The organism is Corynebacterium casei LMG S-19264 (assembly GCF_000550785.1).
GTDB lineage: Bacteria > Actinomycetota > Actinomycetes > Mycobacteriales > Mycobacteriaceae > Corynebacterium > Corynebacterium casei.
The window spans coordinates 918,828-976,498 of sequence record NZ_CP004350.1 but is presented as its reverse complement, the minus strand read 5'-3'; the positions used below and the strand labels follow the sequence as shown (position 1 = coordinate 976,498).

The 57,671-nt window shown below is 54.7% G+C and carries 55 protein-coding genes and 1 CRISPR repeat array (2 of these 56 cut by a window edge); of the genes, 12 read left to right on the top strand and 43 right to left on the bottom strand.

The window, feature by feature from the left end:
- A protein-coding gene (locus tag CCASEI_RS04625; protein ID WP_025387276.1) for a TPM domain-containing protein crosses the window boundary here: on the top strand, positions 1–858 show its end. It extends 1,146 nt beyond the left edge of the window; the window shows 858 of its 2,004 coding nt (coding positions 1,147–2,004); its start codon lies off the left edge, out of view; it ends in the stop codon at positions 856–858.
- Between the two features lie 29 nt (positions 859–887).
- Here CCASEI_RS04625 and CCASEI_RS04620 read toward each other — a convergent pair whose 3' ends face one another.
- The 5 genes from CCASEI_RS04620 to CCASEI_RS04600 all read right to left on the bottom strand — a co-directional run bounded on the left by CCASEI_RS04620 (position 888) and on the right by CCASEI_RS04600 (position 5,618).
- Positions 888–1,379, bottom strand: a complete 492-nt coding sequence (locus CCASEI_RS04620; protein ID WP_025387275.1) for a hypothetical protein — start codon at positions 1,377–1,379, stop codon at positions 888–890.
- An 11-nt stretch (positions 1,380–1,390) separates the two neighbouring features.
- A complete protein-coding gene (locus CCASEI_RS04615; protein WP_025387274.1) occupies positions 1,391–1,903 on the bottom strand; it encodes a hypothetical protein in 513 nt (170 codons plus the stop codon).
- Between the two features lie 98 nt (positions 1,904–2,001).
- Positions 2,002–2,685, bottom strand: coding sequence for a potassium channel family protein (locus tag CCASEI_RS04610; protein ID WP_006822373.1), 684 nt, complete (start codon positions 2,683–2,685; stop codon positions 2,002–2,004).
- Positions 2,678–4,075, bottom strand: a complete 1,398-nt coding sequence (locus CCASEI_RS04605; RefSeq protein ID WP_006822372.1) for a TrkH family potassium uptake protein — start codon at positions 4,073–4,075, stop codon at positions 2,678–2,680. The genes CCASEI_RS04610 and CCASEI_RS04605 overlap by 8 nt, the downstream gene beginning before the upstream one ends.
- Positions 4,076–4,238: 163 nt before the next feature.
- Complete coding sequence (locus CCASEI_RS04600) at positions 4,239–5,618, bottom strand: glycine--tRNA ligase (protein WP_025387273.1); 1,380 nt, start codon at positions 5,616–5,618, stop codon at positions 4,239–4,241.
- 135 nt (positions 5,619–5,753) lie between these two features.
- On the opposite strand from CCASEI_RS04600, the gene CCASEI_RS04595 reads away from it, so the two are divergent.
- Complete coding sequence (locus CCASEI_RS04595; RefSeq protein ID WP_006822370.1) at positions 5,754–6,182, top strand: Fur family transcriptional regulator; 429 nt, start codon at positions 5,754–5,756, stop codon at positions 6,180–6,182.
- Positions 6,183–6,255: 73 nt separating this feature from the next.
- Here the strand turns inward: CCASEI_RS04595 and CCASEI_RS04590 are convergent, their stop codons facing one another.
- The 6 genes from CCASEI_RS04590 to CCASEI_RS04565 form a co-directional block, all read right to left on the bottom strand.
- Positions 6,256–7,368, bottom strand: coding sequence for a VIT1/CCC1 transporter family protein (locus CCASEI_RS04590; protein ID WP_006822369.1), 1,113 nt, complete (start codon positions 7,366–7,368; stop codon positions 6,256–6,258).
- 83 nt (positions 7,369–7,451) lie between these two features.
- Positions 7,452–8,204 (bottom strand): isoprenyl transferase, encoded by a 753-nt coding sequence (locus CCASEI_RS04585; RefSeq protein ID WP_006822368.1) that lies wholly within the window; start codon positions 8,202–8,204, stop codon positions 7,452–7,454.
- 11 nt (positions 8,205–8,215) lie between these two features.
- Positions 8,216–8,941, bottom strand: a complete 726-nt coding sequence (recO, locus tag CCASEI_RS04580) for a DNA repair protein RecO (protein ID WP_025387271.1) — start codon at positions 8,939–8,941, stop codon at positions 8,216–8,218.
- Positions 8,931–9,929, bottom strand: coding sequence for a GTPase Era (era, locus tag CCASEI_RS04575; RefSeq protein WP_006822366.1), 999 nt, complete (start codon positions 9,927–9,929; stop codon positions 8,931–8,933). The genes recO and era overlap by 11 nt, the downstream gene beginning before the upstream one ends.
- A gap of 90 nt (positions 9,930–10,019) precedes the next feature.
- Complete coding sequence (locus CCASEI_RS04570; protein ID WP_006822365.1) at positions 10,020–10,442, bottom strand: hypothetical protein; 423 nt, start codon at positions 10,440–10,442, stop codon at positions 10,020–10,022.
- Between the two features lie 206 nt (positions 10,443–10,648).
- A complete protein-coding gene (locus CCASEI_RS04565; protein WP_006822364.1) occupies positions 10,649–11,221 on the bottom strand; it encodes an NADPH-dependent F420 reductase in 573 nt (190 codons plus the stop codon).
- Positions 11,222–11,336: 115 nt separating this feature from the next.
- On the opposite strand from CCASEI_RS04565, the gene CCASEI_RS04560 reads away from it, so the two are divergent.
- The gene (locus tag CCASEI_RS04560; RefSeq protein ID WP_025387270.1) at positions 11,337–11,855 is read left to right on the top strand and encodes a MarR family winged helix-turn-helix transcriptional regulator; all 519 of its coding nucleotides are present in this window, start codon (positions 11,337–11,339) and stop codon (positions 11,853–11,855) included.
- Positions 11,856–12,264: 409 nt separating this feature from the next.
- On the opposite strand, the gene CCASEI_RS04555 is transcribed toward CCASEI_RS04560, so the two are convergent.
- The 5 genes from CCASEI_RS04555 to CCASEI_RS04540 all read right to left on the bottom strand — a co-directional run bounded on the left by CCASEI_RS04555 (position 12,265) and on the right by CCASEI_RS04540 (position 15,318).
- On the bottom strand, positions 12,265–12,597 hold the full coding sequence (locus CCASEI_RS04555) for a DUF2283 domain-containing protein (protein WP_025387269.1): 333 nt from the start codon (positions 12,595–12,597) through the stop codon (positions 12,265–12,267).
- A gap of 5 nt (positions 12,598–12,602) precedes the next feature.
- On the bottom strand, positions 12,603–12,797 hold the full coding sequence (locus CCASEI_RS14695; RefSeq protein ID WP_225868456.1) for a DUF4258 domain-containing protein: 195 nt from the start codon (positions 12,795–12,797) through the stop codon (positions 12,603–12,605).
- Between the two features lie 25 nt (positions 12,798–12,822).
- Positions 12,823–13,230 (bottom strand): DUF6941 family protein, encoded by a 408-nt coding sequence (locus CCASEI_RS04550; protein ID WP_006822361.1) that lies wholly within the window; start codon positions 13,228–13,230, stop codon positions 12,823–12,825.
- A gap of 149 nt (positions 13,231–13,379) precedes the next feature.
- Positions 13,380–13,673 carry a DUF2283 domain-containing protein gene (locus CCASEI_RS04545; protein WP_006822360.1) on the bottom strand — a complete coding sequence of 98 codons (294 nt, stop codon included), beginning with the start codon at positions 13,671–13,673 and terminating at the stop codon, positions 13,380–13,382.
- Between the two features lie 205 nt (positions 13,674–13,878).
- Positions 13,879–15,318 (bottom strand): MFS transporter, encoded by a 1,440-nt coding sequence (locus tag CCASEI_RS04540; protein ID WP_025387268.1) that lies wholly within the window; start codon positions 15,316–15,318, stop codon positions 13,879–13,881.
- Between the two features lie 388 nt (positions 15,319–15,706).
- On the opposite strand from CCASEI_RS04540, the gene CCASEI_RS04535 reads away from it, so the two are divergent.
- Positions 15,707–15,991, top strand: a complete 285-nt coding sequence (locus tag CCASEI_RS04535) for a transposase (RefSeq protein WP_081466614.1) — start codon at positions 15,707–15,709, stop codon at positions 15,989–15,991.
- A gap of 23 nt (positions 15,992–16,014) precedes the next feature.
- A complete protein-coding gene (locus CCASEI_RS04530) occupies positions 16,015–16,848 on the top strand; it encodes an IS3 family transposase (protein WP_155894813.1) in 834 nt (277 codons plus the stop codon).
- A 440-nt stretch (positions 16,849–17,288) separates the two neighbouring features.
- Positions 17,289–22,929: direct repeats of the CRISPR family, unit length 28 nt; unit sequence GGCTCATCCCCGCTGGTGCGGGGAACAT.
- Positions 22,930–23,025: 96 nt separating this feature from the next.
- Here the strand turns inward: CCASEI_RS04530 and cas2e are convergent.
- From cas2e to hemW, 15 genes are all read right to left on the bottom strand, one after another.
- Complete coding sequence (gene cas2e / locus CCASEI_RS14375) at positions 23,026–23,382, bottom strand: type I-E CRISPR-associated endoribonuclease Cas2e (protein ID WP_006822358.1); 357 nt, start codon at positions 23,380–23,382, stop codon at positions 23,026–23,028.
- On the bottom strand, positions 23,379–24,317 hold the full coding sequence (gene cas1e / locus CCASEI_RS04525) for a type I-E CRISPR-associated endonuclease Cas1e (protein WP_006822357.1): 939 nt from the start codon (positions 24,315–24,317) through the stop codon (positions 23,379–23,381). Before cas1e ends, cas2e begins: the two co-directional genes overlap by 4 nt.
- A gap of 4 nt (positions 24,318–24,321) precedes the next feature.
- A complete protein-coding gene (gene cas6e / locus CCASEI_RS04520) occupies positions 24,322–25,023 on the bottom strand; it encodes a type I-E CRISPR-associated protein Cas6/Cse3/CasE (RefSeq protein ID WP_006822356.1) in 702 nt (233 codons plus the stop codon).
- On the bottom strand, positions 25,020–25,736 hold the full coding sequence (cas5e, locus tag CCASEI_RS04515) for a type I-E CRISPR-associated protein Cas5/CasD (RefSeq protein ID WP_025387267.1): 717 nt from the start codon (positions 25,734–25,736) through the stop codon (positions 25,020–25,022). Before cas5e ends, cas6e begins: the two co-directional genes overlap by 4 nt.
- A 15-nt stretch (positions 25,737–25,751) precedes the next feature.
- A complete protein-coding gene (gene cas7e, locus CCASEI_RS04510; protein WP_025387266.1) occupies positions 25,752–26,909 on the bottom strand; it encodes a type I-E CRISPR-associated protein Cas7/Cse4/CasC in 1,158 nt (385 codons plus the stop codon).
- Between the two features lie 50 nt (positions 26,910–26,959).
- Positions 26,960–27,541 (bottom strand): type I-E CRISPR-associated protein Cse2/CasB, encoded by a 582-nt coding sequence (casB, locus tag CCASEI_RS04505; RefSeq protein ID WP_006822353.1) that lies wholly within the window; start codon positions 27,539–27,541, stop codon positions 26,960–26,962.
- A gap of 74 nt (positions 27,542–27,615) precedes the next feature.
- The gene (gene casA, locus CCASEI_RS04500) at positions 27,616–29,340 is read right to left on the bottom strand and encodes a type I-E CRISPR-associated protein Cse1/CasA (RefSeq protein ID WP_006822352.1); all 1,725 of its coding nucleotides are present in this window, start codon (positions 29,338–29,340) and stop codon (positions 27,616–27,618) included.
- A gap of 103 nt (positions 29,341–29,443) precedes the next feature.
- Positions 29,444–32,272, bottom strand: a complete 2,829-nt coding sequence (locus CCASEI_RS04495; RefSeq protein WP_006822351.1) for a CRISPR-associated helicase/endonuclease Cas3 — start codon at positions 32,270–32,272, stop codon at positions 29,444–29,446.
- A 327-nt stretch (positions 32,273–32,599) separates the two neighbouring features.
- Positions 32,600–33,448 (bottom strand): pyridoxal kinase PdxY, encoded by an 849-nt coding sequence (pdxY, locus tag CCASEI_RS04490; protein ID WP_006822350.1) that lies wholly within the window; start codon positions 33,446–33,448, stop codon positions 32,600–32,602.
- A gap of 76 nt (positions 33,449–33,524) precedes the next feature.
- Positions 33,525–34,100, bottom strand: coding sequence for an rRNA maturation RNase YbeY (ybeY, locus tag CCASEI_RS04485; protein WP_006822349.1), 576 nt, complete (start codon positions 34,098–34,100; stop codon positions 33,525–33,527).
- A complete protein-coding gene (locus CCASEI_RS04480) occupies positions 34,100–35,098 on the bottom strand; it encodes a PhoH family protein (RefSeq protein WP_174401645.1) in 999 nt (332 codons plus the stop codon). The genes ybeY and CCASEI_RS04480 overlap by 1 nt, the downstream gene beginning before the upstream one ends.
- Complete coding sequence (locus CCASEI_RS04475) at positions 35,092–35,901, bottom strand: 16S rRNA (uracil(1498)-N(3))-methyltransferase (protein WP_025387263.1); 810 nt, start codon at positions 35,899–35,901, stop codon at positions 35,092–35,094. Before CCASEI_RS04475 ends, CCASEI_RS04480 begins: the two co-directional genes overlap by 7 nt.
- A gap of 26 nt (positions 35,902–35,927) precedes the next feature.
- A complete protein-coding gene (dnaJ, locus tag CCASEI_RS04470) occupies positions 35,928–37,082 on the bottom strand; it encodes a molecular chaperone DnaJ (RefSeq protein ID WP_006822346.1) in 1,155 nt (384 codons plus the stop codon).
- 53 nt (positions 37,083–37,135) lie between these two features.
- Positions 37,136–38,167 carry a heat-inducible transcriptional repressor HrcA gene (gene hrcA, locus CCASEI_RS04465; RefSeq protein ID WP_006822345.1) on the bottom strand — a complete coding sequence of 344 codons (1,032 nt, stop codon included), beginning with the start codon at positions 38,165–38,167 and terminating at the stop codon, positions 37,136–37,138.
- Positions 38,168–38,270: 103 nt separating this feature from the next.
- Entirely contained in the window at positions 38,271–39,407 is a 1,137-nt protein-coding gene (hemW, locus tag CCASEI_RS04460; protein ID WP_025387262.1) for a radical SAM family heme chaperone HemW, read from the bottom strand.
- Positions 39,408–39,563: 156 nt separating this feature from the next.
- On the opposite strand from hemW, the gene CCASEI_RS04455 reads away from it, so the two are divergent.
- Both CCASEI_RS04455 and CCASEI_RS04450 read left to right on the top strand, forming a co-directional pair.
- A complete protein-coding gene (locus CCASEI_RS04455) occupies positions 39,564–40,988 on the top strand; it encodes a hemolysin family protein (protein ID WP_025387261.1) in 1,425 nt (474 codons plus the stop codon).
- On the top strand, positions 40,988–42,097 hold the full coding sequence (locus CCASEI_RS04450) for a CNNM domain-containing protein (protein WP_025387260.1): 1,110 nt from the start codon (positions 40,988–40,990) through the stop codon (positions 42,095–42,097). The genes CCASEI_RS04455 and CCASEI_RS04450 overlap by 1 nt, the downstream gene beginning before the upstream one ends.
- Before the next feature lie 28 nt (positions 42,098–42,125).
- Here the strand turns inward: CCASEI_RS04450 and CCASEI_RS15595 are convergent, their stop codons facing one another.
- The 3 genes from CCASEI_RS15595 to CCASEI_RS15410 all read right to left on the bottom strand — a co-directional run bounded on the left by CCASEI_RS15595 (position 42,126) and on the right by CCASEI_RS15410 (position 43,351).
- A complete protein-coding gene (locus tag CCASEI_RS15595; RefSeq protein WP_269843387.1) occupies positions 42,126–42,656 on the bottom strand; it encodes a PepSY domain-containing protein in 531 nt (176 codons plus the stop codon).
- Positions 42,599–42,946 carry a PepSY domain-containing protein gene (locus CCASEI_RS15590; protein ID WP_025387258.1) on the bottom strand — a complete coding sequence of 116 codons (348 nt, stop codon included), beginning with the start codon at positions 42,944–42,946 and terminating at the stop codon, positions 42,599–42,601. Before CCASEI_RS15590 ends, CCASEI_RS15595 begins: the two co-directional genes overlap by 58 nt.
- A 156-nt stretch (positions 42,947–43,102) precedes the next feature.
- Complete coding sequence (locus CCASEI_RS15410) at positions 43,103–43,351, bottom strand: PepSY domain-containing protein (protein ID WP_025387257.1); 249 nt, start codon at positions 43,349–43,351, stop codon at positions 43,103–43,105.
- 342 nt (positions 43,352–43,693) lie between these two features.
- Here CCASEI_RS15410 and CCASEI_RS04440 point away from each other — a divergent pair, with 342 nt between their 5' ends.
- Positions 43,694–44,773: a DUF3039 domain-containing protein gene (locus tag CCASEI_RS04440; protein ID WP_169731174.1), complete on the top strand. Its 1,080-nt coding sequence runs from the start codon at positions 43,694–43,696 to the stop codon at positions 44,771–44,773.
- Positions 44,774–44,796: 23 nt separating this feature from the next.
- Here the strand turns inward: CCASEI_RS04440 and CCASEI_RS14355 are convergent, their stop codons facing one another.
- The 5 genes from CCASEI_RS14355 to CCASEI_RS04415 form a co-directional block, all read right to left on the bottom strand.
- On the bottom strand, positions 44,797–45,240 hold the full coding sequence (locus CCASEI_RS14355; protein ID WP_006822340.1) for a helix-turn-helix domain-containing protein: 444 nt from the start codon (positions 45,238–45,240) through the stop codon (positions 44,797–44,799).
- A gap of 269 nt (positions 45,241–45,509) precedes the next feature.
- Positions 45,510–45,992 (bottom strand): hypothetical protein, encoded by a 483-nt coding sequence (locus CCASEI_RS04430; RefSeq protein WP_006822339.1) that lies wholly within the window; start codon positions 45,990–45,992, stop codon positions 45,510–45,512.
- 169 nt (positions 45,993–46,161) lie between these two features.
- Positions 46,162–46,503 (bottom strand): hypothetical protein, encoded by a 342-nt coding sequence (locus tag CCASEI_RS04425; RefSeq protein ID WP_025387254.1) that lies wholly within the window; start codon positions 46,501–46,503, stop codon positions 46,162–46,164.
- 123 nt (positions 46,504–46,626) lie between these two features.
- On the bottom strand, positions 46,627–47,313 hold the full coding sequence (locus CCASEI_RS04420) for a hypothetical protein (RefSeq protein WP_006822337.1): 687 nt from the start codon (positions 47,311–47,313) through the stop codon (positions 46,627–46,629).
- Positions 47,314–47,485: 172 nt separating this feature from the next.
- Positions 47,486–49,321 (bottom strand): AMP-dependent synthetase/ligase, encoded by a 1,836-nt coding sequence (locus CCASEI_RS04415; protein ID WP_025387253.1) that lies wholly within the window; start codon positions 49,319–49,321, stop codon positions 47,486–47,488.
- An 85-nt stretch (positions 49,322–49,406) separates the two neighbouring features.
- On the opposite strand from CCASEI_RS04415, the gene malQ reads away from it, so the two are divergent.
- Positions 49,407–51,548, top strand: coding sequence for a 4-alpha-glucanotransferase (gene malQ, locus CCASEI_RS04410; protein ID WP_025387252.1), 2,142 nt, complete (start codon positions 49,407–49,409; stop codon positions 51,546–51,548).
- Here malQ and CCASEI_RS04405 read toward each other — a convergent pair.
- Together CCASEI_RS04405 and CCASEI_RS04400 are read right to left on the bottom strand one after the other, a co-directional pair.
- Positions 51,511–51,810, bottom strand: coding sequence for a hypothetical protein (locus CCASEI_RS04405; RefSeq protein ID WP_025387251.1), 300 nt, complete (start codon positions 51,808–51,810; stop codon positions 51,511–51,513). The two genes, malQ and CCASEI_RS04405, sit on opposite strands and share 38 nt — an antisense overlap.
- A gap of 11 nt (positions 51,811–51,821) precedes the next feature.
- Positions 51,822–52,031, bottom strand: a complete 210-nt coding sequence (locus CCASEI_RS04400; protein WP_006822333.1) for a hypothetical protein — start codon at positions 52,029–52,031, stop codon at positions 51,822–51,824.
- A 51-nt stretch (positions 52,032–52,082) separates the two neighbouring features.
- Here CCASEI_RS04400 and CCASEI_RS04395 point away from each other — a divergent pair, with 51 nt between their 5' ends.
- The gene (locus CCASEI_RS04395) at positions 52,083–53,432 is read left to right on the top strand and encodes a carboxylesterase family protein (protein WP_025387250.1); all 1,350 of its coding nucleotides are present in this window, start codon (positions 52,083–52,085) and stop codon (positions 53,430–53,432) included.
- Between the two features lie 318 nt (positions 53,433–53,750).
- Positions 53,751–55,220, top strand: coding sequence for an HNH endonuclease signature motif containing protein (locus tag CCASEI_RS04390; RefSeq protein ID WP_225868441.1), 1,470 nt, complete (start codon positions 53,751–53,753; stop codon positions 55,218–55,220).
- Positions 55,221–55,286: 66 nt separating this feature from the next.
- Here the strand turns inward: CCASEI_RS04390 and idi are convergent, their stop codons facing one another.
- Positions 55,287–55,838: an isopentenyl-diphosphate Delta-isomerase gene (gene idi / locus CCASEI_RS04385; protein ID WP_025387248.1), complete on the bottom strand. Its 552-nt coding sequence runs from the start codon at positions 55,836–55,838 to the stop codon at positions 55,287–55,289.
- Positions 55,838–56,419, bottom strand: a complete 582-nt coding sequence (locus CCASEI_RS04380) for a hypothetical protein (protein ID WP_006821387.1) — start codon at positions 56,417–56,419, stop codon at positions 55,838–55,840. Before CCASEI_RS04380 ends, idi begins: the two co-directional genes overlap by 1 nt.
- Before the next feature lie 128 nt (positions 56,420–56,547).
- Here CCASEI_RS04380 and CCASEI_RS04375 point away from each other — a divergent pair, with 128 nt between their 5' ends.
- On the top strand, positions 56,548–57,671 hold the 5' portion of the coding sequence (locus CCASEI_RS04375; protein ID WP_025387247.1) for an ABC transporter ATP-binding protein. The gene runs 769 nt beyond the window's last position; the window shows 1,124 of its 1,893 coding nt (coding positions 1–1,124); it begins with the start codon at positions 56,548–56,550; the stop codon falls past the right edge of the window.

The following is a 57,671-nucleotide window of genomic DNA, read 5'->3' as shown; positions in this document are numbered from 1 at the left end:
GCGGAGAAGTCTTTGTCCGCAGCGCGTGAGATTGAAGCCCGTCCAGCTGGACAGCAGGGCGGACTGGTGGCGCACATTCGCGATGCTGAGCACGCTTTGGAAGTCTCCGACCGCAATCTGGCCGGTGTAGAAAATGCCCGCACGAATATCTCCGAAGCCAAGGCTGGGCTGCCCGCTCTCATCGAAGAAGTTGAAGGCGAAATCCAAGAGGCTGGCCAGATTAAGCAGCAGGGACGTTCCCAAGGCACTGATGCTGACTGGGCAGCTTTAGATGAGGTTGTTGCCCGCGCGCAGCAAGCCGTTGATGCTGCCAAAGCTGAAGGTTCTATGGACCCACTGGGCCAGCACACGGCGCTTATCACCATCGATACGGAACTAGATGAGCAACTAGACACCGTGCGTGAGCAGACCTCCACGCACGCGCGCCAGCTGGAGATGTTTGCCAAGCAGATTCAATCCGCCGGCACACAAATCCAGGCAGCCGAGGATGTTATTTCTTCCCGCGGCCGCATTGTGGGCTCCGGCGCGCGTACCGCTTTAGCTGATGCCAAGCACTTGCACGCCCAGGCGCTGAACTCCCGAGACCGCGATATCCGCGCCGCACTCGATTACGCGCGGCAGTCCACCAACGCCGCCAAAATTGCTGCTGACCGTGCACGCGATGACTACAACAACTACCGCCGCCAGCAGCAGCGCCGCCAAGCATCCAACGTGGCGGGCAATGTCATCACCGGCATGGTCATCGGCCAAGTCCTCGGTGGCGGTGGCCGCAGTGGCGGCGGCGGATTTGGTGGCGGCTTCGGCGGCGGTGGCTTCGGAGGAGGCGGTGGCGGCGGCTTCCGTGGTGGTTCCTTCTAGCTTATAGGCGGTCACGTGTCACGTGACCGCTAAATTTCAATGTTCTTCTGAATGCCCGGCCCATCAATGAGCACGCAGCCATAAGAAAGGAAGATGGCGTCGAAGAATGGAATCTCTTCGGCCGTGGCAGATGCTGCTGTCACCGTCACCGAGCCATCACCACGCGGGCGGGTGCGTAGGACCGGGCCCTGGTCGTGGGAGATCAGGCGCTCTCGGCGAAAAGGATTGACCCTCTGCAGCTTGTAGCGCTTGTGGTCACAGTCCGCGGTGAGAATGTTGACGGTAAAAGACATCTGCCCCATCGTGTACAGATTGCCCTTGGATGAGGTTGCGCGCAGCCGAAAGCGAGGCGCACCGATGTTGTGCTCAATGAGTAGATTTTGCCGCGCCACAGAAATAACGTCCGCGCGCACATGAGCTAGAACATGATCACTCGAGTCTCGAAGAACGTTGTCTTTCCAACGCCACACTTCTCCACTGAGATCAATATGGGTATTAAAAATTCCTGCTTTATCGGCCACAGCTCATAAGCTTAAAGTAGGAAAGCAACCACCGCGACCGCAGAAGCCAACGCCAAGGTTGCAATCATCGCAACCGAAGAAGTCTTTAACTTATTTTCCAGAATTAAACGCGCGAACCAGGACAAAGCCACAATTTCCTCAGTGGAAAGCTCCACCTTGCCCTCGTGCATAAATTCCAAATTACTCGCGCGCACGCCATTGTTTTTGCCGCTAAACTGCGCCACAAAGTTGTCATTGACATCATCAATGATCCAGTCATTGGACTGCTCATTGGTCACGGTAAACGTGCGGCCATCAAGCGAGACATCCAGCTTTTTATCACGCGCCAGATTACCGGTAATGCGAAAGACGCGATCATCAGCGGTAGTAGCAGAAGCACCCAGCTTCTGATCCACGCTCAAGCGCCAGAAATCGCCGTCAATATCAGCTGAGCCCGAAGAGAAAGTGCCTAGGGTCTCCGGTCCATCTTCTTTGAGAAGTTTCGGATTGCCACGGTCACTGCGGTCCCAGCTGGTGTATTTCATGATTACACAGTCTAATGCGCTTGCTGCTTCCAACGGTAGTCATTTCACATGGAAGTGGGCAATCTCTTTAAAACAACGCAGACGAAGCTGGCGCTGGGCTAACAGTTGGCGAATCTTTCGAGGTCTTCCGGTGCACCCGCGATAATGACTTGGTCACTTGCGGCCAAGACATGGCCTGCTTTCCACGGCATCCACGTACTACCCTCGCTTTTCACAGAAATTGCTCGGACATTGAACTTCGCCCACAGCCGTTCCAGTTCAACCGCCTTGCCAACAAGCTTATTCGGTGGGGAGAGTTTGATCATTCCGTAGTCTTCATCGAACTGCGCAAAATCACTGAAACGGCCATTGAGCAAGTGAGCTACGCGCCTACCCGTGTCACGTTCTGGTCGCACAACTTGGTGCACACCAATCTGAGTCAGAATCTTGGCGTGTGCATCAGAATCGGCTTTCGCCCAAATATTCTTCACGCCCAAGTCCACCAAATTCGAAGCCGTGAGGATTGAAGATTCCAGGTCCGACCCAATTCCCAGAACAACTCTTTCAACCTCATGAACACCAAACTGAATGAGAGTTTCACGGTCTGTCGTATCACCAATAGCAGAATCAGTGAGAAAGCCGGAGCATTCCTGAACCGGGCGGGCATCAGAATCCATGCCCAGCACCTCCGCACCATGCCATGTGAGTTCCTCAGCGAGGGATGCACCAAAGCGGCCCAATCCCAGCACTACAACTGGAGAGATTTCAATTCGACCGCGAATGCGGCCAAGCGCGTTAGCCAATGAAGGGCCTTTCCTCTGGGTATTCAAAACGCCGGGCTGAGTGCTGCGCCGCCAGCGCAACGACTAGTGTTACCGGACCAATTCGGCCAATGTACATCAAAAAGCACAGCACTATTTGGCTAGGTGCGCTGAGATCTGCAGTGATACCTGTGGAAAGTCCCACGGTAGCAAAAGCTGAAATCACTTCAAAGGTGATTGCCTCACCGCTAAAGCCTGGCTCTAGAAGCCGAATGATCACGACGCACGACACCACTAGAACCACGCTGATAGAAGCAACCGTGAGTGCCTGACGGACAACAGACGAGTTAATGGTTCGGTGCGCAATTGTTACATGGTTATGTCCGCGAATCTCAGCGATAATCGCTGCGAGAAGTACTGCTGCGGTGGTTATCTTGATGCCACCGGCAGTACCTGCCGAACCACCACCGATAAACATGAGCAAGCCGGTGGCCATGAGCGTCACCGGCTGCACCTCGCCAAAATCCACTGAGTTGAATCCGGCGGTACGCGGTGTAACACCTTGGAAGAATGCACCAAGCAGCTTCGTTCCTAGCGGCTGTCCGGCCAGAGTGTTATTCCATTCCAACGCTCCCACCACAAGGACGCCCGCAGCGATGAGCATTGCAGTACCAACGAGGGTTATTTTGGTGGATACTGAGAATTTTCGCGGATGGCCAAGATTGCCGTGAGTCAACCGAAAGCGGAGCTTATCCCACATCTCTGCAACTACTGGGTAACCAAGACCGCCGATAATCAAGGCACAAGCCAAGGGAAGAATAATCCAACCGTCGCCGACATAGGGCACCAAACTGTCGCTGCGCAGCCCGAACCCTGCATTATTAAATGCCGAAATCGCGTGGAAAAGACCTTCCCACGCTGCACGCAATGCTGGCATGTCGTAAAAGGTGGCGAATCTAATTGCTGTCACCAGCGCCACAACGAACTCGCAAATGACGGTGATTGCCAGTGCCGCGATCACTGTACGCGCTACATCGCCAGTTCCAAGCGTCCTATTTTCGGCCTGGTTGTACCGCCGTGAGCGCAGACCGATACGACCGGTCAACAGCATGCCCGCGAGAGAACTCACGCTCATGATTCCAAAGCCACCGATTTGGATGAGAGTAAGCACTGTTGCTTGTCCCAGTCCGCTCCAGTGTGTGCCCGTATCCACGACCGCCAGTCCGGTCACCGTCACTGCCGATGTCACGGTGAACATGGCGGGTAAGAGGTCTGTGGGTTCACCGCTGGTGGTGGATATCGGCAAGCAAAGCACCACAGTGCCAATCGCTATGACACCAAGAAACCCCAGGGCAACGGCCTGAGCCGGAGTAAGTCTTGTGAAAAGACTGCGTCTTCGCGGCCTTTCATCGAGATCGAATCTAGTTTCCATCGGGATGATGCTAGCACCATCACCGCCAAGCAGTTATTCCAGTAGATGAGATAAACATCATAGCCCACGCATGACAAAGCCCCTTGAGGGGCATTGGCGCTGGATGTTAATCCAACCAACGCTTACCCCACAAGAGGCTTATGCGCTTGTGCGAGCTTAGAAACTAGCAGCCGGCGAGGCGGGCAGCCAGGTAGGTTTCGAGCTCGTCGAGCTTGACGCGCTCCTGCTCCATGGAGTCACGCTCACGCACGGTAACCGCGTTGTCCTCGAGGGAATCGAAGTCATAGGTCACGCAGAATGGGGTACCGATTTCATCCTGTCGGCGGTAGCGGCGGCCAATGGCACCAGAGACGTCGTAGTCGATGTTCCACAGTCCACGCAGCTTATCTGCCAGTGCCTTCGCTGGGGTGGACAGTTCTTCCTTCTTAGACAGTGGAAGAACCGCAACCTTGACTGGGGACAGACGGCGGTCCAGCTTCAGAACCACGCGGGTGTCAGTGCCACCCTTGGAGTTAGGAGCTTCTTCCTCGGTGTAAGCGTCCACCAGGAATGCCATCATGGAACGGCCAAGGCCGGCAGCCGGCTCAATGGTGTAAGGAACCCAGCGCTCTTCAGCGGTCTGGTCGTAGTAGGACAGGTCCTCACCAGAGCCCTCAGAGTGCACGCGCAGGTCATAATCCGTACGGTTTGCAACACCTTCGAGCTCGCCCCACTTGGAGCCAGCGAAACCGAATGCGTACTCCACGTCAACGGTGCGCTTGGAGTAATGCGACAGCTTTTCCTTCGGGTGCTCATACAGACGCAGGTTGTCTGGGTTCACGCCCAGATCGATGTACCACTGAAGGCGGTTATCAATCCAGTACTGGTGCCATTCTTCATCCTCACCAGGCTTGACGAAGAACTCCATCTCCATCTGCTCAAACTCACGGGTACGGAAGATGAAGTTACCCGGGGTGATCTCATTACGGAAAGACTTACCAATGTTGGCAATACCAAATGGTGGCTTCTGACGCGCAGAGGTCATCACGTTCTTGAAGTTAACGAAGATGCCCTGAGCGGTCTCTGGGCGCAGGTAGTGCAAGCCCTCTTCATCATCCACTGGACCCAGGAAGGTCTTGAGCAGACCGGAGAATGCCTTTGGCTCAGTCCAGTTACCTGGCTGGCCGGTCTCAGGATCGTTGATGTCTGCCAAGCCGTTGACTGGTGGATGACCATGCTTTTCCTCATAAGCTTCAAGCAGGTGGTCTGCACGGTAGCGCTTGTGGGTGTGCAAAGACTCCACCAGTGGGTCGGTGAAGACCTCAACGTGGCCGGAAGAAACCCAGGTCTGGGTTGGCTGAATAATTGATGTATCAATACCAACGACGTCGTCGCGGGACTGCACCATGTGGCGCCACCACTGGCGCTTGATGTTTTCCTTCAGTTCCACGCCCAGCGGACCGTAGTCCCATGCTGAGCGGGAGCCGCCGTAGATTTCGCCTGCCTGGTACACCAGGCCACGACGCTTACAAAGGTTTACGACGGATTCGATCACTGACGCCATGATTAAAGAAGACTCCTCTGGTAGGGGACAGCCGATGATTATAGTGCGGCCATTCTATCCTGGAGAAGAAATTCATGCGGAACTGGGTTCAGATTACTTCTATGTCACGGCAACAAAATTGATAGACTCACAACCATGACCCTTCATTCCGCAAGCTCAAACACCCCCAAGCTTGGCATGCGTACCACTAAACAGCGCACTGCGGTTGTTGAAGTAATGCAAGATATTGACCGTTTCCTATCGGCCAAAGAAATTCACACTGCGCTTCAAGAACGTGAGGCCAAAGTTGGACTCACCACCGTCTACCGCACTCTGCAATCCTTAGTTGATATTCACGCCGTAGATGCCCTGCACTCCCCTACAGGCGAAACCCTCTACCGCCACTGCGAAACCGATTCCCACCACCATCACCTGGTGTGCACCAAGTGCGGCCGCACCGAAGAAATCGACGGCGGCCCCATCGAAGAATGGGCTCGCACCGTCGCGGATACCTATGGTTTCCAGCTCACTGGCCATGATGCCGAAGTCTTCGGAATCTGCACCAAATGCCAGGAAAAGGCCTAGCTAAGCAAAGACTGCATTTTGTTGAGTGCTCACCTAGGTACGGCAACGTAAAAAGTGCGCTCAGCCGCACTTTTTACGCGAAGAGAAGCCCCAGCAGGAAGGTGATTCCTGCGGCGCCGAGGCCGATGACCATTTGGCGCAGGGCACGGAATAGTGGTGGCTTGCCAGAAATAAGTCCGGTGATGCCGCCGGTCATCATCAGTGCGAGTGATACCAGCACGATGGTAACAATTGCGCCTGGCGTGACGTCCATGCCGAAGATGAACGGGATGATAGGAATCAGTGCGCCGGTGGCGAAGAAGCAGAAGCTTGATAGCGCTGCTGACCAGGCCTCACCGATAACGCCGTGGGAGTTGTCTGCTTCTGCAGCCGAGTCTTGATGCGCGGCGCCAGCTGCTTCGGCAGGATTATGCCCGCTTGAAGGGTGGCTGGCATTCGCGCGTTCCTGCAAGGTTTGGAAGACGGTCTCCGCTTTCCTTTCAGCTTCGTCATTGCTGAGCCCACGCGCACGGTAAATCAGAGCCAGTTCATTGGCGTTGACGTCCAGTTCGCCAGCGAGCTGGGTGGCTGCTGCTGCGGGACGTGAGGCATCAAGAAGCTCATTTTGCGACTTCACGGAAACGTACTCACCTGCGGCCATGGACAATGCACCAGCCAGCAGACCGGAGACGCCGGTCAGCAAAAGCACTGAAGACTGCGCGCCGGAGCCCATCACACCAATGACCAGCGCCAAGTTCGACACCAGACCATCATTCGCGCCAAAGACTGCGGCGCGGAAGTTTCCGGAAATCTTCTCCCGACCCTGGACTGCGAGGCCGCGGACGACCTCGGCGTGCACGCGTTCATCGGCAGCCAATTGCTCCGACGCGTCATCATCATCCATATACGGCGTGCGGCTTTCCGCCGACTGCATCAGGGCGAGAGTAAAGACCGAACCGAAGTTCTTAGCCATCCACCCCATGAGCTGCGTATTCAAATCCGGCTTTTGCGGCATGCCCACAAACTCACCGAGCTTTTCCTGCCAATACTGCTCATGGCGGGACTCCGCATCCGCGAGTTTGAGCAAAATATCGCGCTCTTCGCCCTTCTTCTTGCGGGCAAGCTCGCGGTACACCGCGGCCTCAGCACGTTCATTAGCCAAATATCGGCGCCACTTAGAAATCTGCTGACGCGTTGGCTGATCCATGGCTACCATCCTTGTGGCACACTCCTTCTTCTGCGAAACTTCTAGCTGCTCACACGCACCTAAAACCCCCGCGTGAAGCGAACCTACTTGGTTCCTCCGAAGCGACGGTCCCGGCGCGCATATTCTTCAACTGCCGCGAAGAGATCCTCCGGAGTGAAATCAGGAAACAGTTTATCCTGATAAACCAATTCTGCATAGGCCGACTGCCACAGCAGGAAGTTCGAGGTGCGCTTTTCACCCGAAGGACGCAGGAATAAGTCCACGTCAGGCATAACCGGATCATAAAGGTACTGCGCGATTGTCTTCTCGGACACCGCAGATGGGCTGAGCTTTCCGGCCTTGACGTCCTCGGCCATCTTCTTGAAAGCATCGGCAAGCTCTGCGCGACCACCGTAATTAACGCACATCACCAGCGTCATCTTGGTGTTGTCCTTGGTCAGCTGCTCTGCTGCCTCCAACTCCTTGATAACGGAGCGCCACAGACGCGGGCGACGACCCGCCCACACCACGCGCACCCCGCGCTCATTGAGCCACTCGCGCTGGCGACGCAACACGTCGCGGTTAAAGCCCATCAAGAAACGAACCTCATCCGGCGAACGGCGCCAATTCTCAGTGGAAAAGGCATAGGCCGACAGGTAAGGAATCCCCAACGCCAAACACGCATCCACCACATCTAACAGCACGGCCTCGCCGCGCTTGTGGCCCTCCGTGCGCTTCATCCCGCGGTCTTGCGCCCAACGGCCATTGCCGTCCATGACTAACGCGATATGACCTGGCAGAAACTCCGCGGGGATCTGGGGCGGATTGAGTACTCGGTTCGGATCAGGGGTAATCACGTTTATTTACCTTACTTCAGTTCCTGGTCCATCACGGACAGGGCGTTAACTTTTCGCTCCAGATGCCACTGCAAGTGCGCGCGGATAAGCTGATGCGCCTCGCCTGCCTGCGCGACCGTGGCGTTGGCGGTGTGCCCGTTGGCAATAATCCACATGATGTGTAGCGTCTCTGGGTCTACTTCTGCCGCGCCTGGCGGGCGGCAATTATTACACGTTGCTCCGCCCACTGCGGGGTGGAAAGCACGGTGTGGGCCGGGATTGCCGCACTGTGCGCAGTTGAACAGGCTTGGCGCCCAGCCGGCGTGCTCCATGACTTTGAGCAAGAATGTGTCTAGCTCAAGCATAGGTTTTTCGGTGCTCTGCAGCTTGGCCAGGGTGTAGACTACCGACTCATAGAGATAGGGATCATTGTCCAGGCTGAGCCGCTCTGCTGCTTCCAACATCACACAGGCGGCGGTGTACTTGTCATAATCATCAATGATTTGCGCACCGAAGTAGTCCACAGTGTCCGCCTGGGTGATGGTTGCTAGGTTCCGGCCGGAATACAGCTGCACGTCCAAGTTGACGAAGAGTTGCAGGCGCGAGCCGAAGCGCGACTTCGCGCGACGCACACCTTTTGCCACCGCACGGACTAATCCATTGTGTTTGGTCAGCAGCACGATAACCCGGTCTGCTTCGCCGAAGTCATAGCTGCGGATTACCACCGCGCGGTCGCGAAAAGAGGGTCTAGAAGCCAAGGCGCCCCAAAGACTTCGGGTCAGACTGCCAATTCTTAAGCACCTTGATACGCAGGTCCAAGAACACGTTCTGGCCCAGCAACTGAATGACTTCCTTGCGGGCATTACCCACGATGCGGCGCAGACGGCGGCCGTCTTTGCCTTCCAGGATCTTCTTCTGTCCTGGGCGCTCCACGTAAATAATCGCGTGGACATCCAGGACATCTTCGCGGTCTTCCGATGGCAAAATCTCATCCACTTCAACCGCGACCGAGTGCGGAAGCTCATCTTTCAGACCCGACAGCGCGGCTTCACGAATCAGCTCGGAGATGCGCTTGTTGGTGTCATCATCAGTGATGTGGTCATCCGGGTAGAACTTCGGGCCTTCTGGCAATACATCAATAAGCACGCCGATGAGCTCTTCAATCTGCACGTTCTCTGTTGCCGAGACCGGGATGACTACCGCGTCAGGGTCTTCTGCTGAGAGCAGCTCATGCAGGGCAAGCAACTGCGCGCCGACCTGGTCTTTAGACGCGCGGTCCAGCTTGGTCACGATACCGATAATCGGCGTCTTCGGCGCAATCTCACGCACGTTGTCCAGAATCCAGCGGTCACCGGGGCCAATCTTTTCATCCGCCGGGATGGTCAGACCAATGACGTCAACGTCCTGGTAGGTATCTTTCACAATCTCATTGAGACGCTCACCCAGAAGCGTGCGGGGGCGGTGCAGACCTGGTGTATCCACCACAATGATCTGCGCGTCATCACGGTGCACCAGGCCACGGATTGGGTGACGCGTGGTCTCTGGCTGGTCAGCAGTAATAGCAATCTTTTGCCCCACCAGCGCATTAGTCAGCGTGGACTTGCCGGTATTTGGACGTCCTACGAAGCTGACAAAGCCGGAGCGGAAACCTGCAGGCGTGTTGGTGTACTGGCTGACATCAGCCATGGCCTCGGGATTATTGCCGCCGATAGCCGCCTCAAATGGATCTTCTGGTGAGTTATTCATTGACCTGCATCTTAGTCCGCAAACGCCCAATCCCCTACTTTGACGCCGCGTGGAACTCACTCCGTGAGTTTCCACGCGGCGTTTAAAGGATTAGACCATCTCCAACAAGCGGTTTATTTCTAGCTCATTTTGCACTCTGACATCCATTTCTTGCGCGAATGCCCAATCCGAAGTCTGCCCCAGTGCCTCACTGACTTCATCCATGGTCATATCTGGCTCGAAGACATCAAACATATCTGTCACCAAAATGCAGGCGAGCTTCACCGGGTCTTTCAACAGCACCGGCACCACCAAGAACTCAGTGTCTTCCGTGCAATGCCATTCGATATGCTCGCACACCTCATCCACCGTGGTATTCCACAGCGCCGGAATGACAGGCGTATCTGGCGCCCACTGATACTGCCCCAGGAACTGCGCGCGGAAGGCTTCGTCATGAATGCAGGCGTGGAACTCACTGGCAGTAATCAGCCGCAGCTTTGCCTCAATCCGGTGCAGCATCGTGTTCTTTGCCATGAGCTAACCTTCCCGCGCTCTTAAGAAGTAAGCGGACCCTAAATTGCTTTAGTTTCTGATAATACGAGCTTCTTTCCACTTCCGACACCGCTTTGGCACATCTATTCATGCGCGGGCGTTGTGTGCCGGCATGCAAAAAGACTCCGCGTGCAGCCAGTTTACTGGTCTGCGCACGGAGTCTCCGTATTAAATCCCCGGAGTATCCCCTAGCGGACGATGCCGAAGCCGCCGGTCCAGCCGACCTTCTCAGATGCTGCCAGGGTCAGCTGCAGGAAACCAATTGCCTCGAGCTCGTGTGCACGCTTCAGGGAGCCGGCATCAATAGCTTCTACGCCACCCGCGGTGATAGCGGATGCGAGGGTGTTCTTAGCAGCCTCATCATCACCAGCGACAAGAACGGTAGTAGCGAGCTCGCCAACCTTCTTGGTAGCCAGGGTTGCTGCGAAGTTGGTGTTGAATGCCTTAACAACGGAAGCCTTAGGCAGCTTTTCTGCGAGCTCAGCAGCAGCGGAGCTACCAGCAGGAACAGTCAAGGAATCAAAGGTGTTGAAGTCCAGTGGGTTGGTGATGTCCACTACGACCTTGCCGTCAAGCTGGTCACCGTGGCTAGCAACAATCTGCGCCAGTGCTGGGTAAGGAACTGCTAATACAACAACATCGCCTTCAACGGTGCCCTGGCCATCAGAGCCGATGAACTGAACGTCAGCGCCGCCAGCTTGGAAGATGTCCGCAATAGCGGTGCCCATGTTGCCGGAGCCGAAGATGGTTACGTTGGTCATAATTTTTTCCTTTGATGTGCTCTAGAGCTTCTCCCAAAAGCATTGGTTTCATGTACAACTAAATTTATATCACCGATTACTTAAAGGTGCAACCTTTTGCGCTAAACTGTTGTTTATGGATGACACACAATGGCTTTCACAACGCGAACAAGAAGCATGGGTACGCTTTGCCGCCGTGCTCGAATTACTACCCTCAGCACTGGATACTCAGCTCAGCAAAGACTCTGACCTGACACACTTTGACTACTTTTGTCTATCCACTCTGTCCGAGACTCCCACGCGCATTCTGCTCACAAGTGAGCTCGCCTCACGCACCAACGCCACTCTCCCCCGACTCTCGCGCGTGCTGACAAAACTGGAAAAACGCGAGTACATCACCCGCACCCCCTGCAAGCGCGACCGCCGCGCCACCGAAGTCGCACTCACGGAAGCCGGCTGGAACAAAGTCGTCGCCTCCGCTCCCGGGCATGTCACCGAAGTCCGCCGCCTTGTTGTCGACGCCCTCGAACCTAATGAGATAGACCAACTAGCCAATATCTCCGCCAAACTGCTCTCCAGGCTCGACCCCGAGCAGCGAGTGATCGCATCTTCTCCCCTGTATCGACGCCAGCAGCCTGATACCGGCAAAGACTAATCGGCTGCAGAGCTCCGGCGCCCTTGCTTCATTGGCGCAATCTCAGACTCAGTCCCGTCAACGATCGATTCTTCATTCGGGCGGGAATTACTGGAAGTATCTGCCCCAAATAGCTCGTGTCGATACCTTGCCAGTTCCTAGCCGACATCAACCCGCTCGTTCCCAAAGTGATTATATAGTTTCTTGCGTGCCTATACATTTCGCTCATCCATAGCTCTGCAATCTGTCTATTCTGGACAGTTTCCAGCCCTCGATAAACCGGCTGGACCACTTCAAAAGTAAGTTCCCGGTGGAGGGCTGGTACAGCCCTCCACCGGGAGCTTGAGCCGAAACCGACCCCAATCCATTCTCAAGATTGCAATGAATGCCAGGAACTCGATTCGAAACCGTATACTGCGAATTTTTCCTGCTAATGGGCTTCTAGTTCACGGCCTTCAACTGGTGCCGCCTGAACTTGCGAACGACTAGTCAACGAACCGCTCGTGGCGGACATCCGCATCAAGTGGCTGAGAGCAACACCCAGCGTCTTTTGGTCCTCAGTATGCACATGGACCTTGTTCTCTATGTCCTGAGGCCGAGGTATGCGGCTGAGCGAAAGCAACTCGATCCCAACGACGCAGTCAAACTGGTCACAATCCACAATTACGTCAGGAGTAAGCTCAACCGACTGCTTAATAGCTCGGCTATTGAGCTCAATATATGCAGCGGTCATATCATCTGCTTGCGTTACTTGAATCTTCATTTAGCTCAGTCCTTCCCTCGCACAAATACCGAGACAACCTTTGTGGGGTTCGAATTGTTAACAGTAACTACACAAATCACCTTACCCAAATCCGCTTCATACACGGTGCGATCTGGTTGATTTCCAGGTCTGCTCAAATGGTAATTATTAAGAACATACCGGATGTCTGCTTCCGTAATATTTCTTTGTCTCATGCGCATACGTGCATGCCGCCATATATTTAACTCATTGTCCATCGCGCTGATGAACCTCGAACGCTAGCCTTCTAACGAATTCACCATTCAGCTCGATTTCGAATTTGTATAGCCCTGGTTTCTCAATCAAAATTGGTGCCCTAAATACAAATACGGACGCAACTTTTTCGTCATAGTGAACTGCATTAACTTCATCTTCGACTTTAAAGTCGAATTCAATCTGCGGAATTTCACCTTCTTCAGGACCAATCACTGTTATGCGTACTTCCGGTGCATCCAACGATTCGTGTCTACGGATTCTTCCTGCGACTGAGACATCTAAGACACTGGGAAATGACGAAGATTTTGCTTCCGTAAAGCTTGCCCCGACCGCAGTAATCGTCCCCCGTTCCGTCTTCGCGTATTCAGCCAAAAATGCGTAATCTAATTCTGCCTTCATGTACATCAGTATTCCACACAATTCCACCCATTCGAATCTCTATTTGAGAATCTACCTTCACTCGGTCACAAAAGGTCGCGCGACCAGCTGGCTTCCTGGTCTGCTCACTAGGTCTGCCTATAAGACCCCGGCAAAAATCTGTACTGCGGTCAATTTCCGAAGTACTTTCGGATCCTGCTGTAGGCACCCAGCTCCTCGAGTGCGTACTTCAGAAACTCCTCTTGATCGTCGTCATACATGTCGACTACATACTCGATGTCCTCAAATGACGGAATCCGGTTAAGCTCACGCAGCTCAAGGCCAACTAGATATGAATCCTCATCGAAATCTGCAAACACATCATCTTCAATCTCGATTGAATATTCTACCTCGTTGCCATTGAGCGTAATGTACGCCGATCCGCGCTCTTCGGTCTGAGTCTCCTGCATTTCCTGTGCTTTCATGTCTCTCCAAATCGTTTTGCCTGGGCTTTCCGCCCAAGGCGCCATTTCCTGCCGCGTTTAATAGTTGACAGCTACGAAATACTTAGACTGTCGTCCGCAGCGATAGGTTCCAGAGAGATGAGACAAAAGAATCCTCCGGACACTCGCCTATTTAGTGGCAAGCATCCGGAGGATTTATTTCTGAGGAGAACTTCTCAGCAGGGTTTTAAGTTGTTACACGCTCTAGGTCATCTGGGTTGGCGGGGGCGGCTTGGTCCGCGTGGGCATCGGCAAGCTTGTGCGTACCGGTGTATGGCTCCACCTTACCCAGGCGCAGGCGGGCGTAGTGTTCTTGTTCTTCCTGGTAGTCAATGCCCAGCGGGCGACGAGGGACGTCCTGGAGCAGCATTGCTGCGACGATGGAAAGCAGCGACATCACGATGATGTAGACCGCAATCGCGTTGGTAGAACCGGTAGCTTCCAGCAGACCCTGGCCGATGGTTGGTGCGAAGGCACCACCGATGACCGTGCCCACGCCGTAGGAAATGGATACGCCGGAGAAGCGAATGTTGGCTGGGAAAAGCTCGGTGTACCACGCTGCCTGTGGGCCAAACGAGAAGCCCAGGCCGACGGCGAAGATGCTCAGACCGGCTGCAACCTTGAGTGGCTCGGCGGTGTTGACCAGTGCGAACATTGGGAATGCGAAGATGATCAACCAGGCGTAGCCGAACAAGTACGTGTTACGGCGACCGAAGTAATCCGAGGCAATGCCGCTGAGCAGCGTAGTAAGGAACCAGACGCCGGCCGCGGCGCTGATGCACAGCATCGCGGTGGTGCGGTCGAAAGCAATCGGGCCGTCTGGGTTGGTGGTGTACGCGGTGACAAAGCCACCGGTGGCGATGTAGCCGGATGCATTCGAACCAGCGAACAAGAACGCCGCACAAACAATCAGTGCCCAGTGCTTCTTAAACAGCACGGCGACAGGCGCCTTGGTTTGCTGCTTACGCTTTGCAATGTCCTGGTAAATCGGCGTCTCATCCACCGAGCGGCGAATGAAGTGGCCCAGCAGAACCAGAACGAAGCTCAGGATGAAAGGTACGCGCCAGCCCCACTCCAAGAAGGCATCACCGGGTGAGATAACGCCGGTCATCAGCGCGAATACGCCGGTGGCCAGCAGCATGCCCAAAGACACGCCCATCTGCGGGTACGTGCCGGCCAAGCCACGCTTGTGCGGTGCGGAGTGCTCCACGGCCATCAGTGCGGCACCGCCCCACTCACCGCCGGCGCACAGGCCCTGGATAAGACGAAGCACCAGCAGGATAATCGGTGCTGCGACACCAATCTGCGCGTAGGTGGGCAGCAAACCAATCATGGTTGTGCACACGCCCATACCAATCAGCGTTGCTACAAGCACCGAACGACGCCCGAAGCGATCGCCCAAGTGACCCGCCAAGAAAGCGCCGAGCGGGCGGAACAGGAAGCTAATGCCAATAGTTGCCAACGACAACATGAGTCCGAACTCCGAACCGAGCGGCTCAAACATCAAGGTGGAAAACACCATACCCGCTGCCTGCGCGTAGATAAAGAAGTCGTAGTACTCGATTGTGGTTCCGGCAATCGTCGCAAAAGCTACGCGACGGTCCTTCGCCTTGGTATTAGCGGCCATGAGATTCTCCAATTACTAGCCTTCGTCTGAATAAAGAAAGGCACTGAGCAACAGATACTTCTGCTGCTCAGATGCTCATCGATATTCAAACACAGAATCTCAAAAATCCACCGCCCGATTTCGCTTCGCCTAACGACGAAAACTTTCCGACGACTTTCGGTCCCGCCCCATTTTTCGCCGGCATGCCCATTAGCTAGCAACAACGCCGAAAAATCACGTGACCTTGAGTTCTTCAAAATTTTAATGGTATTACCATCGGCGCTGAATATTAATCTTCAGTTATAGACCGCTTAGTACGGAATTGGGGTTGGAGTGGGCTGGGTTTGTCGGGCCGTTTGATTTGAGAGTCTTTCAGAGCAAACCCCGTTGCGGGGTGGAAAGATGGTCAATGATGAAGAAGTTTAAAAAGCACACCCCAGAACAGATCGTGGGCAAGCTTGACCAGGCCGCGAAGCTCAAGGCGGAAGGTAAAACGAACGCTGATGTAGCCCGCGATCTGAAAGTCAGTGAGGCAACACTGCATCGCTGGCAGAAAACCTATGGTCAGATGGATCGTGCTGGTGCACGAGAACTGAAAGCCCTGCGGGATGAAAACGACCGGTTAAAGAAGCTTTTAGGCGAAGCAGAGCTAGATAAAGCAGCCTACAAGGAGTTGGCTGAGGGAAAATTCTAACCCCCACAAGACGCTACGACGCCGTGCGTCATCTCATGGATGTGCTGGGGTTATCCCAGCGTCGTGCCTGCTTGATCGTGGGGGTTGCTAGAAGTTCTTTCCAACGAGCCCACAAACACGCCAAAGACGTTGTCACGTTCGATAAGTATGCTGAGCTTCGGCAATGGTTGCATACGTGGGCTGCACAGAATCCTCGGTGGGGATATCGCCGTGCCTGGATTAAAACTAAAGAGGAAGGTTTTGATGTGGGACGGGACGTGGTGCGGCGTGTGTGGCGTCAGGAAAATCTTCGGGTTCCGTCGAGGAAACGGTCGAAGCCGAAAACCTTGGCGGATCCCACTCCCAGGGTGGAGCCAGCAGCATGTCCGAATGATGTGTGGGCGTTGGATTTCCAGTTCGATTCGGACTATCACGGCAGGTCAATCAAGGTCTGCAACGTGATGGATGAGTTCACCCGTGAGCATGTCGGGTTTACAGCAGATTCCACTATTGATGCTGCAGCTGTTGTGGAATTGCTGGATGTTATTGCCTGTGAGCGTGGTCAGCGTCCTCGTGTGGTGCGGATGGATAATGGGCCTGAATTTATCAGTAAGACTCTGCAGTCGTGGGCTGCTGAGGAAGAGACGGTGCAGGCGTTTATTCCTCCTGGTCAGCCGTGGCATAACGGGTTTGTGGAGTCATTGCATAACAGGATGCGTGATGAGTTGTTTGAGCAGGAATGCTTCCTGGATCTGGAACATGCCCGGTACTGCATCGGACAATGGTGTCACAGGTACAATACGTATCATCCTCACTCGGCACTGGGATTTATCCCGCCGGAGGAATTCAAGAAGCAGTTTTTAAGCAAAGTCGCTTAAATCAACTGGACCTAAAATCCAGACCACCCCAGGGTGCCAAGACACAGAAATAATTTCCGCTTAGCTGACTGGCATGTCCTCTAAAGCTCATCTACGCATCTCAATACACTTCTACGTTTCTCAAGACACGAGAAGAAATTAGCTACCATACCAGCTGGTACAGAAAATACTCTCAGAGCTGGACGCGCTCTAGCCCTAGTCCCTACTCATCCCATCAGATGCAGTGAACATGATGCGATTCATCGTAACCCGAAACGTCAACACGACTCATCTCGGCTGGTGCGGGCAACATTAGTCCTGTTATACGCATGGTTCATGTTTACATTCTTTCGTTATAGGGTTTGAGGTAGGGGCTTCCGGTTCAGAACATTAACGGTGTTTTGAACCGGAAGGTTATACTTATTTCCTCTTCCGGGCTTGCCCTTTTTGGCTTTTGCCGGGGCTCATCCCCGCTGGTGCGGAGAACATTTGCTGCTGCGATTGCTGCGATTCAGGCGGCTCGGCTCATCTCCGCTGGTGCGGGGAACATTGACGATGGAAGATCTTGAAAATATCGGTGGCGGGCTCATCCCCGCTGGTGCGGGGAACATCGCAGTCATTACGCCGGCGTTGAATCGGGTTTCGGCTCATCCCCGCTGGTGCGGGGAACATGCGGGGAGCGCGTTTAAGGCGGTTACATGGCTGGGCTCATCCCCGCTGGTGCGGGGAACATCTTTAGAACGGTGTGCGGCTCACTTGCAAACAGGGCTCATCCCCGCTGGTGCGGGGAACATCTTTGCGTTATTGGCCGGTGCCGAAAGGTACGGGGCTCATCCCCGCTGGTGCGGGGAACATGGTGAGGTCTTTGGCGCGGGGTGGGATGATTGGGGCTCATCCCCGCTGGTGCGGGGAACATTTGACATATTCGCGCAATTCGGATCGGCGCATGGTCTCATCCCCGCTGGTGCGGGGAACATATGTCATCTTGATCATTCGTGGTGTCTGTTAGGGGCTCATCCCCGCTGGTGCGGGGAACATCCGCGCTTTCCCCGATGTTATGGAGGGAATTCCGGCTCATCCCCGCTGGTGCGGGGAACATGCAGACGATCCCGCCAGCGTAACTCAGGTGTGGGGCTCATCCCCGCTGGTGCGGGGAACATGGGTAGCCATGGCGCAAGGCGTAAACGCCGCCCGGCTCATCCCCGCTGGTGCGGGGAACATAGTTCTTACCAGACAGACCAAGATCCTCATAGCGGCTCATCCCCGCTGGTGCGGGGAACATGCAGTGTGGGCGCTCATACTGGGGCTGGTTTGGGGCTCATCCCCGCTGGTGCGGGGAACATTCAGCCACAGCCACAGTCCTGGACTCGTGCGTCGGCTCATCCCCGCTGGTGCGGGGAACATCTTAGCCTTTTCCTCAAGTGCAATGCACGCCTGGGCTCATCCCCGCTGTTGCGGGGAACATTGGTACTTTTGTTGGCTCTTGGCTGTCTGGCGGGGCTCATCCCCGCTGGTGCGGGGAACATATCGAACCGCGACTATTGAACTTCGGTAGCTTCGGCTCATCCCCGCTGGTGCGGGGAACATATTGCACGCGCTGGTGCCACCGTTTCCACTGGGGGCTCATCCCCGCTGGTGCGGGGAACATCGGTTTTTGCTGCTCACAGGCTCGCGCTCGCAGGGCTCATCCCCGCTGGTGCGGGGAACATTAGCGTTCCGGATTGTCGGTTACCCAGCGGGAGGGCTCATCCCCGCTGGTGCGGGGAACATACAGACCCCCGGTTTGTTTCCAATGTTGAAGCGGGCTCATCCCCGCTGGTGCGGGGAACATGTCATCCCAGCCCGCGCCAAATACTTCGTTGAGGGCTCATCCCCGCTGGTGCGGGGAACATCTTACGGAATAGATCGGCGCGTGCGTTCTGTAGGGCTCATCCCCGCTGGTGCGGGGAACATTTCAGGATCGATGTCTGCGATAGCTTCAGCCAGGGCTCATCCCCGCTGGTGCGGGGAACATAAGCCTACTTGCTCCGGGATCCTACCCGTGGTGGGCTCATCCCCGCTGGTGCGGGGAACATGAGACTGGCGCAGCACTGGTGCCAGTGAACGAGGGCTCATCCCCGCTGGTGCGGGGAACATGAGGGCCTCGGTAACTTGAAGCTCGGCGTGGACGGCTCATCCCCGCTGGTGCGGGGAACATGAGGGCCTCGGTAACTTGAAGCTCGGCGTGGACGGCTCATCCCCGCTGGTGCGGGGAACATCTTAGTGGAATGATCGCGATGTGTACGCACTCAGGCTCATCCCCGCTGGTGCGGGGAACATGCAAGCAAACTCTCGGCACCGCTCAACGCGTCCGGCTCATCCCCGCTGGTGCGGGGAACATAAGACATAACAAACTCCTTATTCATCGAAAGCGGGCTCATCCCCGCTGGTGCGGGGAACATAGCCCCTTGCAAAGGGTTGACCTCAGCCGAATGGGCTCATCCCCGCTGGTGCGGGGAACATCGGCGCTCAAACCGCTTGTGGATCCTAGTGGCGGGCTCATCCCCGCTGGTGCGGGGAACATACATCACCCAGCGACTTGCCTTGACCACCAGCAGGCTCATCCCCGCTGGTGCGGGGAACATATGCTCTTCATCGGTCAGCTGCCGTGTGGCGGCGGCTCATCCCCGCTGGTGCGGGGAACATCCGCGTTGTAATTCACCACAACGCAGCAGTAAAGGCTCATCCCCGCTGGTGCGGGGAACATTCTATAGGGGACATAAGTTCAATTACTGGAATGGGCTCATCCCCGCTGGTGCGGGGAACATCAGAATTTCGCCGTAACCACCATAATCAATCTCGGCTCATCCCCGCTGGTGCGGGGAACATTGGAAATTGACCGATCGCGCTACGGTTGCCACGGGCTCATCCCCGCTGGTGCGGGGAACATTGGCTCTACGTCCACAACGTTAACCGGTGCTGGGGCTCATCCCCGCTGGTGCGGGGAACATTAGCGCAGGCGGACGAGAATGGTGATGCTCTTGGGCTCATCCCCGCTGGTGCGGGGAACATGACAAAATTACGGTTTCTGCCTTACCCCTATCAGGCTCATCCCCGCTGGTGCGGGGAACATTTCCTCTAGCTGCCGGATTTGCCCGATGGTGTAGGCTCATCCCCGCTGGTGCGGGGAACATTTCGCGCACAAATCCGAGCAGAATTTGACTCCCGGCTCATCCCCGCTGGTGCGGGGAACATTGTCCGATGCCGATGATATGAATGATGGAACAGGGCTCATCCCCGCTGGTGCGGGGAACATGAATTTTGATTACCTCATGATCCAGCAGGCAGGGGCTCATCCCCGCTGGTGCGGGGAACATGTGATCGATCTAGTCCCGCATGAACCAAGACTGGGCTCATCCCCGCTGGTGCGGGGAACATGGATGTGAAGGACGTGCGCCAGCAGGTTACGGGGGCTCATCCCCGCTGGTGCGGGGAACATGCCAACCCATCCGATCCGGTTAGCCGTGGACAGGGCTCATCCCCGCTGGTGCGGGGAACATTAGATGTTTGCCGGGGGCTATGGATTTCAGCAGGGCTCATCCCCGCTGGTGCGGGGAACATGGTAGCGGGCAGTTTGATTCTTCAGCGATTCCCGGCTCATCCCCGCTGGTGCGGGGAACATAAGTACTTCTTGGCAACGTCGCAGTAACGGCAGGGCTCATCCCCGCTGGTGCGGGGAACATGACACTACCAACGATCAAGAGGACATCTCACGGGGCTCATCCCCGCTGGTGCGGGGAACATTAACTTTGTAGAGATTGATCAAGCCCTTGGAACGGCTCATCCCCGCTGGTGCGGGGAACATCAGGCCAGGAAAGACTCATCCAGTGGCACCATGGGCTCATCCCCGCTGGTGCGGGGAACATTAGAAGCACTCGCTTGCGAAGATCCCGCCGCGCGGCTCATCCCCGCTGGTGCGGGGAACATTCGCAAAGCTGCGCGATGCACACGAAGAAGCACGGCTCATCCCCGCTGGTGCGGGGAACATGTGAACAGGTGACATACTTGGCTCTCGGTAGGCGGCTCATCCCCGCTGGTGCGGGGAACATTTGCTTGAAGATATTAAAAACGCGCCGCCTGAGGGCTCATCCCCGCTGGTGCGGGGAACATCAATCGTGTCACCGCTGACTGTAGCCGCTGCACGGCTCATCCCCGCTGGTGCGGGGAACATCATTGCGCTTCGGCCTGTTGCCGTTGCTGTTACGGCTCATCCCCGCTGGTGCGGGGAACATTAGGGCACTGTTCGATCTCGACAACTCGAATTGGGCTCATCCCCGCTGGTGCGGGGAACATATCAAATTGCGCGCGGTAATGGCATTGGAACTGGGCTCATCCCCGCTGGTGCGGGGAACATCGTGTAGTGGTTCCATTCCAGGGTTAGGTAGTCGGCTCATCCCCGCTGGTGCGGGGAACATTCCGCAATTGACTTATAGCCGATGCCCTTTCTGGGCTCATCCCCGCTGGTGCGGGGAACATTTGGATCTTATGTTCTCGATCCGTTAACTTTTCGGCTCATCCCCGCTGGTGCGGGGAACATTATTTTAGTTCCCACTTTCCTACAGAGTTACCGGGCTCATCCCCGCTGGTGCGGGGAACATTCTGATTCTAGCCTGGTTTATAGGGGTCATGAGGGCTCATCCCCGCTGGTGCGGGGAACATATCCTAATATCTCACACTGTGAGGATTGCCCCGGGCTCATCCCCGCTGGTGCGGGGAACATTTATAAATGTCAGTCTTTAACGCGTTGATCAAGGGCTCATCCCCGCTGGTGCGGGGAACATACCCCATCACGAACGAGGTACTTCACGTCCCCGGGCTCATCCCCGCTGGTGCGGGGAACATTCGGTAGTCGTACAACTCTTGAACCGAATGATGGGCTCATCCCCGCTGGTGCGGAGAACATAATTGTTCTGTATGGGGATGGATCCTTTCACTGGGCTCATCCCCGCTGGTGCGGGGAACATTCACTCATTGATTACCTCCACGGGTGAGCGGCGGGCTCATCCCCGCTGGTGCGGGGGACATGTCCGCCACGACTACGGCAGCGACCTGAGCGGGGGCTCATCCCCGCTGGTGCGGGGAACATTTGTGGTGTCCTTTCGGTTGGGGTGGGTTAGATGGCTCATCCCCGCTGGTGCGGGGAACATGTCAGGTGCGGTACGACGTAGAGAGCGAGTGGGGGCTCATCCCCGCTGGTGCGGGGAACATATCGTCTCTCACTACGTGCATGAAGCGTGCTGTGGCTCATCCCCGCTGGTGCGGGGAACATAGCAGCACGTCCAACGTCACTTAGGACGCGGAAGGCTCATCCCCGCTGGTGCGGGGAACATTCTTTAGTGCTCCATGCGTGGGTGGGTACGCGGGGCTCATCCCCGCTGGTGCGGGGAACATCAGTATATGGGCGTGTAGTGGTATCGCCTGACGGGCTCATCCCCGCTGGTGCGGGGAACATGGAAACAATAAACATAGTAACTGGCATGTACGGGGCTCATCCCCGCTGGTGCGGGGAACATTGGTGGTTTTGATCGTTTATAGGTTCTTTAGGGGGCTCATCCCCGCTGGTGCGGGGAACATAAACCCGGGCACCACAACGCAATCGGTAGCTTCGGCTCATCCCCGCTGGTGCGGGGAACATCAGGCGCAAAGAGCGCGAACGGCAAAAGAATGGGGCTCATCCCCGCTGGTGCGGGGAACATATCTTCGGAACCGTGCAAACATTCTTGATCCAGGGCTCATCCCCGCTGGTGCGGGGAACATTGTGCTGGTAACGGCTAATTTTGACAATATGGCGGCTCATCCCCGCTGGTGCGGGGAACATTTAGCCATAGGAAGATGCTCATTGGGTGTCCCCGGCTCATCCCCGCTGGTGCGGGGAACATGCCGGACGGATACCGGATGCATTATGCTGCGAACGGCTCATCCCCGCTGGTGCGGGGAACATGTACACGATTGAGCATTCTAACAACACAGGCCGGGCTCATCCCCGCTGGTGCGGGGAACATTCGATCAGGTCTTCCCCGCTTTGCATTGCATCGGGCTCATCCCCGCTGGTGCGGGGAACATACTCGATGACCACGGGGTTTCGGAGCCCAAGTGGCATTTTACATACGACTTCATTTGAAATTCAACACGGACAACCAACCACACGCATCAGAACAACTAGGCGTTCGGATTCTTGCGATATCCCGCCCTTTGTCTGCGTGCGTTTGACCAACCCGTTCGGCGATTATAGGTTTCCCTGTTCTTGGTAGGACGCAACATCAAGGTCAGACCCCCATAATCAGTCGGCTCCCAATCATGCCTGTGAGTAAGAAACTCTAGCCCCTGCTCATTGTTTGTTGAATGAACTAGTAGAGCACGCCCATCCTTACATAATTCAACCGTGCGTTCCCAGAGCAAGTCGCGGATCCTGGCGCTGGGTCGTCCGACGAATACTCCTGAGCTCAATTCAATGAGCCATTTGTTCAAGTCGCCACGTAGCCCAGCTGGGCAGGCTGTAATAACCAGTACCATCATGGCGTAATCTCATCCTCTGACCAATTGACCCCGGACGAAATAACTTCAAGTTCACTCCACAACATCAGCTCAACATCACTTATTAGATATTCGTCGTCAACATCGAAAAGGTATTTCAGGTCACGGACCATTCTTTGCATGATCCGTTCCTTCACCACTCTGTCGCGAATATTCCGACGAACGTTGGTTGACGGACTTCCCATTTCCGCAGATAAAGCGTCGAATGCTGCAGGAATGGAAACTTCCGCCTTATACAAATCTGCAATGTCATAAACAAATGACCGGTCGGTACCTGTGTGAACAATACCCAATGAAGGTACGAAGCCAAGAGCTGAGATCACAGCGTGAGCTACTCCGTAGAGCGCAGCACTACCAGAAGTTAACGCCTGGTTGATCGGGTCGGAAGATTCAAAATCTTGAGGATCATATGAACGCCGATTCCAATACACGTTGGTTCGAGCAGCTTCCTCAGCATAAATCTTCTTCATACGCGCGCCTTCTCTTCCTCGCAGTTGAGACATCGTTAACGTCGATACGTCTTCGTTTGGAAAACGAAGCTCGTACATCTTCCGCGCACAATCGAGTCGCCTGCGCTGATTCGAGAAGACACTTGCATGAATCTCTGCCATTCGAGATGATTTAGCAGGCGGACGTCCGGCAGCATAAAATCGGATGCCCTTTTCACCAACCCACACCACCGAGCAGCCTGAATCGCCCAACAGGGCCATGGCTGCATAGGTGACTTTGGTACCAGGCCCAAGTAGAAGGGCCGCAAGCTGCGTAGCTGGTACATGAGCCACTCCCCGACGGTCAGAAACCGTAAGAGAGTTCCCATCTCGATTAACAACAGCTCTTTCTACGTACAGAAAACTAATACGATCTTCCATGCGAGACAGTGCTTTTCTCACAATAGGGACTTCACTTGGGACTGTCATTGGCTTACCTCTCTACCCGTGCAAGCGTCATCAACCCACAGCCGTAACCACGCGCGCGACCAATGCCTTGTTGCAGTGTTGTTCGCAGAGCATCAGCATTAGACACCTCTAGCAAGCCTGAAAATCTTGCTTGCAAGATTTGGGTCCGTGAACGTCGGTTGCCAGATTGAGAAGACTTCTGAAAGTTGAGAGTTTTCCGCTCAAGAAGTTGCGGAACATCGGTCAAATTCCATGATCCTAACTCTGCATCGGGACTTTCTGGGATCGGAGCTAGCTCAAAACCTGCGCTCGGAGCTTTTTTATAGAGCCATTCCAGCTGATGCTTTTCCGAAACGTGAGCTTTGACCTTGCCACGTTTACCATCCCGCCATTCTGAATAAGTCGGGTTAGCAACGAGCTCAAAGCGCCATCGCTGGCCCTTCTTAAGTGAATCCAACAGCCTTGCATAGTCCGCACTCAATCCAGGCCGTGTCGCCCACCCAGCTTGTTCAACGATGTGCTCCAACGATGGTTTTTCAGGACCAACGATATAAAGAACCGTGCTGTTTTTGGAGCTGTCGACTCTCCACAAAATCCGAGATTCGTCAGTTGAAACATCTGGAGGAAAGGCACCGGCAACAGCCGCATGCAATGCTTGCGGCTGAGTAAGAAGTTTCGCGCCTTGCCTGCGCAATGGATTCAGCATTAGCTTGCTAAAAGTAGTCATGCATTGATCACCGCATCCATAAATCCATCATCTAGTTCTGCTTTCTTTCCATCAGGATTATCTAAGGTGACAAACTCGTTTTGCACAACTTTCCGCCACCCATACCGACGGTGAGTAGAACTAAAAGAAATTGGTACATCTTGGCGAAGAATACCATCTTCATTTTCATCCGCGTCACGGAAGATTGGCAATGAAACAGTAGTGCCGCACTCCTTTTCATGCACTGGAGTGGCATGCCAAATCTTGTGCTCCTGAAGTGCGTCAACGGCCGGACTTTCTGTGATACCTAGAACAAGATTGGGCGGGGCCGGGCAAGAGCGTCGTCCCAAAAAGATGGGATACTTCGGAGCACGAAGTGCTTGTTCGAGTCCTTCAAGCATTTCTTTGTTAGGAGATTCGACTGCAGCAACAAACGCTGCATCAGACAGGAAATACCTAGTAATCAATTTTGCAGGGCTTCCGGGCTCACGTATCCAATCCTGAGCGGTCTGGTAATCTCTCAAAAGACTTCCAGACTGATCAACGCGAACAGCAAATCTGAGTTGTGCTAGATCTTCAACAGAATCTGTTCGACGTCGCCCTTCCGCGGAAGCCAACATCCCAACAATTCCTGACTTCGTTGGAGTAGAAGCCGTTCCACGAACTTTGAACCTTGATTCATCGCCCCATGATTGCATGGGACCTTTTAAAAGCAATAACAACGAATAACTCATGAGAGTCTCCACCCACTACTTGCTTAAAGCGGATTGGACGTTCGCAACGAGCTCCGACATTGTTACCTTTTCTGCTAGGCTTTCAAAGGCCTCGGCAGTCTGCCCGATTCCAAGTACGAAGGCTGCTTTTGGCTCGAGGCCGTAGGTGTCTTGGATTTCACGAGCCTCGTTGGCTAGAGCTACAGCACCTGCTTTCCGACGGCTTTCCGCGTCAGCCCCTTCTACCACCGATTCGAAAGCGTTAACTAGTGATACAGGGCGGGTATCGCGCACAGTAACGTAGACCAAGTCTGGAAGGGTTTGGTTCGCAAACGTGTTGATCTTGCCTGTTGGCATGGATTTTACGAATGCCTCAATGAACTCCCCCACTGCTTGAAGAGCGACTTCTTCTGAGTCAAGGTTTGCTCTAAGACCGTCAATATTGACGGTTGCGTAGCGGTATAGCGTTGACGACATCATCTGGACTGTGCCCAGCATTCCTGCACCAGTTTCCTCACCAGCTTCAGCTAGGTCATCAACAGCGGTGAAAAAGTCGAATTCTGGAGCACTCGCGTGGATACCTAACGCATGAGCAACCTGCACCGAAGCATCAACATTGTACGCAGCATCATCAGCAACCATGCGCCCGAACAATGACATATCAACTGAGTGCTTCGTATCGAGAATTTCTTGAGCAAGCTTCTTGGCGATTTTTTCTCCATCAGCTTTAGTGACTTCTTCGGCTGCGCGTTCAATCTGGTGCGGGCTCAGGAACAGTAGGTATCCGGTCTGAGGAAAATTCGCCTCGTTCAGAGCCTTTTCCAGCGCTTCTTTATCGAGGCCATCGCCATTCTTCTCGATTTTCTTAATCTTTGCAGCATCAACTGAAGTCTTAATCCCGGCTGCTTTGAACAGCTGTTCAACTGCTTCAATTGCGCGCTCCTGAGTCCAATCACTCTGTTCTTCTACCTTCTTGGCGATTTGGCCAGGCAGGCGCTTCGAACGGTCCCCCAAGGAATCTTTGTCGAAGTTATCGCGGAAGTAGCGGCGGATTGCGCGCTTCCAAGACTGTGAGGAAACACGCTGGCGAGGAACACCTCCGAATACGGCTGACTTTGGTGCACCGGTGTCGTCACGGTTGATCAACGACGGAGGCAAGGTCTGCAAGGCGTGGATATCAATAACTAAGGACATGAGAAATCTCCAATTCTTGTGAGATAGGGAAATAACAAAGGGTTGAGGTTTTATTCAGCTGTCTCGGCTGAACGGTCAAAATAGGTTCCGGATGCGAAGTCACGAGACCATCGCAGTTGAACGCGGTTTCGGGCAAGTTCGTCTTCAGCGTTCTTAGTCGAACGAACTAAGATCCGGAGATCTTGGGCAAAGCGTGCGTAGTCGAATGGCAAACCAGCGTTACGAAGCAAGCTGATGAGAGACCTCAGATGAACCGCCATCGAGTTTTCATCGCGACTGAGCAGCATTGCATCAAACCGTGGCTTTATCGAGTTTGAAGAACTTACCGCGTACAAGCGTCCACAGGCTTGAGCGAATCCAATGCCTGGTTCATGTGCCTTAGTCGTAGCGCCCTGCATATGCTGGGAAAACGACACTAGGGAGTAATAAACCGCTTTTTCGGAAGGCGTGAGCCAGTCATTTTTTCCGATCTCATCGTCGCTCAGCGGCGAGTAAAGCACTGAGAGAACAGATGCCAACGCCAACGGACTGTTATCCAGCTTCGTTGAGCCTGCCTTGCGCAGGTTCGCGAGCGCTCCACGCGCGTTTGCCTGCGCAGAATAGTTGGACGTCGATAGGTAATCATCTTGCATTCTTGAGACCGTTAAAGAAACACTTCGGAATAGTGAAAGCTTTTCGCTTTCCGCAGATTCTTGTATAGGGATTGTCACGATTCAGACACCTCACTTGATTGCTCTTGTTTCTGCTTACGGGGACGTGACTTCTTGGTGAGAGGAAGGGCCTTATCTAGCTTCCGAAGAAGACTAAATTGCAGGGACCCAACTGAGACCAAACGTCCCTTGTCACTTCCCTCTTGCTTAATCTCGCGACCTGAGTATGCATTCGGACCGAAGCCGCGAATCAGCTCGATAGCGGCGCTAGTGATCGTCGAGCGAACGATATTTTCCCATTCCCTGCATTGGTTATCGATGGATTCGGGTTCGAGTGACGCAAGCCACCGAGAGAACCGTGGTTCTAATTCTGCATATACTCCATCAGCCAAGGATGCATCGAAGTTGTACTCTCCGCCTACAGCCTGGTTTAGCTGGCCAGAGAATATTCCCAGTTCTTTTACTGCGTCACCGGTATTTTTCGCTGATGCACGGACTGCAGTTCGAATGGCTAGTCCAGACTCCGTATCTTTCAATACTGACAATGCCAGACCTAAGTTTGAACTCACGATCGTTCCATATACGCTGCTTTGAGGCCCATACTCCATGGATACAATCCGAACATCTAGGGCTTGATCATCCAAATACCCATCAGATGCAAGAGTTGCAAGATTATCGAGCGTCATTGGCCGGATTGGGGCCTTATGCTTGCCTGTAAATCCGCCATCTAACGAGGTGACAATTAGGGCATCTAGGGAGCGCCACATCGTCCGGTTTCTCTCGTACGGCATGGGGTAATACGCGTCCAAGTCTTTTTTCGACTGGTTTGGACTATACCGGTAGGGAGTCATCGGGTCGTCCATAACGTTCTTCCCGGCATCAGGAATTTTGTCGCCATTGGAAATAATGACTGCAGTGGCACGATCGCCGTGAAATTCCAGGCGAATCCGACGGGACTGCCATGTCGCAAGATCCGAGGGCCCGATTGGTTCAGGCTTTGCTCTTTCTGCCGAAGTATCTGGTTCCCGCTCCCATACAGGTTTGTCTTGCAATACATCTGCCCCAGCTTGAGTGCTGAGCACACAAGCTAGAACCGTGTTTAGTAAAAGGGTCTCTAGCAAACTGTGCTCGCTTAAGACAATGGTCCCACCAGTCATGCCAGACCAGCCAGTACCGATTGGGTATCCCTTTCCGCCCTTAACTCGCGAATCTCCAACTGCTCCGGTCTTGATGCCTGAGTAGTCGAATGCTTGCGCGTGGATTAGCCACCTGGCGGCCTCAGCATAGTCTAAAGATTCCCGCCCAGACGCAGTACGCATCGTGAACAAATCATCGGCGGAGTCCGGAATAATTGTCGCGATGGGTTTTGATTCTCCATTCATCGCTTGCAAATTGCTCACTTGCATAAACGGCATCTCGACACCAACAAGATCGAAGCGATCCCAGTAGTCCTCTAAATATCCTAGGACGACGTCATCGCGGTTTTCGGATACAAGTTCGTCTCGCAGTTCAGTAAACCAGTCATCCCAATGAAATGCCTGTTTTGCTTTTCGATTATCCAAACTCGTATGTAAATCATGTGCATGCGCGCGCCAGAAAATAGCAAGTAGAACGCGCAAGACAGAGTAATCTTGAGTCGGAGAATCACCAATAATGCTCAAGACTCTTGGGCTACCTTCAAAAATTTGTCGGATGCTCAACAAATGCGCTTTGCCTTCTGTATCCATGCATGAAATCCATGGCTCATCAATCAGATTGAATGATGGATTTTCATTCGCCATTCTCAGCCTCCTTTCCTCCAAATGTGTTGTGTAACAGGGTTTGAAATTACGATGTGCTCCCTCCTGAACGGAGGTGCTCTCATCATACGACTAGGTACGGACACTACTGGTTTCCTTCGTTCAGGATTTCGATTCCCAAGTCACTTGAGTAACGAACGCTGTGCCTTCCCAGGGTTGTCTCACCGACTTCTTCAAGACACAAGGCAACGGATCCTTTGAGCAAATAGTGTTTATTCCAAGATATTGGAGTCCCAATCTCTAAAGCATCGATTACCGCTAAGAAGTCACTTTCAAATTTCGTGATTCGTCCTGGAAGTCGAACCGTGCTTGCCGCTAATTTGCGAGCAGTTTGATAGTCCAAGTCTTCATTGGGATCCACGATCTGCTCATTTTCTCCCCAAAGTCGGTATCCATTTTCTAGGACAACAATTGGGATGACTTCGATGGTCGGTTCGATGTCGCGAACTTGGGCTAAACCCGCCTCTTCGGAGTCCTTTATGCCAAGGTCGAACAGTTCCTTGAGGTGCTTCGCGGACCAAGGCGATGGAATTCGGAAATTCTGAGACCTTTTTAGTGCACTGGATTTCTTTGCATTACTTTCTGCCACAGCTTCGTTCCAAACGACTTCCCAGCCTTTCGGAACCAATTGGCCTGGAGAATAAGTAGCTCTCACAAAAGGCGCAGTATCATCCGGTCTCCGGAAGTTACGCAATCCTCCTTGCCCATCCATTAACTCGCGATAAGTACTGATAAGCACCTTCGTGTCATAGACAGCAGCCGTACCGGATTCAAACTCAAGATCAGGCGGTTGTACTTCTACACCGCGCAAAAAGACCTTGGGCTCACGAAGACGCTCAGGACGGTCAGAATCAGGTCGACGATGTCTATGGACGCGCCCGATTCGTTGCACCAGCAAGTCCATAGGGGCAAAATCTGTGATCAATGCGTCAGCATCTATATCCAAACTTTGCTCAGCTACCTGTGTTGCTACAACTATCCGCCGTGAAGGCCTCCCTGAACTAATATGAGAATCCGGTCCAAGCTCCTTACGAAGCTTCGCTTCCTTAGCCATCCTCTCCCAAGCAATAAAACCCGAGTGATGGAGAACGACTTCATCAGGGTCTTGAAACCGTTCGCGGAGTTCCCGGAAAGCAGACTGCGCTCGAGCAATCGTGTTGCAGATAATAAGTAGGCAGCCTCCTTCCCCAACCAATGCTTCAACATTTGTCAGAAACTCATCTTCTCCCAACAATTCAAGGCTAAGAACAGCATCCGTGGGAGGCGGATTAATTGGGATTTGTTTAACAGCCTCATCAGTCCCGATGGAGAATAGCGGATATGCATTATCGAATTCAGTGGGAATTTCTGCATCTGTATAAGCTTCAATAAGTTCATTACGACGCTCGGGTGGCAAAGTTGCAGTCATCACGATGACTGTGACGCCATAGCTACTTAGCCACTCGATAGTCGTGCGGATGTATTCCGAGGTGTACACATCGTACGAATGGATTTCATCGAAGATTACAATCTTTCCAACAATCCCTACGTGCCGGAGCATCGAGTACCGCTTCTTCAGTGACATCATTAACACCTGGTCGATGGTTCCAACGACCAGGTTCGATAAAAGTCCCCTATTTCGACCGGAGAACCACTGCCTCGCCACGACGTTTCCGAACTCGTCGGTGTCCCGTCCAATTTCTTTGAACCGCAAGTCCTGGAAATCCTCAGACAGAGAGTTCTTCGAGTGTGCCAAGTTCAGCGACACTGCATCATTGCTTGGAGCTGAATTGCTCGCCCATAGTCTTGTACGCGCGAAGAGCCCATCGGCGGTAGCCATTGTTGGTGTTGCGAAGAATATTCCCTGAGCACCAGTATTTTCACCGATAATCTGAGCAGCAGCAAGACCAGCTTCGGTTTTCCCAGCACCTGTCTCAGCTTCCAGGATGATTATCGAGGGCTTCTTTAATACCTTCACTTGTTCAACTAGAACTCGCTGCACCGTTCGAGCTTTAAACGAGCTAGGCCAAGAAAAGAGCTGCTGGAACTCAGCATCTATGTCATTCCACTCCCGCGCTGCAGGCGCCCAAGGGCCTGTAAGTTGTACGTGTTTGTCTGCGTTTGAAACGCGTTCGACTTGGGTTCCTCCTCCCAATGCAAAGGCGTCTACGTTCGAGGCAATCCAGTCAGCCATAACGACCAGCCCAGTTAGAGTCTGCAGAACGCCGCTATCAATTCGGCGGAGCTTCTTGAGATTCTCTAGCACGGGAACGATTCCGGTCATTTCGGCAATGCCCTCAAGAAGCTCATTGTGTACCCTGCGCCAGCGCGCATCAAAAGCGTTAAAAATATTCAGAGTTTCTTCATTAATTGCTTCATCGGCAATACCGTGATGCGCGCCTGACACTGAGGCAATTGAGTTACTAAGCGGCTTCTTGCATCCTTGTTCAAGAAGCCATTGCTGCAGGATGATGGCCGAAGCAATACTGTGTGGGAAACGTTCAATTTGAGTCTCGGCAACAGACTTCTCCATGGGAAGACCAGCAGCGATAACTGCATCGACCAAGTACTGATATTCAGAGTTCTCAAGTTGCTCTTGGAAGGATACGGTGGCTTTCCCCATGTCATGAGTTGCTGCCAACCATATATAAAAAATCCTAACCTCGTCTGGACTCAGCCCAAGCGATTCACTAAGTAATGACATCATCGGTTTAGATATCCAACGATCCGCAATCAGTGCTGCTGCACAAGCAGAATCAACAAGATGCTGCGGCAATGACAGTGAGTTAATTCCGTCACCACTTTTAGCCCATAAGGCTTGCGCCTGAGCGCTGAGAGAACGAACCCAACCATCTGTTGACTTAGCAAACTCAAACGTCGCTTCAGGTAGACCGCTCCCCTGAACATTCCGATATCCTACTTGTCCCCACTTCATAGAAATCCTCCAAAATTTCTCCGCATGTTCAAGCAATAAGATAACCTAGGAATGGAAATAGCCATACAAATGCACCCTGATGAAGTAAGTTAATTATTTCGCTGTTCTTTCCTCAAGATATCCTACGGTTTAGACTTGTGCAAGAGTTTCCGTAGAATTGCTTCCGTCATATCCGTTCCCGGCATGGCCGGGATGAGCCGTTACTACATCCGATTCTAGTCAGCTCAATGACACTTCCCCGCACCGGCAGGGATCAAAAAATCGGCAAGGAGCATGTGCTATCCTGCCGATTTCTTATGTGCGGGGTCGTTCCCCCTGCCCTGGGGTTTAGATATTGGTGACCTCAAACTGCAAGCGTGGGTGGGCAAAGAATTCTTGGGATTCGATGAGTTGCAGTTCCTCGGTGCCGGCTTCGAAGGTGGTTTGTAGAAGGTCGAAGACGGAGGAGGCCGTGCGGGCAAGGGCGACGGAGGCGTCCTTGGTTTCGGTGTAGTGACCGGCAAAGAGCGCGGTGGTGACATCACCGGAGCCGTTGCGCTTGAATGGCAGGTGCGGGGTCTTCACAATGTAGACATCGTCGCCGTCGGCGGCAATCATTTCAATGCTGCCCTCTTCGGTTTCAGGGCGCTGCACGGAAGTGACCAGCACGATGCGTGGGCCCATGGCCTGTGCGGCCTTGATGGCATCGAGGGTTTCTTCCAGGGTGCCCACCTTTTTACCGGTGAGGAAGCCCAGTTCAAACTGGTTTGGGGAGATAATGTCCGCGACTGGCACGACCTTGTCGCGCAGCAGAGGAGGAATTTCATCGGAGACGAAGCAGCCGGACTTCTCATTGCCCATCACAGGATCACACGCGTAAAGCGCGTCGGGGTTTACTTCCTTGATGCGGGTGACGGCATCAACAATCGCGCCGGCGATGTCCGGGCCACCCTGGTAGCCGGAGACAATGGTGTTGATCTTTTCAAAAGCACCGCGGCGGCCAATGCCGTCGATGATGCTGGTGACATCTTCAGCAGAAACCAGCGGGCCGCCCCAATCACCGTAGCCGGTGTGGTTGGAGAAGTTGACGGTGTGCACGGGCCATACCTCGTGGCCGATACGCTGCAGCGGGAAGACAGCTGCAGAGTTACCGACATGGCCAAATGAAACGTGCGACTGGATCGACAGGATATTCATGCCCATCATGTTACTCCCGCCACCATTTCAGCCAGAAACTAGCGTGGAGTTTTCATTCTTGCTGAACTAGCTCAAGCTAGTTGAAGTCGGTATCAATCTGCTCGTCCAGGGTTTCGCGGTCGGCTGCGGATGGAAACGCCTTCGGCCCTGACGGCTTCGGCTGGAAAGTCAAACCACGCTTGGCCAGGGAGTCATACCAGTCGGCGAGCAGCTCATTTTGAAGTGCGAACATCTCTTGTTCCTCAGCTGGGGTGCCGTGGTCATAACCCAGCAAGTGCAGGCAGCCGTGGGTGGTCAGCAGCGCCAGCTCATGTGAAAGCGAGTGACCGGCAGCTTGTGCTTGGCGCTCCGCGAAAGCCGGGCACAGCACAATATCGCCCAGCATCGCAGGACCAGCTTCCGGAGAATCCGGACGTGGGCTCATCGCACCGGGGGTCAGCTCATCCATCGGGAAGCTCATCACATCAGTTGGACCTTCCAGATCCATCCAGCGCACGTGTAGTTCCTCAATGGTCTCTAGATCCACACACGTCATGGTCAGCTCCACATCAGGGCTGACATCCATCGCGCCTAGGGCGAAGGAGGCGACGTCAATGAGCATTTCCTCATTGACACCGTCGAAACCGGACTCGTTGAAAAATTCGATGCTCATTAATTCATGTCCTTCGCTTGAGCGTCATAAGTGTCATAAGCGCTGACAATCCGGCCCACCAGCTGATGGCGCACAACGTCGCTGGCGCGCAGGTCCGCAAAATGCACGTCCTCAATATTGTTCAAGATGTTACGCACCAGGCGCAGGCCAGACACCTGCCCGCTTGGCAGGTCGACCTGGGAGATATCACCGGTGACCACAATCTTGGAACCAAAACCCAGACGGGTCAAAAACATCTTCATCTGCGCCGCGGTGGTGTTTTGTGCCTCGTCCAAGATGACGAACGCGTCATTCAAGGTCCGGCCACGCATATACGCCAGCGGTGCTACCTCAATAATGCCGGCGTCCATGAGCTTAGGAATCATTTCTGCTTCCATCATGTCGCGCAAGGCGTCATACAGCGGGCGCAGATAAGGGTCAATCTTGTCATTCAAGGTGCCCGGCAAAAAGCCCAGCTTCTCCCCCGCCTCAACGGCCGGGCGGGTCAGGATAATCCGGCTGACCTGCTTGTTCTGCAGTGCCTGCACTGCCTTTGCCACCGCCAGATAGGTCTTACCGGTACCGGCGGGACCAATGCCAAAGACAATGGTGTTGTCATCAATCGCCTGCACATACTCGGTTTGGCCCACGGTCTTTGGGCGCACGCGCTTGCCGCGACGGGACACAATATCTGCCGCCAGGGCCTGGGAAACCGTCTCCGGGGCGTCCACGGCAATCATGTCAATGGTGTGCTTGACCGTATCCGGGGTCACCGCATGTCCGCGGCGCGCTATGGCTTCGAGTTCTTCCAAAGCCTTCTTTGCGCGCGCTACTTCAAAGTCCGGTCCGGTAACCGTGACGGTGTTGCCACGGGCAAACAGGTCCGCGTCCAAGAGGTTGTTGAGCACGCGAAGGTTGTCATCAGCCGGTCCCAGCACAGAGCTGGTGTAGGCAGAGTCCACGTCAAACTTCTTTGTAATGATAGCCACGTTGTTCAATCTACCAGCGCTCCTTACCATCGATTTGTGCGTACCCCGATGGCGGCCAAAGCCACCATGCCTGCCGATGCCGTCCGCAGAACCTCTGGACCTAACTTCACCGGGTGAGCGCCGGCTGCTTTCAGTGCGTCGAGTTCATCTGCACCGATGCCACCTTCAGGACCAATGAGCAGAACCACATCCGCCTGTGAAGTTGGCTCATCATGAACCAACTTCACGGACTTGATGGAGTCCATCGCGTCTTCATGCAGGACATAAATAAGCGGAGTACTGTCGAATTTCTCTGATTGTTGCAGGTAATGCACCAGCTGCGGGGTGGTCAGCGGGCCGGAAACATGTGGGATGCGGGTGCGGCGGGATTGCTTGGCGGCGGATTCCGCCTGCGCTTGCCACTTCTGCAGCGCCTTGGGTGCTTTCTTGGCGTCCCACTTAGCGATGCACCTGTCGGACTGCCACGCTATGAACTCATCGGCACCGGCCTGAGTGGCCAGGTCAATGGCAAGTTCGGAGCGCTCTGACTTCGGAATCGCTTGCACCACTGTCACCCGCGGATTCGGAGCCGGGGTTTGTCCCACAGTATCCACGCGGACAATCAGTTCATCTTTGCCGGCGGTCTCCTGCACAGTCGCTTCGACGTACAGCCCCTCATGCTCCCGGAAATATGCCTCAGCGTTTTCCCCTGGGGAGTGAATCAGCAGGACTTGCTCGCCCGGCGCGGTGCGCTTGACGGTCACCGCGTGCCGGCCTTCGGGGCCGGTTAAGGAGATTACATCGCCTGCGGCTACGCCGGCAAGGTTCGGGTGTAGAAACGCAGGCAAAGACATAGGTTAACTCCTCGCTTCACTCGTCGTTAACGGCGGAATTTATCACGGAGGCGGTCGAAGAAGCCTTCGCCGTCGTTGTCATCGGCAGACTGCACCTTGGTGGCTTCTTCGCGCTTGTCGCGGATCTGCTCCAGCATTTCCTTGGTCTTCTTGTCCAAGTTGGTGGGAACCACAACATCGACGTGTGCATAAAGCTTGCCGTGGCCATCGGTGCGCAGGCGTGGCATGCCCTTGCCGTCGAGCTCGATGGCTTCACCTGGCTGGGTGCCTGGCTCGATATCGATGTCGAAGGTTTCGCCGTCGAGGTGCTCGATGGGGAATGAGGTACCAAGGGCGGCGTCGACCATCGGCACGCGTACGGAGACGTGCAAGTCATCGGCGTCGCGTTCAAAGACGGGGTGCTTTTGGGTGTGCACCTCAACATAGAGGTCACCGGCTGGGCCACCACCGTGACCAACTTCGCCCTGGTCTGCCATGCGGATGCGCATACCATCACCAATACCCGCTGGGATGTTGACCGTCAGATCGCGGCGCTTCTTTACACGGCCATCGCCGCCACAGTGGTTACAAGGATCGGTGATAACTTCACCGAAGCCTTGACACTGTGGACAAGGACGGGACGTCATCACATTGCCAAGGAAAGAGCGCTGTACTTCCTGAATTTCACCGGCGCCACCACAGCCAGTACAGGTCACTGGTTTCGCCTTGGATGCGGAACCGGAACCGGAGCAACGGTCACACAACACCGCGGTATCCACGGTGACGGTCTTGCGCATACCGGCGTACGCCTCTTCCAGCGTAATGCCGGTGCGCAGCAGCGCATCATTGCCCGGCTGCACACGGGAGCGTGGGCCACGGCCCTGGCCGCCGCCGGCGCCGCCGAAGAACTCAGCGAAGATATCGCCCAGGCCACCGCCGCCGAAGCCACCACCAAAGCCGCCGGCGCCACCGCCGCCCTGCTGCTCCATTGGGTCAGATCCCATGTCAACTACGCGGCGCTTCTGCGGATCCAGAAGAACTTCCTGCGCTAATGAAGCTTCACGGAACTTCTCCGCTGCTTCTTCATCGCCGGGATTAACATCTGGGTGGTACTTGCGCGCCAGTTTGCGGTAAGCCTTCTTAATTTCCTGATCGGAAGCGTTGGATTCCACGCCTAAGATGCCGTAGTAGTCACGAGCCATGGGGAGATTAAATTCCTTTTCGTTGTAATCAATTCGGTCTAGCTATTCTGCATTTACTCATGTCCGAGGATATCGCTGACATAGTGTGCAACGGCGGAGACCCGGGACATTGTTCCTGAATAGTCCATGAATGTGGGGCCCACCACGCCGAGACCACCAAGAATTTCACCTTCGGTGCCATAAGCGGTGGTGACCACGGAGGCTTGGCGCAGCTGATCATCATCATGTTCTTCACCAATAACCACGGAGATGTTGCCCACCTCAGGCACACGCGTGAGCAGATTGAGCACCACGACTTGCTCTTCGAGTGCTTCCAAGATCCCGGACAGGTCAATGCCGCGACCTGGGAAAGAGTTGCGCGTCAGGTTTGGGGTGCCGGCCAGAAGGTAGCGCTCTGCTGGATATTCCACCAGGGTCTCTACCAATACTGTCGCGGCATTACGAAGGTGCGGGCGGATATCCAGCGGTGCAGATTCCTCAAGCTCACTGAGATGCGCGGTTGCCGCAGACAGTGTCTTGCCCGCTAAAGCGTCATTGATAATGTCGCGCAGGCGCAGAACATCTTCGGGTTCAATGACTGCATCAAGTTCCACGTTGCGTTGTTCCACGCGTCCGGTATCAGTAATAACCACCAGCAGCAGACGCACTGGCGATAGTGCTACTACTTCACAGTGCTTGACGGTGGACACCCGTAGGTTTGGCATCTGCACCACTGCGGCGGAGTTGGTTACTTGCGCCAGCATGCGCGCTGCCCGATGCAACACGTCTTGCAAGTCCACGCCACCTTCGAGGAAGGTCAGCATAGCTTTGCGCTCAGGCCGCGACAGTGGCTTGAGATCATGAAGTGAATCCACAAAGACGCGGTAGCCCTTTTCCGTGGGGATGCGCCCGGATGATGCATGCGGTTGGGTAATGAGTCCTTCAGATTCCAGCACCGCCATGTCATTGCGGATAGTCGCTGAAGAAACCCCTAATTGGTAGCGCTCTAGCAGCGCCTTGGAACCAACAGGTTCCTGCGAGGAGATAAAGCCTGCAACGATAGCGCGCAGGACTTCTTTACGCCTGGCGTCTGTGATACTCGACATTTAGCACTCGCCTCCTTCGAATGCTAAATCTTACCCCACCACCATATCGCTTGCGAACTTCCAAGTTCCCCAGAGCTAAAACAACTTTTAGTTGTCTTTAGCTCTAGCTCTCTTCAGCTAAGAGCAGGTCGGTAATGATGCCATCGGCAAGCAAGCGGCCGGAGCGGGTGACGTGCAAGCTGGTGTCATCGGCGAGCAAACCGCGATCAATGAACCCATCGATCATCGGCTGTGCCTTATCAGAGAGCAAGGTGCGGTCAATGCCTTCGCGCAGGCGCAGGCCAAGCATGATCTTTTCCATGTGGTGCTCGGAATCGGTCAACGTTTCTGTATCCGCGATGGGCAGCTCATCCGCGCCCACCATGTTGATGTAGCGGCCCGGCAGCTTCACGTTGTAGAAACGCTGATCACCTAAGTGCGAGTGCGCACCGGGGCCGGCGCCCCACCAATCGTGATCGCGCCAATAGATCATGTTGTGGCGGCACTCCCCGCCTTCCTTCGCCCAGTTGGACACCTCATACCAGCCAAAACCGGCGTTATCGAGGGTATCCGCGATGATGTCATAACGCCGGGCCATAGTGTCCTGGTCCGGCATGGGAAGCTCACCCTTTTTCACTTTGCGCGCCATGCGCGTGCCGTCTTCGACAATGAGCGAATAGGCGCTGATGTGGTCCACCCCAGTCTCTAATGCCAAGTCCAAGGTACGGCGGACATCATCATCTGTCTCCGTCGGCGTTGCATAAATCATGTCCAAGTTGACGTGCTCAAAGCCCGCCGCCTTGGCTTCTTTGGCCGCCGCGAAAGGACGGCCCGGGGTGTGCGCGCGCTCCAAGACCTGCAAGACGTGGGAGGCCGCGGACTGCATCCCCAGGCTCACACGGGTAAACCCAGCGTCCTTGATTTGAGCGAAGAATTCCGGCGAGGTGGACTCCGGATTGGACTCCGTGGTGATTTCCGCGCCTTCCGAAATCCCGAAGGTATTGCGCGCGGCATTAAGAACGCGGGTTAGTCCTTCCCCACCCAATAAGGAGGGGGTGCCGCCGCCGACAAAGATGGTGTCAGCGGGACGATTTACTTTCGCGGCCGCCAGTTCTAATTCACGTTCAAGTGCGTCTAAGTATGGGCCTGTGAGATCACGCGGGCTTCCCAGCTCACCGGGGGTATAAGTGTTGAAATCACAATAGCCGCAGCGCGTTGCGCAAAACGGCACATGGATATAAAGCCCAAACGTGTCCTTCATGGCCATTACACTAACGGTTATCACGAAATCCGTGTAATCTTGTCACATCATTTACTTAATGATATGAACGCTTTACTCAACCAAAGAAAGGCACCCGCTGGTGGAACCTCCGAGTCGATGTCCCCGCTACCAAAATCCTAGGTGGTGGGGATCACTATGATGACCGCAATTTTTATGATTCTCGCAGGCATCGTAGTTATTGGCCTGATCATCGTTGCAAACGCCTTCTTCGTAGCGCAAGAATTTGCCTACATGTCGGTCGACCGCGCCCAGCTTCGAACGCTGGCAGCAAGCGGCGACAACCGCGCGCAACGTGCACTTAAAATTACTCAAAAAACATCCTTCATGCTCTCTGGCGCACAGCTGGGCATCACGGTGACAGGCCTGCTCATTGGCTATGTCGCTGAGCCCCTAGTTGGCCAGGGACTCGGCATTTTGCTGGGTGGCGTTGGCATTCCAACCGCCGTTTCGGTTGGTGTTGGTACTGTCCTGGCGCTGGTGGCGTCCACGATTGCCACAATGTTGTTCGCGGAGCTGTTCCCGAAGAACTACACCATTGCCGCGCCAATGAACTCCGCACTGTGGCTGGCAACCCCATCCATTGTCTTCCTCAAGATTTTCGGACCACTGGTCCACTTCTTCGAGTACTCTTCCAACGCCATCTTGAGACTGTTCAAGATTGAGCCTTTGGAAGACGTGGATTCTTCCGCTACTTCAGATGACCTGGAATCCATCATGGATAATTCCCGCGAATCTGGCGATTTGGATGATGACACCTACTTGGTGCTCGACCGTCTGCTGCACTTCCCTCACGATGATGTGGACCACGCGATGGTTCCACGTTCGCGTACTGACGTTGTGGATCCAGAGACCACCGTCGCTGAGGTGCGTGAGCTGATGTCCACTAATCACACCCGCTACCCAGTCATTGATGATGAGCACAACCCAGTGGGCATTGTGCATCTTTTTGATGTCCTGACGTGGCAAGGTGACCAGCAGGCGCCCGTGACCGAAGTGATGAAGGAATCCGTCGTGGTTCCGGAGCTGATGTCTTTGCCAACGCTGGTGGAAGAACTCCAGCAGGCCGATGAAAAGATGGCCTGTGTCATTGATGAATACGGCGGCTTCGTCGGCATTGTTACCCTTGAGGACCTCGCTGAGGAAATCTTGGGCGATATCACCGATGAGCACGACGTCGAAGAGACCGAAGAGATCACCGAGCAAGACGACACGCATTGGCTTGTCGATGGCGATACGCCGCTGGATGAAATCGAGCGCGCCATTGGCCATGACCTGCCCGAAGGTGACTTTGAAACCATCGCTGGTCTGCTCATCGCGCACACCGGTGCTTTGGTGGTCGAAGGTGAAACCCACACCATTGACTTGGAAGCAGAGCCCGAAGACTGGGTGGAAGAAGATGCCCCGAAGCGTCATTTAAATATCCATGTGCAAGAAGTTGACCGCCACGTCCCTTCTGTCTTGGCAATTGAGTTGGTTGAAGAAGTTGCGAATGATGATGACGACAGGGACGCTGATGACGCCCCAGTCTCTGAATCTAGCGATGAAGGGCAGGTGCGCTAATGGATAGCTGGATTGTGAATCTGATTGTCACCATCGTGGTGATTATCCTGTCTGCTTTCTTTGTCATCATTGAGTTTTCTTTGATGAGTGCGCGTCGCAACCGTCTGGAAGAAACCGCTGAGACTTCTCGCGCATCACGCGCTGGTCTGCGCTCTCTCAATGAGTTGACCATCATGTTGGCCGGTGCCCAGCTGGGCATTACCGCCGCTACCTTCATTTTGGGTGCGGTGACCAAGCCGTGGGTTCACCACTTGTTGATGGTTCCATTGGAAGCAATGGGCTTGCCGATGGGCATCGCTGACGTTGTTTCCTTCATCCTCGCCCTTTTCATCGTGACCTTCTTGCACCTGGTTATTGGTGAAATGGCTCCGAAGTCCTGGGCGATTACCCACCCTGAAACCGCACTGGGCATGATCGCAATTCCGGCCCGTGGCTTCATCTGGTTGTTCCGCCCACTGCTGGTGTGGATCAACAATATGGCGAACACCCTGGTGCGCCGCACTGGTGAAACCCCAGTTGACCGCGCTGGCGCTGCTGGCTATGACGTGGATACGCTGCGCACTCTGGTGGAGCACTCCCGTGAGACCGGCACCTTGGATGAGTCCTCAGCGTCGCAGATCACCGGCGTGATTGAGCTGGAAACCTCCACCGTCGGCGAGTTCGCTCGCCTCCACGGCTCGGAGATTGTGCCGTTGCCTTCCGATGCCACGGTTGCCGAACTACAGTCCCTGTGCATTTCCAAGAACATCATGCGTGCGTTGATCTACACCAAGAATTCACGCATGCCGCAGGTTGTGCACGTTCGTGACACCCTGTTGGCGCAACCTGATGAGCCAGCTCTGCAATTCTCCCGCCCAGCGTTGACCGTTGCCGGTTCTACTACCGTGCAGCACACGCTTGACCACATGCGTGCTCGTAATGAGCAGATGATCATCGTGGGCAAGTCCAACAACAAGCCTGGCGCCCAAGCCGTCTGGATCTTGACGTGGAACAACATCATGAACCAGCTGTGGCCACAAATTACGGAGGAGTTGGACAAGGTTCCTACTCTCCCACCAGAAGAGCGCGCGGCCTTCCGCCGCCCGCAAGCACCTGGTGAAGAAAGCTAGGACTTAGCTCAAGCATTGTTCAGTGTGGCTACTCGGATTTAGATTTCCGGGTAGCCACATTTTTGATCACTGCATCGAGTACCAAGAATGCCACGAGGCTGATTCCGAACATTGGCGCCATGACACTGTACGCCAGCAGGAACACGATTGTGCCGGCCAGCAGCCCGGGCCGGGTGCGCCGCCACTGCGCCGCTGCCAGAAAGCGCCGACGCTTCCACCACACGCGGTAGCCCAAGAGAATAACGACAAGCAGCCCCAGCGCGATCACGCCCAGAACTAGCTGGTTAATCCACCCGAACAGCGTGCCCATGTGCAGCTGAATCAGCCAGGCGGAAAGCTTGGCTGCCAATGGCCAGTCGGCGTGGTCCACGCGGTCCACAATCTCCCCGGTCTCACCATCCACAGCAATCCCGTCATTGCTCAACTTCCACTCTTCGCGCATATCAGTCACAGTCCACGCCGCACCTTTTTCCGCGGGCGGCACAATCTCAATGATGCCGCTCAGCCCCGCCACACGTGCGGTGGCAGCAGCAGTATCGATGCTTTCTTGAGACGACACTTCCCTCCCTGAGATTCGTGGCCGTGATGCGCGTGCTCGTCGGTGTTCACGCTTGGTTGAGTCCAGTCCAACTCAGCACGCAGGTTGGCAATATTGCCGCCGGCCATAGATGACCACGTCAAGCCAGTAACGGTGAGGAAAAGGAAGCCCGGCAGCAGCCAGATGCCAAGCGCACTATGCAGACTGCGCTTCTTCTTTCGTTTCGCCCACCACAGCCAGCCACCGGCGAGCGCGAGGATGCCCAGCCAGGAGGCCGCAACCTCAGAGTAGATGCGTCCCGGTTCTCCCAACCACAGCTGGCGGTGGCCTTCAGAAATCTAGGTGCGCAGCGGCAGCGCGCGGGAAGAGCCGTACTGCACCAGGTCACCGGTGACTTCCAGAGCGGGATCATCGAATAGCACGCGCGTGGTCTTCGCTGGGTCTTCAAAGCTTTCCACCGCTGCAAGTTACAGGTCCGGGTGAACTGCCTGCGCCGCCTCTATTTGTTCTTCGAGCGGCTGCGCGGCTTCCGTGGAGCTCGCGGTAATGGCATCGCGATAAACAAAGTTCTCAAGGCTCGGCGCGAACGTGTAGAGAAATCCCGACAGCGCCGCAATCACCAGCAGCGGCGCCACGAATACGCCGGCCACAGAATGCAACCGATAGATAACGCCATAGGCGCCACCTGACTTCTTTGTTGGTGTAGAAATATTCACGCCTAATGAGTCTCAGCGCAATGCCTATAAGTTCCGCACTTATTTGGCGTGTTCGCCCCTTTTTAGCCCCTGAGAGAGTTCCGAAAATTTCGCAAAATCACGAAATTTTTAGTTAATCGGCAAAAGCGAAAGCTCCGACTTGTGTTCTTTTAAAGCGCAGACGATAGAAATTGTCGAAGGAACCGACCAGCAAAATCAAGCACGGTTTGCCACCCAGAAAGGCTACTCCACAATCACCCCAGAAGCCGCCAGAATCCCCAAAACGCTGTCGAACTAGTACTGTGACACTCAATTAGTGCATACATGACAACTTGTCCGAACGCTCTAGTAATCTATTCTCCTATGATGCGCGTTTGGCCAACAGTCGATGTACTTAAAACTCTCTACAAAGCAGACATGCTTTCTGCTCGAACAAAATCTGAATATGAAGCCGCTCGAAGAGTCTCCGACTTCGAACAAAAAGTGGGTCACCTCGTCCGTGCATTTGAATTCGCCATTTCCGATGAAGACCTCCTCGACGACGCTCGAAAAGGATTCCAGAGGGGAACTCTAGATTTACACAAGAGCACGTCATCTAAAGCTGGCACACCCGTTTATGAAGTGCGAAGTCGTACAGGAGCAGCTTGGAGAGGCGCCGTAATCTGTCCTGACGATGGTGCAGATGCCTGGCTCATTTATGCAGACCGCCATGATCGATTTCATAGCTCGGGACCCAACGCCATCGTTAAGGGATTAAGATCTGGAGCGCTGGGCCCGTCTCAGTTGGATCTACGTGTTAGGAAGATGGGCATTCAACGAGTAGCTGCGCAGTCGCTCCATCAACAGGTTCTGGATGCTGTAATTGACTCTTTGCAAGAAATTGCGATAGGCGCCAAAGGTTCTCAAATCTCGATGCCCGAAAAATCAGAATATAAAGATGCTGTCATCCACGTATCAGTAAACAAGATTGTCGACCAGGAGACAGACCCAACTGAGGCCCACGAAGACTTGAGCACCATCCGCCTCAAATTTCTAGATTCTTCGATGTCCTATCAGACTCGAAGCGAACTAATTCGACTAATTGCCGGTTTTCTACAGCCAGATGAGACCATGATCGAGTCTCTATACCTCAGGGACTTCACTCTCGATATTCTCGTCACGCAAGCAATGATCATGCAGTTGCTCGGGCTAGGCAAAGAACGCACCAAAGGTTTTGAGGCCATACCTCCTAAACCTAAAGTGCTCCACTACGGCTTCAAATCCTTGCTCACGGAAGCATACGTTCAGGGCTCTGCGGTACAAGCTGTTTGCGGTCAATGGTGGGTGCCAATCGGGGACGCTCAGACTCATCCAGATCTTCCCGTGTGTTCCAAGTGCGAGGCAGAAGAACCCTGGGCGCAGGCAATTTCAAATTTAAAGAAATCCGCCAACCCGAAAAGCTAGCGCGCATTCCCACGAGGCTAACCCTAAAGGCTTTCGAGTTCGCCAATCTCTTCCGGAGACAGCGGTTCTACAATCTCAGAATTCGATGAAGAAGCATGTAACGCATCAGCAGTAATTTGCTTACCCGCATCTCGGGCAGCCATAAAGACTCGAAGGTCGCTCATCTTAATCTTTCTGTGTTTCTGCGTTTCACCAACGCGGTGGAATGGTAGTTCTCCGGTGTCCATGAAAGACAATAGGTGAGGACGGCTCATATTCAAGAGTGAGGCGGCTTGATTTGGAGTGACTTCACCATCCGCTGCTAATACAGTGATGTCGATTCCGCGGTCCGTCGAAGCCAAAATGCGCTGTAGCAATTGCGCGATGCTCGAATCTTTTGGAGCATTAGCAATTAGCTCTTCCGCGAGCTCACGATCTCTTCCCGTGATTTCATTCTGACTAAATTGAGCAATCATAGCGTCGGACATGGTCACCTCCAGTTTCTATCTGTAATAACTGTAACGCCAGGCGGGTCGATTTGTAAACCGGATTGATCGTTTATCGGGGGTATTCGGGGGACGCTCCGTTGAAGACTTGCTTGAGTGCAACTGACCGAGTTCATCGCCACTGCTTTGCTGGAAGCCAGCAAAGTTACGCTCATAAGAAAGTAATTTCGCAAATTCGCGAAATTTCCCGGCCCATTGCCGGCCAGGTGCTCTAGTGAATCCTCAACACCACGGTCACTCACCAAACGAAACTACGGATTCTGCTGTTCGTCTGGAACGTTCGTATCATCGGTCAGTTCCTGATCTGACTCTTTGTCGGGATTGAGACCATAGATTATGGCGTGATCTACAACAGGTTTGCTTTCGATTGCTTTGGGAGCACTCTCTTCAGATTGCTTCTTGCTTCGCTTCTGTTTTATGGATTCAATCCACCGCGGCGCATTGTTCTTGACAACATAAGCCCCCTTAACGACACCAACAAGCGCAGCCGCAGCAGCAATCTGAACGAGTACCTCTCCGAGTGTTGGCGCATCCCCTGCTTCGCCGTCCCCGTCATCTAATGGTTCGGCCGGGTAGTCGAGCTCAAATTCAAGTGAAGAACCGACATAAGGGGCATAGTCCGAGTATTTATTTGTCGTAGTTGATCTGAAAGATAGCCCATCGATCGTCAGTTCTCCAGAATCTAACTTCGCCTGGGTTTCGGGGCTGATGTTGAAGTCGCCTAAACTCATCATTTCTCCAAAGGTCTCAGTCTTTAATGAGAATCTTAAACCACCAAGGAAGTTAGATTAGCAAGTTTCAATTGCGAACTATCCAATGGAGTTTTCGCAACGAAATAAGCTCCGGCCAGCGCAGATTTTCCTGCGCGGACCGGAGCTTGGAAGTGCTTCTACGAATTAGAGATTAGAAGAAACGTGGCAGCTCAACGTTGAACTGCTCAGCGATTGCACGTGCCTGTGGGGTCTGGGAAGCAAATGCAGCAGCGCCGCCAGCCAGAGCAGCAACAGAGCCGATGACGTAGACGTAGGTCAGCTTGTCAAAGTCATTTGCGTTGTCGAAGTCCTTGGAAGAACCCCAAACGTTGAGCTGGGACTCGGTTGCGTTGGAGCTCTCAGCAACGGTGGAAGATCCGGAAGAACCAACGGCAGAGCCCTCTGCGGATCCCTGTGCGAAAGCAGGAGTAGCGGAGAAAGCAACCGCAGCAGCGGTGGTTGCAGCGATCAGGGAAGTACGAATGGAACGCATATTACAAATCTTTCCTTATGTAGGGTTTTCTTTTACAACCCGCCTCGTCCTTGCAGAACTGCAGCAGGCACGATCAATACCCTAACAGAGAAAGTGCACTACGGTGGCGAAAACACGCTAATATTATGCAGTGGTGGCGGCGCGCTTAGCCGCAGCACGCTTCGCGGCAACCTTGGCAACAATGCGGTCAATTCGCTCGCGCTCCTCCAAAAATGCTGGCGGGTTATGCCCACGCATGGTGCGCACATACGCCGGGTGGGAATCCACCACGGTACGGTGCCAGCCGTGGGCAGCAGCCACAACCTGCTTGCCGGTGCGGTTATACAGCTGAGGCAAAGACACCATGTCCAGATTTCGCGCCACGGCATCGGTCTGATTCAGCACGTATTCCACCACGTCACGCAGGTAATCCACGGTCGCAGCGGTACGGTCCTGCAATGCAGCAGCCAACTGGTGCACTGCTACCGGCGGGCCATCAATTGGATAATCCGCTTCGAGTGTGCGCGCATTGAATGCGTGCGGTGCTTCCACGTCATTGTGACCCGATGCAGCTGCAGAGATGGTGCCTGAGCGCAGACCCGAAATCAGTGCTTGGCGCAAGCCAATGAGCTCACCCACGCAGCGACCCGAATCTACGCGAGCATCCTCCACAATATCGCCGATTTCAGCCAGGCAGTCCAGTGCCAAGTCTGCGTCCCAGTCTTCAATCGCCTCAATGAGGTTCTCAATGTACTGAGCTACTTCATCCCCGATGTTGTAGATCTCTTGGGTTAGTTCGCGGTGCCGAAGCTCGGCGGCAATCTTGTGCATTGGCTCGGCCTACCTTTCCGCAATGTACGCCCAATAGTTGATCTCAAGCCATTTGACTTGACCCTCAAGTTGAACTTGAGGGTGATGGTTAACGCGACTGACTTTATTCCAAATCCTGACGGATTTCTGTTAGACACTCCGAAAATTCACAGCCAACATCTTTTGCGGGGGATCAGCGGGTGTAGAGGTGATCAATCGCGTGCGCGTAGCGTTGCGCCACCACGTTGCGCTTGACCTTGAGCGTTGGGGTGAGCTCATTTTCTTCTTCAGTCAGATCAGTTTCTAGGATGTAGAACTTCTTGATTCCCTCCGCGTGCGACACGGTGGCGTTGACATCATTGACGGCATCTTGGATTTCCGCGCGCAGCTGCGGGTCAGTAGCCATGTCCTTGATCTGACGGTTTTCCGGAATGTTGTGGGTCAGCTTCCAACGCTTTAGCGCATCCGGATCCAACGTCACCAGCATGCCGACGAATGGCTTGCCATCACCGACCACCATGGCCTGGGACACCAGTGGGTGCGCGCGCAGGATATCTTCCATTGGGCCAGGAGAAACATTCTTGCCACCGGCGGTAACAATCAGATCCTTCTTGCGGCCTGTAATCATCAACTTGCCGTTGGCCAGAATCTCACCCAAGTCACCGGTGTTGTACCACTCGCCTTCCATGGATTCTTGGGTGGCTTCGTCATTGTTCCAGTAGCCAGCGAACACGGTTGGGCCCTTCACCATAATCTCGCCGTCTTCATTGGTGCGAATGGTCATGCCGCCAATCGGTGGGCCGACGGTACCAATCTGCTGGTCATCAAAGTCCACCGCAGCAGCCGCTGCTACCTCAGTCAGGCCATAGCCTTCATAAACCGGCACGCCGATGCCGCGGAACCAGTGCAACAGGTCCTGGCTCATGGCCGAGCCACCAGTAATGCAGTAGTGCACCGAGCCGCCCACGCCATCACGAATCTTGGAGTACACCAGACGGTCAAACAGGCGGTGCTTCGTCTTTTGCACGCGGTTTGGACCTTCTGGAGTATCCAACGCCTTGGAGTATTCAATGGCAGTTTGCTCGGCTTGCTCGAAAATGCCGCGCTTGAAAGCGGAGCCATCGGCAGCCTTTTGCGCCGCGGAGTTACGCACCTTTTCAAACACGCGAGGCACTCCCAGAATTAGGTTCGGGCGGGAGCGCTGGAATTCCATCGACAGCGTAGAGAAATCCGACCAGTGGTTCTGCGTCGCGCCACCAATCGCCACCGCCAGAGATACCGCGCGGGAGAACACATGCGCCATCGGCAGGAAGGTCAGTACGCGCGAGCCCGGCACGGCAATCGCGCCAATAGGATTGGTCAACAGCCCGCGCGCCTCAGCCAGCCAGTTCGCGTGGGTCAAAATGCAGCCCTTGGGCTTACCGGTGGTGCCGGAGGTATAGACCAAAGACGCCAAGTCATCAGAAGAGGTCGCCGCAATACGCGCCTGAACTTCCTCATCCTTTAAGGAACGTCCCTCAAACTTCAAAGTGTCCACCGCCGAGGAATTAATCTCCAGGATGCGGCGCAGCTTAGAAGTCGAGCCAGAAAGAACTGGATTGCCCGAGGCATCGACAAGCAAATGCTGCACTAACTCGGTGTGGTCCTTGCTCTCTGTAATGGCTAAGACCGCACCTGAATCCTCGGTCATCCAGCGAACCTGTGACAGTGAAGAAGAAGGATAAACCGGAACCGACACCGCACCTGCGGCCCAAATAGCAAAGTCCAACAATGACCACTCATAGCGGGTCTCCGAGATAATAATGACCCGATCACCCTGGTTCACGCCCGCGGCGATGATGCCCTTAGCAACATCGAATACCTCACGGATGAACTCTTTGGCTGTAACATTAACCCACTCATAATTTGCCGGGCGGGTAAACATCACGCCATGTGGACGCGCTTTCGCCGTGTCCATCAGCGCGGTTAGACAGGTTTCATTAGGGAGGATTTCAAATTCTGCGGGAGTATGGGTTTCTTGCAGGGGCATGCGTTGACGGCCTTCCATATGGCTTCACAAGGAAAATAACTCTTCCCAGCTTATCAATGCATCTTGTGTGGCAGAATAGCTTGGTGTGACATACCGCCAGTTATTGGAAGAACTCGCGAGCAACCACGACATTTCCGTCGGCTATTTTTCTCAAGGTGGCCAGTGGATTGACGTTTCGGATGCCACGCTGGAGTACACTCTTCGCGCTTTGGACGTGAACTTATCCGCCGAACCGGATGAGGACGAGCTTACTAACCGTTTGTATTTGGACTATCTTGCGCGCTCCTCGCGCCCACTACCTTCTGCGGTAGTGGCGCCGTCAGGTACGGAGAAGTCCTTCAATGTGCATGTTCATGACGGCGCTTCGGCCCTTGTGCACGTTGCACTCGAGGATGGCAGTGAGCGAGAGGTCTATCAAGACGCCAACGACTCTGCCGCAGTGACTGTCGATGACACGTTGTGGGGCGAGGCCACCTTCCACATCCCGGGTGACCTGCCGTTGGGCTTTCATCAACTGGTGCTGCGCTCTGATGGCTTTGAGCGCGAGTACACCTGCCCGCTGATTATTACCCCGCAGCGTTTGAGCACCGCCGATAAGTTCGTGGACTCCCCTGTCTCCGGCGTGATGGCGCAGCTATATTCCGTGCGCTCTCAGAAATCCTGGGGCATGGGCGATTTCGGGGACTTGGGGGAGCTGGCCGAAGTTGCTGCGCGTGAGGCGGGCGCCGACTTCCTGCTGATTAACCCGCTGCACGCGGCTGAGCCAGAACCACCTGTGGAAGATTCTCCATATCTGCCTACGACCAGGCGTTTTATCAACCCCATCTACCTGCGCATTGAAGACATCCCCGAGCTTGAGCTTCTCGATGCCGACCTGCGCGCAGACGTCGAAGAGATCGCCGCCGAGTTCCGTGGGCGCAACCGGAGCGCGGAACCGATTGAACGCAACCCTATCTTTGAAGCCAAACTGGCGGTGCTGCGTGAGCTTTTTGCTCTCCAGCACACTGAAGCGCGCCAAAAGAAATTTAAGGATTTTACCCGTCGCGAAGGCGAGGGCCTTGCCCGCTTCGCGCAGTGGTGCGCGCGCAAGGAAGCACTATCCGGGCACCACGCCGCCGATGATGAGGAAGAACAAGCTAACTCCGTGGCCTTTTATTCCTGGCTGCAGTTTCTTTGCGATGAACAGCTCGGCGCCGCACACCAACGCGCCCTTGATGCCGGGATGAAGATTGGCATCATCACTGACCTGGCCGTGGGCGTGCACCCAGGTGGTGCCGATGCGGAAATTCTCAGCGAATACCTCACGCCACAAGCCTCCGTTGGCGCGCCACCAGATGATTACAACCAGCAAGGCCAAGACTGGTCCCAACCGCCATGGAACCCAGTGCACCTGGCGGAGGCTGGCTACCAACCATGGCGGGACATGCTGGCTACGGTACTGCGCAATTCCGGCGGTGTCCGCGTCGATCACATTCTGGGATTATTCCGCCTGTTCTGGATTCCGCGCATGTCTCCGCCAACCACCGGTACTTATGTGGCCTATGACTTTGAGGCCATGCTGGGCATCCTGGCGCTCGAAGCCGAACGCGCCGGCGCCGTGGTGATTGGTGAGGATCTGGGCACCATGGAACCCTGGATTCAGGGCACGTTGAGTGACAAGGGCTTTATGGGCACTTCCATCGTGTGGTTTGAACGCGAGGACAACGGCGCTCCCCTAGCTCAGGACCAATACCGCCCGCTCGCCATGTCTTCTGTGGGCACGCACGACCTGCCGCCAACTTTGGCTTATCTTGGCGGTGAACACATCACGTTGCGCGACCGCCTCGGTCTCTTCACCCGCCCGGCGGAAGAAGAAGCAGCCGAAGACATGGCATTCCAGGCACAAGTCCTCCACCTCCTCTCTGAGACCGGTTTGCTCCCTGAACGCGACTTCGCCAACCTCTCGCGCGCAGATCGCGGCAACCCCACCCAACTTATGGGTGCCCTGCACGCGTTTATTGCCGGTACTCCATCAGCTCTCACCTGCACCAACCTTGTGGACATGGTGGGCGATATCCGCGCACAAAACCAGCCGGGCACCACCAGCGACCTCTACCCCAACTGGTGCATCCCGCTGTGTGATTCAGCGGGCAAGCCCGTACTCATTGAAGACTTGGCCAAGAATTCCCTGTTCAAAGCCATCGCCGCGACTAGTAAAAGAGGCCCCACAGCGCTGCGAGGAGAATAAGTACGAACATCGCGCGCAGGGTAACCTTCACCCACGACTTCGGCAGCGCGCGTTTGCGTTTGACCACCGGCACTGGCGGTGCTGGCTCCGGCACAGCGTCGGCTACTTCTTCACGCTCGGGGTCGCGCTCCGGGTCCCACAGACCCTCCCGCGGGTCATAGCTTGGGTCCAGGTTAAACGGCTGAACGTCGTCAAAACCCACGCGCTCTGATTCTGAGTTCTTGGCGGTGGCGTTGTCGGGATTGGGTTCTGGCGTTGACACAGTGCTCTATCTTAGCTGTTGGGGGAAGAAACGGACGAAACCGTGCGCTGCCACCCACGCTTAACCCACTGGGTGAGCAGGTCAATGACAAGCATCAACACCCATGCCAGCACGATCATGGCCGGCACACCCACCACAATGATGGTGCCCATCTGCTGCCACACCGGAGCCGTCGCAAACGGCTGGGTGAGCGCATCGCTAAATTCCACAAACCAATCCATTGCGATTGATAATAACTTAAGCCTGGCCATTAACCGCTAAACTGCATAACCATGTCTACTGTGCTCGCTCATGCTCCAGCTGGAATTTTCAAAGGCTTAAGCCGTGATGGCGTCAACTACTTCCACTCCCTCGATTTTGTGGATCTTCCCTCCCGCTTCGCCCCAGCGCAGCCAGTGCAATTCACCCCTGAGCGCGTCATTGATGCCACCATCAAACGCCCCGAAGCCATCGCTTTGTCCATCACCACGCCAGACGATGCCCGCCCGGGCGCTGACTACCCAGTGCTGGTCTATATTCACGGCGGCCGTTTTGAGTCCGGCACCCACGAAGACCCGCGCGCGGAAGGCACCGCGAATGCCCACCAAGGTGTAGTCCAGGTGCAGCTGGGCTACCGCGTCGGGTTTGAGGGACTCGCACAATTCAAGGGCGATGAGCCACATTCCTACCGCGGCATCGATGACTGCCAGATGGGTCTGGAATGGATTCAGAAAAACATCGAAGCTTTCGGCGGCGACCCCACCAATGTCACCGTTGTTGGCCAGTCCGCCGGTGCGACCACCGCGCTGTGGCTGATGCGCAAAGACCACTACCGCGGCAGCTTCCGCCGCGTCATTGCCATTTCCCCGTGCTACCCGCGTCATTCTTTCTCCCAACGCAAAGGCACGCTGCGCACTTTCTTTGGCAAGCCCATCACCCGTGAGGCTTTTGAGAAGGCCTCTCCAAAACGCCTTGCCCGCACCTTCAAGCTTTTCCGCACGCGCTATCTACTGGACATGGCGCTGGGCCCTGCACCTTTCGATCCCAATGAGCTTGCTGATGTCCCAGTGCTCCTAGCCTCCACCCGTGACGAGTTCTACCACGACATCGGCGGCAAATGGGCCGATAATCTGAAAGATGGCTGGTTCAAACGCTGGATCATCAAGAAGGCCATCATCTTGATGGGCATGCGCAAAGAGTCCTATGACCTGTGGAAGTATGAGGCTGAAAAGATCGACCCAGACCGCATCATGGGCCGCAGCATCGGCGATACCCAAATCCGCCGCTGGGTCGCATGGGCCGGTGATGCCGCTCAAGGCCAGACCTGGATGCTGGAATTTACCAAGTCCACCAAGCCAGCGCTGCACTGCGATGAACTGCGCTACCTCTTCGGCGTACACGGCGTTGACATCCGCGATGAAAAGAAGGCGGAGACCTCCCGCAAGCTCAACAACTGGGTCCAGTCCTTCATCAAAACCGGCAAACCAGAAGGCCTTCCGCCCTACCGCGCCACGTCCGAAGAGGACAAGCGCACAGTGATGACCTTCAACCTCGAAACCGGCGAGCAAAAGCTTGAAAAAGGCACGCTGGATTACCTCTACAACGCATACCCCATGAATGTTGAGGAAATAGACCGCAATTAGCACTTGCCGATGAGAACCTGAGCGCACACTGCGCTTGGGTTCTTTTGTCTTACACGGTCATACTGCATGAACGCAGGGCGTCGAAACTTTGATAACGAAACGGTTTCGATTGTTTGTTCGACTGGATTTGTGGTGTCCGGTGCTCGTATTATGGTTATAGAAAACCAGTTCTAAACAGATGAGAAAGTTATGAGCACACCCTTTTATGCAGTTTGTAACCATAATAAACCGTTAGCCCAACTCTATTTATCCACCCGCCGCGCAGAATACGCCGCGTGGTTAAAGCTAATTCCAGCGTTAGAAGAAGATTTCGAACTCGTGACCGAACAGTGCGCCCGGCACTGCGGTCAAAGCCCGAACACGGTCACTAAAACACTGTTGGCATTGCAGCGTTTAACGCGTGAGCTACCACAGTTATATGCGGTGCTTGAACAGCACTGGCATCTGGATTTCCCACGTATCGTCGCTATCGATACCGCGATGTCCAAACTGGGGCCGGATGCTGGGGAAGAGGTTATTTCTGAGATTGATGCCAAAATAGCCCGGTATCTCACCCCACGTATCGAAAACCAGCAACTTCCCACCCCAGACCGTATCGCCCAACGTGTGCGCCAGTTAGTTAACGAGTTTGATGACCGGATACCGGTTAAAGATCCACGACCCCAGCGCCGCGCGGTGAAAAGCAAACTCACCGCTAACTCGTCCTCATTGGCGGTCGAAGCACCGCATGATGAGATTCAAAAAGCAGAAGACTGTATTAAAGCCACCGCCACCGCACTCGGTATTTCCCGTGCCGAAGCCATGCTCCAGGTCTTAAGCGGTGACTACCCGGCCAAGGATGCGGTGACCAAGCTGGTGTTGTTTACCGCGAAAGACATCGAGAACGCACCAGCCTATTTACAAGGTGTTGGTTGGGTGGGCCCTGAAACCGTGGAAAAGCTCCGCGAAGGCGCTACCTTCATCGACGCGGATGAGGCTGCGCACGCTGAAACCGCAAGCTATCAGCCCACCGATGCAATACGTACGTTTGTCGAAGGTCGTGATGGGACCTGTCGTTGGCCAGGCTGCAATGTTGCCGCACACAACTGCCAACTCGATCACCGCCACAACTATGCAGAAGGCGGACCCACCTCACCAGCAAACCTGTTTGCACTGTGTCAGCACCACCACAACATTAAGACTGATACCCGCGCGATGTACATCGTCGACCCGATATCGGATGTTGTCTACTGGTTGTTTGAAGACGGCTCCTGGGTCTCAGATACCGCACAAGACGGTCCGATCGGTACCGGTGCAAAGCGCTGGCTGCAGACCTTCGAGCAAAAAATTGCCGCACGGCGCAAAAACGCGCAAGACAGAGCGCATGAGCTGGCCGATGATATCGATGAGTATTACACACAGCGCGCTGAAGCAGATAGGCGCGAGCAAGACCACCGCGACATTATCGATGAACTCTGGGTCGATGACGTGAAACTTGCTCAAGCGCTCATGCGCGAAGGAAACCTACACGGTAATAACCCACTACTGGCTAATGACAATGTGTTCATGCTGCTAGAAGCCATACACAAACTAGGCATCGACCTAGATGTCAGTGACGATATCGCACCATGGGCCCGGATCCAGAAGAAGAAACTCGAGCACGAACGTGAAGAAAACGAACGCCGAATACTAAAAGAAGCCGAAAAGCTCGCACAAGAACTCGCCTACAAAATCACGAAACAAAAAGAACAAGAAGAAACCGAGCAAACAGTCAAGACTCCCACCAGCCCAGAAGACCCACCGTTCTAAACCCCTTCAAGAAATTTCGCAAAAACACGAAATCTTTCCTAGGGCTAAGACGGAGTCAAGCGTCGGTCAAGAAAGCGTGGCAGTGAGCGCTTTCTGGAGTTCGTCGAATGCGAGCTCTTCCACCATCCATGGTGAGAATACGCCGGGAGCGGCCTTAACGGCGGCGATTACTTGGTCGATGTCGACCCAGAGTTGGGAATCAACTTCCGCGGGGTTGGGTTCGTACTCGGCACCGGATTTGAGGGTGGTGATGAAGACCGGGCAAATTTCATTTTCCACGATGCCAGAGGAATCCACGGCGCGGTAGGAGAAATCAGGCAGGACTTCTTGTGGTTCTTCGAGGTCAGCTGGGTTGATGCCCAGCTCAAACTCGGCGCGGCGCAGGACTGCTTCGGCGTTGGTTTCACCAGGTGCAGGGTGGCCGCAGAAAGAGTTGGTCCACACACCCGGCCAGGTCTGCTTGGTCAGTGCGCGGCGGGTGAGCAGCACCTGGCCATCGCGAACCAGCCAGGCAGAGAATGCAAAATGCAGAGGGGTGTTGGCGGTGTGCACCACCAGCTTGTTTTCAGTGCCGGCAGGTTGACCGTTTTCATCCGCGAGGATGACTACTTCTTCCATCATAGGTTCATGTCTCCTTCCCACACGACGTTGCCGATGCTCAAGCGCGCATTCCACAGGTTGCCCGGCGCGACATCGAAGCGGTATTGCAGGTTGGTGGTCGCGCCAGCACCGAGTGGGCGGTCCAGGCCAGGTGCCATCAGGTTGGTGTTGACCTCTGGGTCATAAGGCAAAAGGTCAATGCCGGTCCAGCCGCCGTTGCCGTCGGCGACTTCGAGGACGGGGTCGGAAATGGCATCGGCAGGCAAGGGCAAATCATTGTTGTTGCGAACCTTGATGGTTAATACGGAGCCGGTGATGTTGTCCTGGTGCACGCCTTGATTCCACCAGGTCACGCCGTAGCCTTCGTCCTCCACCGGGTTGGTCAAGTCACCGGTGACTAGCTCATCATCGGTGTCTTCCGGCTGGTATTGGGGAACTTCAGAAGTCTCCACCACCAGGTCCTCATCGGAGCCCAAGCCGGAGGGCTCAGGGTCAAAAAAGGAACAGCCCGCGAGGGCTACACCAGCGATGGAAATGCTGGCGATGGTGGATAAAACGGCGCGGGATGATGGCACTGGAGGACGTTTCCCTTCTGACATGACGCAAACTTCTTAAACCGCAGCTTAGTCTACCCACTCACAAACCAAGGCATCGATTGCGCAAAGATGGCATACTTTCCTGTCTGGATATCCCCATGTCTTAAATTAAATCTCTGGAGTATTAGTTCGTGAACTCTCTGGCCAAAATTTTGAAGAATGCGCAAGCATTGTGGCCCTTTTATGTTGGAGTTATTATCACCTCGGCCGTTGGTGCGGCCTTGGCGTTGGCTTCCCCTTTTCTTGTCCGCGAAGCGACGGACACCATTGTTGAATCCCTCGATGGCGGCTTGTCCGTTTCCACGGCGTTGGCTACCGTGTTGGGCTTTGCTTTGTTGCTTTTGCTTGCCGATGCCTTAAACGGCGTTGTTTCCAACGTCGGCGGCTACATCGGCGATGTGATGATTTCTCGCCTGCGGCAGATTCTGTCCACCCGCTATTATGCGAAGCTGCTGAGCTTGCCGCAGGGTTATTACGATAACCAGGTCACTGGCACCATCATTGCGCGCCTGGACCGCTCAATCATGTTCATCACGCAGTTTCTGCAGTCTTTCTCTAATAACTTCTTCACGATGATCATTCAGGTCGTCGCCATTTTGATCATCACGGCCTTCTATTACTGGCCGCTGGCCATCTTGTTGGCGATCTTGTTCCCCATTTACATGTGGCTGACGGCGCTGACTTCGAAGCGCTGGTTGAAGTTTGAGAAGACCAAGAACGAGCACATCGATGTTGCCAATGGCCGCTTTGCTGAGGTGGTTGGGCAGATGAAGGTGACCAAGTCCTTTGTGGCCGAAGTCCGGGAACTGGATGTCTTTTCCAAGCACTACGCAGGCTTTGTGGACACCACCCGCCCGCAGTCGCGTTGGTGGCACGTCATGGACACTTTCCGTTCCGTAGCGATGGCGGTTGTCTTCTTCGGTATCTACGCCGTGATTTTCTGGCGCACCTTAGAGGGGCATTTCTCCATCGGTGACATGGTCATGCTGATTCAGATGGTCACCATGGCTAAGCAGCCGGTGTTCATGATGAGCTGGATGGTTGATACTGCGCAGCGCGCCATCGGCGGCTCCCGCGAGTACTTCCAGGTCATGGAACAAGAAGTAGAACCCACCGTGGATAAGACCTTGGTGGAGGCAACCCGTGCAATCAATGAGCCACAGCTCAACACCACCCAGGTGAAGCCATTGCCATTGCCTGCCGATGCCTCCTCGCCGATCTTCTCCTTCGACGATGTCACCTTCGCCTATGAAGA

Excerpts from the sequence above, each read along its gene's own strand:
- hemW (WP_025387262.1), bottom strand. The coding sequence starts at position 39,407 with ATGAAGGACACGTTTGGGCTTTATATCCATGTGCCGTTTTGCGCAACG.
- CCASEI_RS04380 (WP_006821387.1), bottom strand. The coding sequence starts at position 56,419 with ATGTCAGAAGGGAAACGTCCTCCAGTGCCATCATCCCGCGCCGTTTTA.
- CCASEI_RS04550 (WP_006822361.1), bottom strand. The coding sequence starts at position 13,230 with ATGAAGGCAGAATTAGATTACGCATTTTTGGCTGAATACGCGAAGACG.
- CCASEI_RS04480 (WP_174401645.1), bottom strand. The coding sequence starts at position 35,098 with ATGGTAAGGAGCGCTGGTAGATTGAACAACGTGGCTATCATTACAAAG.
- cas2e (WP_006822358.1), bottom strand. The coding sequence starts at position 23,382 with ATGATGGTACTGGTTATTACAGCCTGCCCAGCTGGGCTACGTGGCGAC.
- casB (WP_006822353.1), bottom strand. The coding sequence starts at position 27,541 with ATGCAAGATGATTACCTATCGACGTCCAACTATTCTGCGCAGGCAAAC.
- CCASEI_RS04420 (WP_006822337.1), bottom strand. The coding sequence starts at position 47,313 with ATGCACAAGATTGCCGCCGAGCTTCGGCACCGCGAACTAACCCAAGAG.
- CCASEI_RS04475 (WP_025387263.1), bottom strand. The coding sequence starts at position 35,901 with ATGTCTTTGCCTGCGTTTCTACACCCGAACCTTGCCGGCGTAGCCGCA.
- CCASEI_RS04540 (WP_025387268.1), bottom strand. The coding sequence starts at position 15,318 with ATGGCCGCTAATACCAAGGCGAAGGACCGTCGCGTAGCTTTTGCGACG.
- dnaJ (WP_006822346.1), bottom strand. The coding sequence starts at position 37,082 with ATGGCTCGTGACTACTACGGCATCTTAGGCGTGGAATCCAACGCTTCC.
- idi (WP_025387248.1), bottom strand. The coding sequence starts at position 55,838 with ATGGAAGAAGTAGTCATCCTCGCGGATGAAAACGGTCAACCTGCCGGC.
- CCASEI_RS04495 (WP_006822351.1), bottom strand. The coding sequence starts at position 32,272 with ATGAAGTGGGGACAAGTAGGATATCGGAATGTTCAGGGGAGCGGTCTA.
- CCASEI_RS04440 (WP_169731174.1), top strand. The coding sequence starts at position 43,694 with ATGATGCGCGTTTGGCCAACAGTCGATGTACTTAAAACTCTCTACAAA.
- ybeY (WP_006822349.1), bottom strand. The coding sequence starts at position 34,100 with ATGAGCATCGAATTTTTCAACGAGTCCGGTTTCGACGGTGTCAATGAG.
- hrcA (WP_006822345.1), bottom strand. The coding sequence starts at position 38,167 with ATGTCGAGTATCACAGACGCCAGGCGTAAAGAAGTCCTGCGCGCTATC.
- pdxY (WP_006822350.1), bottom strand. The coding sequence starts at position 33,448 with ATGAATATCCTGTCGATCCAGTCGCACGTTTCATTTGGCCATGTCGGT.
- casA (WP_006822352.1), bottom strand. The coding sequence starts at position 29,340 with ATGGCGAATGAAAATCCATCATTCAATCTGATTGATGAGCCATGGATT.
- CCASEI_RS14695 (WP_225868456.1), bottom strand. The coding sequence starts at position 12,797 with ATGCGCATGAGACAAAGAAATATTACGGAAGCAGACATCCGGTATGTT.
- era (WP_006822366.1), bottom strand. The coding sequence starts at position 9,929 with ATGAATAACTCACCAGAAGATCCATTTGAGGCGGCTATCGGCGGCAAT.
- CCASEI_RS04450 (WP_025387260.1), top strand. The coding sequence starts at position 40,988 with ATGGATAGCTGGATTGTGAATCTGATTGTCACCATCGTGGTGATTATC.
- CCASEI_RS04595 (WP_006822370.1), top strand. The coding sequence starts at position 5,754 with ATGACCCTTCATTCCGCAAGCTCAAACACCCCCAAGCTTGGCATGCGT.
- CCASEI_RS04400 (WP_006822333.1), bottom strand. The coding sequence starts at position 52,031 with ATGGATTGGTTTGTGGAATTTAGCGATGCGCTCACCCAGCCGTTTGCG.
- CCASEI_RS04570 (WP_006822365.1), bottom strand. The coding sequence starts at position 10,442 with ATGGCAAAGAACACGATGCTGCACCGGATTGAGGCAAAGCTGCGGCTG.
- CCASEI_RS04430 (WP_006822339.1), bottom strand. The coding sequence starts at position 45,992 with ATGATGAGTTTAGGCGACTTCAACATCAGCCCCGAAACCCAGGCGAAG.
- CCASEI_RS04425 (WP_025387254.1), bottom strand. The coding sequence starts at position 46,503 with ATGCGTTCCATTCGTACTTCCCTGATCGCTGCAACCACCGCTGCTGCG.
- cas1e (WP_006822357.1), bottom strand. The coding sequence starts at position 24,317 with ATGACAGTCCCAAGTGAAGTCCCTATTGTGAGAAAAGCACTGTCTCGC.
- cas5e (WP_025387267.1), bottom strand. The coding sequence starts at position 25,736 with ATGAGTTATTCGTTGTTATTGCTTTTAAAAGGTCCCATGCAATCATGG.
- cas7e (WP_025387266.1), bottom strand. The coding sequence starts at position 26,909 with ATGTCCTTAGTTATTGATATCCACGCCTTGCAGACCTTGCCTCCGTCG.
- CCASEI_RS14355 (WP_006822340.1), bottom strand. The coding sequence starts at position 45,240 with ATGTCCGACGCTATGATTGCTCAATTTAGTCAGAATGAAATCACGGGA.
- CCASEI_RS04600 (WP_025387273.1), bottom strand. The coding sequence starts at position 5,618 with ATGGCGTCAGTGATCGAATCCGTCGTAAACCTTTGTAAGCGTCGTGGC.
- CCASEI_RS04590 (WP_006822369.1), bottom strand. The coding sequence starts at position 7,368 with ATGGATCAGCCAACGCGTCAGCAGATTTCTAAGTGGCGCCGATATTTG.
- CCASEI_RS04415 (WP_025387253.1), bottom strand. The coding sequence starts at position 49,321 with ATGCCCCTGCAAGAAACCCATACTCCCGCAGAATTTGAAATCCTCCCT.
- CCASEI_RS04605 (WP_006822372.1), bottom strand. The coding sequence starts at position 4,075 with ATGGAAACTAGATTCGATCTCGATGAAAGGCCGCGAAGACGCAGTCTT.
- cas6e (WP_006822356.1), bottom strand. The coding sequence starts at position 25,023 with ATGACTACTTTTAGCAAGCTAATGCTGAATCCATTGCGCAGGCAAGGC.
- CCASEI_RS04615 (WP_025387274.1), bottom strand. The coding sequence starts at position 1,903 with ATGAAATACACCAGCTGGGACCGCAGTGACCGTGGCAATCCGAAACTT.
- CCASEI_RS04560 (WP_025387270.1), top strand. The coding sequence starts at position 11,337 with ATGGATGACACACAATGGCTTTCACAACGCGAACAAGAAGCATGGGTA.
- CCASEI_RS04535 (WP_081466614.1), top strand. The coding sequence starts at position 15,707 with ATGATGAAGAAGTTTAAAAAGCACACCCCAGAACAGATCGTGGGCAAG.
- CCASEI_RS04555 (WP_025387269.1), bottom strand. The coding sequence starts at position 12,597 with ATGAAGATTCAAGTAACGCAAGCAGATGATATGACCGCTGCATATATT.
- CCASEI_RS04455 (WP_025387261.1), top strand. The coding sequence starts at position 39,564 with ATGATGACCGCAATTTTTATGATTCTCGCAGGCATCGTAGTTATTGGC.
- CCASEI_RS04395 (WP_025387250.1), top strand. The coding sequence starts at position 52,083 with ATGTCTACTGTGCTCGCTCATGCTCCAGCTGGAATTTTCAAAGGCTTA.
- CCASEI_RS04545 (WP_006822360.1), bottom strand. The coding sequence starts at position 13,673 with ATGAAAGCACAGGAAATGCAGGAGACTCAGACCGAAGAGCGCGGATCG.
- CCASEI_RS04565 (WP_006822364.1), bottom strand. The coding sequence starts at position 11,221 with ATGACCAACGTAACCATCTTCGGCTCCGGCAACATGGGCACCGCTATT.